This is a genomic window from Mycobacterium sp. (assembly GCF_044223235.1).
GTDB lineage: Bacteria > Actinomycetota > Actinomycetes > Mycobacteriales > Mycobacteriaceae > Mycobacterium.
This window is the reverse complement of the sequence record NZ_JBGAME010000007.1, coordinates 112094-167676: the sequence shown is the minus strand read 5'-3', so window position 1 is coordinate 167676 and position 55583 is coordinate 112094. Positions and strand designations below refer to the sequence as shown.

General features: G+C 67.5%; 59 protein-coding genes and 2 riboswitches (2 of these 61 running past the window's edge). Of the genes, 41 read left to right on the top strand and 18 right to left on the bottom strand.

The annotated features are described in order from the left end of the window. Positions 1-1173, top strand: the 3' portion of a protein-coding gene (groL, locus tag ADBZ6K_RS12910; RefSeq protein WP_526347165.1) for a chaperonin GroEL. 453 nt of this gene lie to the left of the window's left edge; 1173 of the gene's 1626 nt are visible here — the last part of the coding sequence; its start codon lies off the left edge, out of view; it ends in the stop codon at positions 1171-1173. Between the two features lie 75 nt (positions 1174-1248). On the opposite strand, the gene ADBZ6K_RS12905 is transcribed toward groL, so the two are convergent. After that, positions 1249-1989: a hypothetical protein gene (locus tag ADBZ6K_RS12905; RefSeq protein ID WP_526347163.1), complete on the bottom strand. Its 741-nt coding sequence runs from the start codon at positions 1987-1989 to the stop codon at positions 1249-1251. Between the two features lie 136 nt (positions 1990-2125). On the opposite strand from ADBZ6K_RS12905, the gene ADBZ6K_RS12900 reads away from it, so the two are divergent. The 6 genes from ADBZ6K_RS12900 to ADBZ6K_RS12875 all read left to right on the top strand — a co-directional run bounded on the left by ADBZ6K_RS12900 (position 2126) and on the right by ADBZ6K_RS12875 (position 7063). Next, on the top strand, positions 2126-2515 hold the full coding sequence (locus ADBZ6K_RS12900) for a VOC family protein (protein ID WP_526347161.1): 390 nt from the start codon (positions 2126-2128) through the stop codon (positions 2513-2515). A gap of 50 nt (positions 2516-2565) precedes the next feature. Further along, on the top strand, positions 2566-3084 hold the full coding sequence (locus ADBZ6K_RS12895; protein WP_526347159.1) for a mycothiol transferase: 519 nt from the start codon (positions 2566-2568) through the stop codon (positions 3082-3084). A 2-nt stretch (positions 3085-3086) separates the two neighbouring features. After that, a complete protein-coding gene (locus ADBZ6K_RS12890; protein WP_526347157.1) occupies positions 3087-3668 on the top strand; it encodes a phosphatase PAP2 family protein in 582 nt (193 codons plus the stop codon). 52 nt (positions 3669-3720) lie between these two features. Next, a complete protein-coding gene (locus tag ADBZ6K_RS12885) occupies positions 3721-5229 on the top strand; it encodes an aldehyde dehydrogenase family protein (RefSeq protein WP_526347155.1) in 1509 nt (502 codons plus the stop codon). Between the two features lie 81 nt (positions 5230-5310). After that, positions 5311-6168 carry a polyphosphate kinase 2 gene (gene ppk2, locus ADBZ6K_RS12880; protein ID WP_526347250.1) on the top strand — a complete coding sequence of 286 codons (858 nt, stop codon included), beginning with the start codon at positions 5311-5313 and terminating at the stop codon, positions 6166-6168. 40 nt (positions 6169-6208) lie between these two features. Continuing rightward, a complete protein-coding gene (locus ADBZ6K_RS12875; RefSeq protein ID WP_526347153.1) occupies positions 6209-7063 on the top strand; it encodes a hypothetical protein in 855 nt (284 codons plus the stop codon). Here ADBZ6K_RS12875 and ADBZ6K_RS12870 read toward each other — a convergent pair. Then, positions 7060-9141 carry a prolyl oligopeptidase family serine peptidase gene (locus ADBZ6K_RS12870; protein ID WP_526347151.1) on the bottom strand — a complete coding sequence of 694 codons (2082 nt, stop codon included), beginning with the start codon at positions 9139-9141 and terminating at the stop codon, positions 7060-7062. The genes ADBZ6K_RS12875 and ADBZ6K_RS12870 overlap by 4 nt on opposite strands. 76 nt (positions 9142-9217) lie before the next feature. On the opposite strand from ADBZ6K_RS12870, the gene ADBZ6K_RS12865 reads away from it, so the two are divergent. Genes ADBZ6K_RS12865 through ADBZ6K_RS12845 form a run of 5 tightly spaced genes read left to right on the top strand, consistent with a single transcriptional unit; the run spans position 9218 to position 12287 of the window. Beyond that, entirely contained in the window at positions 9218-9742 is a 525-nt protein-coding gene (locus ADBZ6K_RS12865; RefSeq protein ID WP_526347149.1) for a DUF779 domain-containing protein, read from the top strand. 29 nt (positions 9743-9771) lie between these two features. Then, the gene (locus ADBZ6K_RS12860; protein WP_526347147.1) at positions 9772-10050 is read left to right on the top strand and encodes a putative holin; all 279 of its coding nucleotides are present in this window, start codon (positions 9772-9774) and stop codon (positions 10048-10050) included. Further along, positions 10043-10576 (top strand): hypothetical protein, encoded by a 534-nt coding sequence (locus ADBZ6K_RS12855; protein WP_526347145.1) that lies wholly within the window; start codon positions 10043-10045, stop codon positions 10574-10576. The genes ADBZ6K_RS12860 and ADBZ6K_RS12855 overlap by 8 nt, the downstream gene beginning before the upstream one ends. Before the next feature lie 50 nt (positions 10577-10626). Then, positions 10627-12021 carry a dihydrolipoyl dehydrogenase gene (gene lpdA / locus ADBZ6K_RS12850; protein ID WP_526347143.1) on the top strand — a complete coding sequence of 465 codons (1395 nt, stop codon included), beginning with the start codon at positions 10627-10629 and terminating at the stop codon, positions 12019-12021. Then, entirely contained in the window at positions 12018-12287 is a 270-nt protein-coding gene (locus ADBZ6K_RS12845; RefSeq protein WP_526347141.1) for a hypothetical protein, read from the top strand. The genes lpdA and ADBZ6K_RS12845 overlap by 4 nt, the downstream gene beginning before the upstream one ends. A gap of 117 nt (positions 12288-12404) precedes the next feature. On the opposite strand, the gene ADBZ6K_RS12840 is transcribed toward ADBZ6K_RS12845, so the two are convergent. Beyond that, positions 12405-12953: a carboxymuconolactone decarboxylase family protein gene (locus tag ADBZ6K_RS12840; RefSeq protein WP_526347139.1), complete on the bottom strand. Its 549-nt coding sequence runs from the start codon at positions 12951-12953 to the stop codon at positions 12405-12407. 77 nt (positions 12954-13030) lie between these two features. Beyond that, the gene (gene ramB, locus ADBZ6K_RS12835; RefSeq protein ID WP_526347137.1) at positions 13031-14446 is read right to left on the bottom strand and encodes an acetate metabolism transcriptional regulator RamB; all 1416 of its coding nucleotides are present in this window, start codon (positions 14444-14446) and stop codon (positions 13031-13033) included. Between the two features lie 133 nt (positions 14447-14579). Here ramB and ADBZ6K_RS12830 point away from each other — a divergent pair, with 133 nt between their 5' ends. The 3 genes from ADBZ6K_RS12830 to ADBZ6K_RS12820 all read left to right on the top strand — a co-directional run bounded on the left by ADBZ6K_RS12830 (position 14580) and on the right by ADBZ6K_RS12820 (position 17958). Further along, entirely contained in the window at positions 14580-15404 is an 825-nt protein-coding gene (locus ADBZ6K_RS12830) for an acyl-[acyl-carrier-protein] thioesterase (RefSeq protein WP_526347135.1), read from the top strand. Between the two features lie 268 nt (positions 15405-15672). Then, the gene (gene aceA / locus ADBZ6K_RS12825) at positions 15673-16959 is read left to right on the top strand and encodes an isocitrate lyase (protein ID WP_526347133.1); all 1287 of its coding nucleotides are present in this window, start codon (positions 15673-15675) and stop codon (positions 16957-16959) included. 138 nt (positions 16960-17097) lie between these two features. Further along, on the top strand, positions 17098-17958 hold the full coding sequence (locus tag ADBZ6K_RS12820; protein ID WP_526347131.1) for a 3-hydroxyacyl-CoA dehydrogenase family protein: 861 nt from the start codon (positions 17098-17100) through the stop codon (positions 17956-17958). A 13-nt stretch (positions 17959-17971) separates the two neighbouring features. Here the strand turns inward: ADBZ6K_RS12820 and ADBZ6K_RS12815 are convergent, their stop codons facing one another. Then, a complete protein-coding gene (locus tag ADBZ6K_RS12815) occupies positions 17972-19489 on the bottom strand; it encodes an amino acid permease (RefSeq protein WP_526347129.1) in 1518 nt (505 codons plus the stop codon). A 204-nt stretch (positions 19490-19693) separates the two neighbouring features. Here ADBZ6K_RS12815 and ADBZ6K_RS12810 point away from each other — a divergent pair, with 204 nt between their 5' ends. From ADBZ6K_RS12810 to ADBZ6K_RS12790, 5 genes are all read left to right on the top strand, one after another. Next, positions 19694-21016, top strand: coding sequence for a (Fe-S)-binding protein (locus ADBZ6K_RS12810; protein WP_526347127.1), 1323 nt, complete (start codon positions 19694-19696; stop codon positions 21014-21016). Beyond that, positions 21013-22536, top strand: coding sequence for an FAD-binding oxidoreductase (locus ADBZ6K_RS12805; RefSeq protein ID WP_526347125.1), 1524 nt, complete (start codon positions 21013-21015; stop codon positions 22534-22536). The genes ADBZ6K_RS12810 and ADBZ6K_RS12805 overlap by 4 nt, the downstream gene beginning before the upstream one ends. A gap of 3 nt (positions 22537-22539) precedes the next feature. After that, a complete protein-coding gene (locus ADBZ6K_RS12800; protein ID WP_526347123.1) occupies positions 22540-22875 on the top strand; it encodes a hypothetical protein in 336 nt (111 codons plus the stop codon). A gap of 74 nt (positions 22876-22949) precedes the next feature. After that, positions 22950-23711, top strand: coding sequence for a FadR/GntR family transcriptional regulator (locus tag ADBZ6K_RS12795; RefSeq protein ID WP_526347121.1), 762 nt, complete (start codon positions 22950-22952; stop codon positions 23709-23711). Next, complete coding sequence (locus ADBZ6K_RS12790) at positions 23708-24430, top strand: cache domain-containing protein (RefSeq protein WP_526347119.1); 723 nt, start codon at positions 23708-23710, stop codon at positions 24428-24430. The genes ADBZ6K_RS12795 and ADBZ6K_RS12790 overlap by 4 nt, the downstream gene beginning before the upstream one ends. Positions 24431-24451: 21 nt before the next feature. Here the strand turns inward: ADBZ6K_RS12790 and ADBZ6K_RS12785 are convergent, their stop codons facing one another. The 3 genes from ADBZ6K_RS12785 to ADBZ6K_RS12775 all read right to left on the bottom strand — a co-directional run bounded on the left by ADBZ6K_RS12785 (position 24452) and on the right by ADBZ6K_RS12775 (position 27342). Further along, entirely contained in the window at positions 24452-25648 is a 1197-nt protein-coding gene (locus ADBZ6K_RS12785; protein ID WP_526347117.1) for a DUF480 domain-containing protein, read from the bottom strand. Between the two features lie 114 nt (positions 25649-25762). Beyond that, positions 25763-26629 (bottom strand): polyphosphate kinase 2 family protein, encoded by an 867-nt coding sequence (locus ADBZ6K_RS12780; RefSeq protein ID WP_526347248.1) that lies wholly within the window; start codon positions 26627-26629, stop codon positions 25763-25765. Positions 26630-26634: 5 nt separating this feature from the next. Continuing rightward, positions 26635-27342: a TetR/AcrR family transcriptional regulator gene (locus tag ADBZ6K_RS12775; RefSeq protein WP_526347115.1), complete on the bottom strand. Its 708-nt coding sequence runs from the start codon at positions 27340-27342 to the stop codon at positions 26635-26637. A gap of 104 nt (positions 27343-27446) precedes the next feature. On the opposite strand from ADBZ6K_RS12775, the gene ADBZ6K_RS12770 reads away from it, so the two are divergent. The 5 genes from ADBZ6K_RS12770 (at position 27447) to ADBZ6K_RS12750 (ending at position 30800) form a co-directional block, all read left to right on the top strand. Continuing rightward, positions 27447-28799: a DUF445 domain-containing protein gene (locus ADBZ6K_RS12770; protein ID WP_526347113.1), complete on the top strand. Its 1353-nt coding sequence runs from the start codon at positions 27447-27449 to the stop codon at positions 28797-28799. Between the two features lie 86 nt (positions 28800-28885). Next, the gene (locus ADBZ6K_RS12765; RefSeq protein WP_526347111.1) at positions 28886-29293 is read left to right on the top strand and encodes a helix-turn-helix domain-containing protein; all 408 of its coding nucleotides are present in this window, start codon (positions 28886-28888) and stop codon (positions 29291-29293) included. 76 nt (positions 29294-29369) lie between these two features. Then, positions 29370-30065, top strand: coding sequence for a heparin-binding hemagglutinin (locus tag ADBZ6K_RS12760; protein WP_526347109.1), 696 nt, complete (start codon positions 29370-29372; stop codon positions 30063-30065). 43 nt (positions 30066-30108) lie between these two features. Continuing rightward, on the top strand, positions 30109-30384 hold the full coding sequence (locus tag ADBZ6K_RS12755) for a DUF2516 family protein (protein WP_526347107.1): 276 nt from the start codon (positions 30109-30111) through the stop codon (positions 30382-30384). Between the two features lie 5 nt (positions 30385-30389). Next, positions 30390-30800 (top strand): DUF2599 domain-containing protein, encoded by a 411-nt coding sequence (locus ADBZ6K_RS12750; protein WP_526347105.1) that lies wholly within the window; start codon positions 30390-30392, stop codon positions 30798-30800. A gap of 9 nt (positions 30801-30809) precedes the next feature. On the opposite strand, the gene ADBZ6K_RS12745 is transcribed toward ADBZ6K_RS12750, so the two are convergent. The 3 genes from ADBZ6K_RS12745 to ADBZ6K_RS12735 all read right to left on the bottom strand — a co-directional run bounded on the left by ADBZ6K_RS12745 (position 30810) and on the right by ADBZ6K_RS12735 (position 33826). Next, positions 30810-31727: an LmeA family phospholipid-binding protein gene (locus tag ADBZ6K_RS12745; RefSeq protein WP_526347103.1), complete on the bottom strand. Its 918-nt coding sequence runs from the start codon at positions 31725-31727 to the stop codon at positions 30810-30812. Then, positions 31724-32551, bottom strand: coding sequence for a carbon-nitrogen hydrolase family protein (locus ADBZ6K_RS12740; protein ID WP_526347101.1), 828 nt, complete (start codon positions 32549-32551; stop codon positions 31724-31726). Before ADBZ6K_RS12740 ends, ADBZ6K_RS12745 begins: the two co-directional genes overlap by 4 nt. A gap of 117 nt (positions 32552-32668) precedes the next feature. After that, complete coding sequence (locus ADBZ6K_RS12735) at positions 32669-33826, bottom strand: agmatinase family protein (protein ID WP_526347099.1); 1158 nt, start codon at positions 33824-33826, stop codon at positions 32669-32671. Between the two features lie 8 nt (positions 33827-33834). Beyond that, a riboswitch (guanidine-III (ykkC-III) riboswitch) is annotated at positions 33835-33901 on the bottom strand. A 133-nt stretch (positions 33902-34034) separates the two neighbouring features. After that, positions 34035-34164: riboswitch (guanidine-I (ykkC/yxkD leader) on the top strand. A gap of 28 nt (positions 34165-34192) precedes the next feature. On the opposite strand from ADBZ6K_RS12735, the gene ADBZ6K_RS12730 reads away from it, so the two are divergent. After that, on the top strand, positions 34193-35737 hold the full coding sequence (locus ADBZ6K_RS12730) for a high affinity choline transporter 1 (RefSeq protein ID WP_526347097.1): 1545 nt from the start codon (positions 34193-34195) through the stop codon (positions 35735-35737). A 77-nt stretch (positions 35738-35814) separates the two neighbouring features. Here the strand turns inward: ADBZ6K_RS12730 and ADBZ6K_RS12725 are convergent, their stop codons facing one another. Continuing rightward, the gene (locus ADBZ6K_RS12725; protein WP_526347246.1) at positions 35815-36594 is read right to left on the bottom strand and encodes a class I SAM-dependent methyltransferase; all 780 of its coding nucleotides are present in this window, start codon (positions 36592-36594) and stop codon (positions 35815-35817) included. Beyond that, positions 36591-37103 (bottom strand): DUF2505 family protein, encoded by a 513-nt coding sequence (locus ADBZ6K_RS12720; RefSeq protein WP_526347095.1) that lies wholly within the window; start codon positions 37101-37103, stop codon positions 36591-36593. The genes ADBZ6K_RS12725 and ADBZ6K_RS12720 overlap by 4 nt, the downstream gene beginning before the upstream one ends. A 26-nt stretch (positions 37104-37129) precedes the next feature. Between ADBZ6K_RS12720 and ADBZ6K_RS12715 the strand changes: the two genes are divergently transcribed. Continuing rightward, a complete protein-coding gene (locus tag ADBZ6K_RS12715) occupies positions 37130-38203 on the top strand; it encodes a UDP-N-acetylmuramate dehydrogenase (protein WP_526347093.1) in 1074 nt (357 codons plus the stop codon). Positions 38204-38218: 15 nt separating this feature from the next. Next, positions 38219-39514 (top strand): Ig-like domain-containing protein, encoded by a 1296-nt coding sequence (locus ADBZ6K_RS12710; RefSeq protein ID WP_526347091.1) that lies wholly within the window; start codon positions 38219-38221, stop codon positions 39512-39514. A gap of 83 nt (positions 39515-39597) precedes the next feature. Here the strand turns inward: ADBZ6K_RS12710 and ADBZ6K_RS12705 are convergent, their stop codons facing one another. Continuing rightward, complete coding sequence (locus ADBZ6K_RS12705) at positions 39598-40347, bottom strand: SDR family oxidoreductase (RefSeq protein WP_526347089.1); 750 nt, start codon at positions 40345-40347, stop codon at positions 39598-39600. Positions 40348-40607: 260 nt separating this feature from the next. On the opposite strand from ADBZ6K_RS12705, the gene ADBZ6K_RS12700 reads away from it, so the two are divergent. The 3 genes from ADBZ6K_RS12700 to ADBZ6K_RS12690 all read left to right on the top strand — a co-directional run bounded on the left by ADBZ6K_RS12700 (position 40608) and on the right by ADBZ6K_RS12690 (position 43785). Then, positions 40608-41801, top strand: a complete 1194-nt coding sequence (locus tag ADBZ6K_RS12700) for an ROK family protein (protein WP_526347244.1) — start codon at positions 40608-40610, stop codon at positions 41799-41801. Positions 41802-41932: 131 nt separating this feature from the next. Beyond that, a complete protein-coding gene (mshA, locus tag ADBZ6K_RS12695) occupies positions 41933-43276 on the top strand; it encodes a D-inositol-3-phosphate glycosyltransferase (protein WP_526347242.1) in 1344 nt (447 codons plus the stop codon). Beyond that, positions 43273-43785 carry a YbjN domain-containing protein gene (locus ADBZ6K_RS12690; RefSeq protein ID WP_526347087.1) on the top strand — a complete coding sequence of 171 codons (513 nt, stop codon included), beginning with the start codon at positions 43273-43275 and terminating at the stop codon, positions 43783-43785. The genes mshA and ADBZ6K_RS12690 overlap by 4 nt, the downstream gene beginning before the upstream one ends. Here the strand turns inward: ADBZ6K_RS12690 and ADBZ6K_RS12685 are convergent. Both ADBZ6K_RS12685 and ADBZ6K_RS12680 read right to left on the bottom strand, forming a co-directional pair. After that, on the bottom strand, positions 43782-43928 hold the full coding sequence (locus tag ADBZ6K_RS12685; protein WP_526347085.1) for a hypothetical protein: 147 nt from the start codon (positions 43926-43928) through the stop codon (positions 43782-43784). The two genes, ADBZ6K_RS12690 and ADBZ6K_RS12685, sit on opposite strands and share 4 nt — an antisense overlap. A gap of 98 nt (positions 43929-44026) precedes the next feature. Next, positions 44027-44980 carry a trypsin-like serine peptidase gene (locus ADBZ6K_RS12680; protein WP_526347083.1) on the bottom strand — a complete coding sequence of 318 codons (954 nt, stop codon included), beginning with the start codon at positions 44978-44980 and terminating at the stop codon, positions 44027-44029. Between the two features lie 204 nt (positions 44981-45184). Between ADBZ6K_RS12680 and ADBZ6K_RS12675 the strand changes: the two genes are divergently transcribed. The 3 genes from ADBZ6K_RS12675 to regX all read left to right on the top strand — a co-directional run bounded on the left by ADBZ6K_RS12675 (position 45185) and on the right by regX (position 47947). Then, positions 45185-45934, top strand: a complete 750-nt coding sequence (locus ADBZ6K_RS12675) for a phosphoglyceromutase (RefSeq protein WP_526347081.1) — start codon at positions 45185-45187, stop codon at positions 45932-45934. A 139-nt stretch (positions 45935-46073) separates the two neighbouring features. Next, positions 46074-47255 (top strand): sensor histidine kinase, encoded by a 1182-nt coding sequence (locus ADBZ6K_RS12670; protein WP_526347079.1) that lies wholly within the window; start codon positions 46074-46076, stop codon positions 47253-47255. Between the two features lie 5 nt (positions 47256-47260). After that, positions 47261-47947: a two-component sensory transduction protein RegX gene (gene regX, locus ADBZ6K_RS12665; protein WP_526347077.1), complete on the top strand. Its 687-nt coding sequence runs from the start codon at positions 47261-47263 to the stop codon at positions 47945-47947. Positions 47948-48892: 945 nt separating this feature from the next. Here the strand turns inward: regX and ADBZ6K_RS12660 are convergent. Next, positions 48893-49192, bottom strand: coding sequence for a YciI family protein (locus ADBZ6K_RS12660; RefSeq protein WP_526347075.1), 300 nt, complete (start codon positions 49190-49192; stop codon positions 48893-48895). Between the two features lie 7 nt (positions 49193-49199). Continuing rightward, positions 49200-49985, bottom strand: a complete 786-nt coding sequence (locus ADBZ6K_RS12655) for a DUF3109 family protein (protein ID WP_526347073.1) — start codon at positions 49983-49985, stop codon at positions 49200-49202. Between the two features lie 239 nt (positions 49986-50224). Between ADBZ6K_RS12655 and ADBZ6K_RS12650 the strand changes: the two genes are divergently transcribed. The 7 genes from ADBZ6K_RS12650 to ADBZ6K_RS12620 form a co-directional block, all read left to right on the top strand. Further along, on the top strand, positions 50225-51190 hold the full coding sequence (locus ADBZ6K_RS12650; protein WP_526347071.1) for a Ppx/GppA family phosphatase: 966 nt from the start codon (positions 50225-50227) through the stop codon (positions 51188-51190). Positions 51191-51254: 64 nt separating this feature from the next. Then, positions 51255-52274, top strand: a complete 1020-nt coding sequence (locus tag ADBZ6K_RS12645; protein WP_526347069.1) for an Rv0497 family membrane protein — start codon at positions 51255-51257, stop codon at positions 52272-52274. A gap of 6 nt (positions 52275-52280) precedes the next feature. Next, positions 52281-53126: a sugar phosphate isomerase/epimerase family protein gene (locus tag ADBZ6K_RS12640; RefSeq protein ID WP_526347067.1), complete on the top strand. Its 846-nt coding sequence runs from the start codon at positions 52281-52283 to the stop codon at positions 53124-53126. Positions 53127-53200: 74 nt separating this feature from the next. Next, entirely contained in the window at positions 53201-54073 is an 873-nt protein-coding gene (gene proC, locus ADBZ6K_RS12635; RefSeq protein WP_526347065.1) for a pyrroline-5-carboxylate reductase, read from the top strand. A gap of 140 nt (positions 54074-54213) precedes the next feature. Beyond that, complete coding sequence (locus ADBZ6K_RS12630; protein ID WP_526347063.1) at positions 54214-54471, top strand: helix-turn-helix domain-containing protein; 258 nt, start codon at positions 54214-54216, stop codon at positions 54469-54471. Between the two features lie 139 nt (positions 54472-54610). Beyond that, on the top strand, positions 54611-54712 hold the full coding sequence (locus ADBZ6K_RS12625) for a 30S ribosomal protein bS22 (RefSeq protein ID WP_003402602.1): 102 nt from the start codon (positions 54611-54613) through the stop codon (positions 54710-54712). A 48-nt stretch (positions 54713-54760) separates the two neighbouring features. Then, positions 54761-55583 carry the 5' portion of an SDR family oxidoreductase gene (locus tag ADBZ6K_RS12620; protein ID WP_526347240.1) on the top strand. It continues 275 nt past the right edge of the window, so the window shows 823 of its 1098 coding nt (coding positions 1-823); the start codon lies at positions 54761-54763; the stop codon falls past the right edge of the window.

The window sequence follows — 55583 nt, the reverse complement described above, 5'->3', positions numbered from 1 at the left end:
GGTGACCAGTCCATCGGCGACCTGATCGCCGAGGCCATGGACAAGGTCGGCAACGAGGGTGTCATCACCGTCGAGGAGTCCAACACCTTCGGCCTGCAGCTGGAGCTCACCGAGGGCATGCGCTTCGACAAGGGCTACATCTCGGGCTACTTCGTCACCGACGCCGAGCGTCAGGAAGCCGTCCTGGAGGATCCCTACATCCTGCTGGTCAGCTCCAAGGTGTCCACGGTCAAGGACCTGCTGCCGCTGCTGGAGAAGGTCATCCAGTCCGGCAAGCCGCTGCTGATCATCGCCGAGGACGTCGAGGGCGAGGCCCTGTCGACCCTGGTCGTCAACAAGATCCGCGGCACCTTCAAGTCCGTCGCCGTCAAGGCTCCTGGCTTCGGCGACCGCCGCAAGGCGATGCTGCAGGACATGGCGATCCTCACCGGCGGCCAGGTCATCAGCGAAGAGGTCGGCCTGTCCCTGGAGACCGCCGACGTCTCCCTGCTGGGCAAGGCCCGCAAGGTCGTCGTCACCAAGGACGAGACCACCATCGTCGAGGGCGCCGGTGACACCGACGCCATCGCCGGCCGGGTGGCCCAGATCCGCGCCGAGATCGAGAACAGCGACTCCGACTACGACCGCGAGAAGCTGCAGGAGCGCCTGGCCAAGCTGGCCGGCGGTGTTGCGGTGATCAAGGCGGGCGCCGCCACCGAGGTGGAGCTCAAGGAGCGCAAGCACCGCATCGAGGACGCGGTCCGCAACGCCAAGGCCGCCGTCGAGGAGGGCATCGTCGCCGGCGGCGGCGTGGCCCTGCTGCAGGCCGCCCCGGCGCTGGCCGAGCTGAGCCTGACCGGTGACGAGGCCACCGGCGCCAACATCGTCAAGGTGGCGCTCGAGGCCCCGCTCAAGCAGATCGCCTTCAACTCGGGCCTGGAGCCCGGCGTCGTCGCCGAGAAGGTCCGCAACGCTGCGGCCGGCACCGGCCTGAACGCCGCGACCGGCGAGTACGAGGATCTGCTCAAGGCCGGCGTCGCCGACCCGGTGAAGGTCACCCGCTCGGCGCTGCAGAACGCGGCGTCCATCGCGGCGCTGTTCCTCACCACCGAGGCCGTCGTCGCCGACAAGCCGGAGAAGGCCGCCGCACCCGCCGGCGACCCGACCGGTGGCATGGGCGGCATGGACTTCTAGTCCGGTCTTCGAACACCACGGAAGAGCCCGGTCCCCTGGCGGTTTCAGGGAGGCCGGGCTCTTTCCTATCCCGGTTCAGTCCAGGCCGGCCAGGCGCTTCATCACCCGGGCGGTCTTGGACTCGTCGCCGTCGTCGATGACAAGGCCGACCGATTCCACCGCCTTCGTCAACTTCTGTTGTGCGGCGGCGGCGCCGAGTTCGCCGGTCTCGACGCGGATCGACAGTTCGAGAAAGTCCAGTCCCGCCACCGTCCACCGCTCGGCGACGACCTGATTCACAGCCTCGTGCACGTCGCCGACCGAGATGCCCTCCCACTTGACGGCCGCGATCGGTTTCAGCGCGGTGACCCCGCTGAGCGCGACGCCGATGTCAGCGGAGGCGGCCAGGAATGCCCGCTGCTGGTCGGTGAACACGTCGGCGATCTCCCCGCCGTCCAGTGCCCGGCCGATCGCCCCCGAATCCAGGTCGGCGCCGTGGGATGCGGCCAGCACCCGGCGCGATCGTGACCAGTCCCCTTCAATGCGGTAGTCGGGATCCAGCGGCCTGTTCCACGGACCGACCAGCTGCGAACGCCTGCACGGCCGCAGTTTGACCGTCGAATCCTCCTTAGTCTTTCCACCGTTCTTCCTGCGCCGCCGCAGCCGCAGCACGATTCCCGCGTTGAGCAGCGGCAGCGCGGGCCGGGCGCCCTCGGTGAGGTCCTCCAGGAACCACACCTCGCGCGGCTGACCGTCGCCGAGCCGCAACGCCGACAGCGCCTTGTCGACGTCGCCGGCGATGTTGACCTTGATCTCGATCGGTTCGGGTTGCGGCATGTCGGCCCTCCTCGTGCTGGTCCCGGCCCTGCGGGCGGGTGATTCGACGGTAGGCATCCGTGCGCATCCTGACGTGAGTAGCGCGGTACCCGAATCGTCACCGGATCGTGTCGGGGGTCCATGCCACGATGGCGCCGTGATCGATCACTTCGGAATCAACTGCGCCGACTATGCGGCGTCAACGCGCTTCTACGACACCGTGCTCGGGGTGCTCGGCTACACCCGCCAGATGGATGTGGGCCCTGCTGCCGGGTACGGGCGGGACGGCAAACCCGAGTTCTGGATCGCCGATGCGAGTTTCGGCGACGCCAACGGGCCAAATCGGGAGGTCCATGTGGCGTTCTCGGCGACCGGGATCGACGAGGTGCGGGCCTTTCACGACGCGGCCGTCGGCGCCGGTGCCGAATCCCTGCACGCGCCGCGGTTGTGGCCCGAGTACCACCCCGGCTACTACGGCGCGTTCGTCCGCGATCCCGACGGCAACAACGTCGAAGCGGTGTTCCACGGGGCGCAGCCCGCGGACTGACCGCCGCCGGGATCACCTGCCCGTTCAGTCTCCCGGGTAATTTTGAAACCATGGCCCACTCCGATGAGGCGGCGGTGCGCGAGGTGCTGCGCGACGCGTTCACCCGGTTGATCGAACATGTCCACGAGCTCACCGACGGGTTGACCGACGAGGCGTCGTTCTTCCGTCCCGCGCCGGGTGCCAACAGCATCGCCTGGCTGATCTGGCACAGCGCCCGGGTGCAGGACGCGCAGGTCTGCGATATCGCGGGTACCGAGCAGGTGTGGATCCGCGACGAGTGGGCTGAGCGCTTCGGACTCGATCTGCCCCGCGCGGACACCGGCTACGGTCACAGCGCCGACGATGTGGGCAAGGTGCGGGTGGGTGCCGACCTGCTCGCCGGCTATTACCACGCGGTGCACAAGATGACGCTGGAGTACATCGCGTCGGTGACCCCCGATGAGCTGGGCCGTGTGGTGGACACCCGGTGGAACCCGCCTGTCACGGCCAGCGTCCGGTTGGTCAGCATCATCGACGACTGCGCCCAGCACCTCGGTCAGGCGGCCTATGTGCAGGGGATCGTGAGCTGACGGTGTCGGTCAGCCGGTTCCTCGCATGGTGGCCCGCCATCGGGCTCTCGGCGATGGTGCTGCTCGGCTGGATGGTCGGCAAGGGATCCACGCCACTCGACGATGCGTTCCACGCGATCGACGTGTCCGGCTGGCGGCTGATGGTCGCGGTCGGCACCAGGCTATTGGCGGTCGTCTGGCTGGCCGCGATCGCGGCGGCGTTGTGGGGTAGGCGCTGGTCGCTGGCCGTCGCGGCCGCCGTCACCCCGCCGATCGCGGTCGCGGGCAGCCGCGTACTCAAGGTGCTGTTCGAGCGTGACCTCGACGGGGGCTTGGCCTACCCGAGCGGGCATGCCACCGCGCTGGTCGCGGTGTTGGGGGTGGCGGTACTGGTGTGCGGCGGGCGGGCCTGGGCACTGGCCGTGGCGACGGTATGCACGCTGGCCGGGATGTTCATCATCGGGTCGACATTCCACTACTTCACCGACACACTCGGTGCCCTGCTGTTGGCCACCTCGATGGTGTGTCTCGCCGCCCGGATGACGGGATGGCGGTCCACGACGGCCCGGCCCGACCCGGCCCTTCAGCCGGTCGAACAAACTTGACGCATGTCAACCCGACCGCGATGTGGGTCACATTCAGCGCTACCATGACCCCATGACCGACCTGGCTTCGTCCCCGACCGGCACCGTCCGCAACCCCGCGACCGGCGACGTTGCCGGAAAGGTGCACTGGACCGAACCCGCCGACGTGGCGCGCATCGCGGCTGGGCTGCGCCAGACGCAACGAGACTGGGAGACCCGCGGGGCCGACGGACGCGCCAAGGTGCTTGCCCGCTACGCGGTGTGGCTGGGCGAACACCGCGACGAGATCGAAGCGCTGCTGATCAAGGAGACGGGGAAATCGGCGGTCGACGCCGCCCAAGAGGTGCCGCTGCTGATCATGATCGCCTCGTACTACATCAAGACGATGAAGCGCGCCCTTGCGCCCGAGACCCGTCCGGCATCGCTGCCGGTCCTGTCGTTCAAGAAGGTCAGCGTGCACTTCCGGCCACGGCCCGTTGTCGGCATCATCGCGCCATGGAACTACCCGGTGGCCAACGCCATGATGGATGCCATCGCCGCGCTGGCCGCGGGCTGCGCCGTGCTGCTCAAACCCTCCGAGCGCACTCCGCTGACCGCCGAACTCTTGCTGCGGGGTTGGCTGGAATCCGGGGCGCCGGACGTGCTGGCGCTGGCCCAGGGCGCCCGCGAGGTGTCCGAGGCCGTCATCGACACCGCCGACTTCATCCAGTTCACCGGCTCGTGCGCGACCGGCGTGAAGGTGATGGAGCGCGCCGCGCGCAGGCTGATTCCGGTGAGCCTGGAACTCGGAGGCAAGGACCCGATGATCGTCCTCGACGACGCCGACATCGACCATGCCGCCCATGCCGCGGTCTGGGGCGCGATGTTCAACGCCGGCCAGACCTGCGTGTCGGTGGAGCGGGTGTATGTGCTCGAGCCCGTCTACGACCGGTTCGTTGCGGCTGTCGTACGCGATGTGCAGAACCTCAAGGTCGGTGCGGGCGAGGGGTACGACGTCGGCGCGCTCATCGACGACACCCAGGTGGCCGTCACCGAACGTCACATAGCCGACGCCAGGGCCAAGGGCGCCAGGGTGCTGACCGGTGGTCACCGGCCTTCAGGCCAGGGCAGCTTCTACCCGCCGACGGTGCTCGTCGACGTCGACCACTCGATGGCCTGCATGACCGAGGAGACGTTCGGCCCCACCCTGCCGATCATGAAGGTGTCGTCGGTGGCCGAGGCGGTGCGACTGGCCAACGACAGCCCGTACGGGCTGTCCGCCTCCGTGTTCTCCGCCGACGCCGAACGCGCCAATAACGTTGCGGTGCAACTCGATTGCGGAGCGGTCAATATCAACGACGTGATCTCCAACCTGATGTGCACCACCGCACCGATGGGCGGCTGGAAGACCTCGGGCATCGGCGCACGGTTCGGTGGCGCCGAGGGCCTTCGCAAGTACTGCCGCCAGGAGGCGATCATCTCCCAGCGCACCAACGCGGGCGGGGGCGGCATCTACTACAACAACTCACTGCGGGCGCGCAGGGCCATGAACAAGGTGCTGACGGGGTTGGCGCTGGTCCGTCCCCGGCGGGTGGCGAAATAACACACCGCCGATTCACCCGGACGTCACTTGGCCGTACGAATCGGCCGATACCTTCTGGCGGTGCTGAACGCTGCGGGCCACCTGTCGGGACCCACCACCACTTACACCGTCCGCGACGATGACGACGACGACCCGGTGCTGCTGTTGCAGCCCGGCGACCAGGTCGTCGACACCTGGCGGGAGAACTACCCGTACGACTCGCGGATGTCACGCACCGACTACGAAGAACAGAAGCGCCTGCTGCAGATCGAACTGCTCAAGCTGCAGAAGTGGAGTCAGGCCAACGGCCACCGGCACATCATCGTCTTCGAGGGCCGCGACGCCGCGGGCAAGGGTGGCACCATCAAACGCTTCATGGAGCATCTCAACCCGCGCGGCGCGCGCGTCGTCGCACTGGAGAAGCCCACGGAGAAGGAACGCACCCAGTGGTACTTCCAGCGCTACGTGGAACACTTCCCGGCCGCTGGGGAGATCGTGCTGTTCGACCGGTCCTGGTACAACCGCGCAGGTGTCGAGCGGGTGATGGGGTTCTGCACACCCAAGCAGCACGCCGAGTTCATCCGTCAGGTGGCACTGTTCGAGCAGATGCTGGTCAACGACGGCATCAGCCTGATCAAGCTGTGGTTCTCGGTGTCGCAGTCCGAGCAGCGCACCCGGTTCACCATCCGCATGGTCGACCCGGTGCGGCAGTGGAAGCTCTCACCGACCGATCTGGCGTCGCTGGACAAGTGGAACGAGTACACCGCCGCCAAGGAGGAGATGTTCGGGCAGACCGACACCGAGGTGGCGCCGTGGATCGTGGTCAAGAGCAACGACAAGAAGCGCGCCCGGGTCAACGCGATGCGCTATGTGCTCGGTAAGTTCGACTACGACAACAAGGACCACGACGTGGTCGGCCACGCCGATCCACTCATCGTGGGGCGCGCGCTGACGGATTGATCCCGCCGATAGCGCGTCCCGGCCCGACAGGAGGATGTGCGTGCGGTTCGTGGCGACGCTGTTGTTGTGGCTCGTCACGACGGTCCTGCTGGCGGCAGCAGTCCCCGCGGCGTGGGCGCAGAAGACGCTGATAGACCAGAACGGCTACGCCGCGTTCGCCGCCGAGGCGGCCAGGGATCCCCAACTGCAGCGCGCGCTGGCCGGCGAACTGAGCGGCCAGGTGGTGACGCTGGCGGCCCAGAACGGCGCCGACGTCAATCCCGCCCTGGTGCGGGTGATCGCCTCGGCGTACACGGCGAGTCCGTCGTTCCCCGGTCAGTTCGCGCAGGCCAACCGGTTCGCGCACCGGTGGGCGTTCACCGACACCATCAGCTCCGATCTCGACGCGCAGGGCCGCTGGGTCGTCGACCTGGCGCCCATGCTGGCGGACAACGCATTCGCACAAACCCTCAGCGAATTGAATGTGCAGGTGCCGCAGACGCTTCCAGTGCCGATGACGGAGAACGTGCCGGGTGCACTGCAGCCGGGACAGTTGCGCCCGCTGGCGACCTGGGGGCCGTGGGTGAGTGTCGGCGGTGCGATCCTCACCGGGGTGTTCGCGCTGCTGACCCTGGCCTCCGCACGCAGCAGGGGTAAGGCGTTGGCAGCGCTGGGGGTGTCTGCGCTGTTGGTCGGCGCGGCCGGCTGGGGCGGCCTCGAGGTGGGCCGCCGCTACGTCAACCGGGCGCTCAACACCACCAGCGGAGACGTCCGCCAGGCCGCCGACGCGATGGTCGGGCACGCCATCGGCAGCCTGCACCATTGGCTCAACCTCACGATCGCCGCCGGTGCGGCGCTGGTGGTGGTCGGCGCCCTCGTCGCGATGCTCGGCGGAGTGCGCCGGCGCGACCGCTAGCTTCCCGCCGGCGCCGCCAGCACCCGCCACAGGAACGAATACGCCAGCGCCGACGTGAATGCCGTCTGCGCATTGTCGGCGGCCCCCGCATGCCCGCCCTCGATGTTCTCGTAGTAGCGGACCCGGTGCCCCACTGCCTCCAGTGCCGCGGTCATCTTGCGGGCGTGGCCCGGATGCACCCTGTCGTCGCGGGTGGAGGTGGTCATGAGCAGGGCAGGGTAGCGGTCGTCGGCCGAAATATTCTGGTACGGCGAGTATTCGGAGATGAACGCCCAGTCGTCGGGATTGTCCGGATCTCCGTACTCGGCCACCCAGGACGCGCCGGCCAGCAACAGGTGGAAGCGCTTCATGTCCAGCAGCGGAACCTGGCAAACCAACGCGCCGAACAGCTCTGGGTATTCGGTCAGCATGATCCCCATCAGCAGGCCGCCGTTACTCCCGCCCTTCGCCCCGAGCTGCTCGACGGTGGTGATGCCCCGCTGGACGAGATCCGTTGCCACCGCTGCGAAGTCCTCGGCCACCAGGTGTCGGCCCTCCCGCATGGCCTGAGTGTGCCAGCGTGGCCCGTACTCCCCGCCGCCGCGGATATTGGCCAGCACGAACGTGCCGCCGCCGGCCAGCCACAGCCGGCCGAGCACGCCGCCGTAACCCGGTGTCTGCGCCACCTCGAACCCGCCGTAGCCGCTGAGCAGAGTCGGCCCGGGGCCGGCCGCGTCCCGGTGCCCCACCACGAAGTAGGGGATCGCGGTGCCGTCCGCCGAACTCGCGAAATGCTGTGTGACGGTGATGTCCTCGGCGTCGAAGAACGCTGGGGCACGTTTGATCTCGGTGAGCACCCCCCCGGCCGCCCCGTGCAGCAATCGCGACGGGGAATCGAAACCGCTTGAGTCCAAGAAGATTTCGTCGCCGAGATGGTCGGCCGCCGCGATCACGGTGTTGGTGTTCTCCGGGATGCCGGGCACCGGCTCGGCCACCCAGGATCCGGGGGTGACGATCTCGACGCGGCTGGCGACGTCGGCCAGCGTCACCACCAGCAACCGGTCACGTGTCCATGCGTAGTGGCCGAGGCAGGTGCGCTCGTCCGGGGCGAAAACGACTTGCAGCTCGGCGGTTCCAGCCAGGAACTCCTCGTAATCGGCTGCCAGCAACGCCCCCGCCGGATACGGGGTGCCCCGGTACTCCCAGTCGGTGCGCAGTTCGATCAGCAGCCACTCGCGATGGATCGAGACGGTGGCGTCGGTGGGCGCTTGGATGCGGACCCACCGGCCGTCGCGCAGTTCGCCGATTTCGTCGTTGAAGAAATCGACCGCGCGTCGCAGCAGGGTGCGCTCGAAGCCCGGCGTGTGATCCACCGACCCGGTCACGATCACATCGGTGACGTCGCCGCTGAAGATCGTCTCGGCGTCGGTCAGGGGCTGACCGCGCTTCCAGCGCTTCACCAAGCGGGGATAGCCGGATTCGGTGAGTGAGCCCTCGCCGAGATCGGTGCCGACGAGCAGCGTGTCGGCGTCCTGCCAGCTGATCATCGTCTTCGCCTCAGGCAGGATGAAGCCATCGTCGATGAATTCCCTTGTCCTCATGTCGAATTCGCGGATCACCGTGGCGTCCGAGCCGCCGCGGGACAGGCTGATCAGCGCGAGGGTGTGGTCGGGTTCGAGGACGTCGGCACCCGCCCATACCCAGTTCTCGCCGTCGGCGGCGGCCAGCTCGTCGACGTCGATGAGGACATCCCAGTCGGTTGTCTGCTCTTCGCGCGAGCGCTCATCGGTGTTGTCGGCGCGGTAGCTGTCCAGCGTCGTGCGGCGCCACAGTCCCCGGGGGTTGGCCGCATCGCGCCAGAAGTTGTACAGGAAGTCCCCGCGGCGGCGGACGTACGGGATGCGCGCATCGGTGTCGAGCACCTCGAGCGCCTCGGCGCGCATGGTCTCGAAGCGCTCGTCGCACAGTTCGGCCAGCGTGGGGTCGTTGTGGGCGCGAACCCAATCCAGCGCACGGTCGCCCGTGATGTCCTCGAGCCAGAGGAAGGGGTCGCCCGTCTGATCGGCGCCTGTCTGTTCGGTGCCTGTCTGTTCGGCCATGCCGACATTGTCGCGGCGCCGGTAGTGTGAGCGCTATTACACCTCGCCGAGCGAGGACCGAAAGAGGGGACAGACCATGAGCGCGCCTCCCCGTGCACTGATCACCAGGGCCGCCGCCGACCTGCTGGGCCGGCTGCAGAACCGCCACGGTGACCTGATGTTCCATCAGTCCGGCGGCTGCTGCGACGGTTCCTCGCCGATGTGCTATCCGGCGGGTGAGTACATCGTCGGTGACCGCGACATCCTGCTCGCCGTCCTCGACGTCGGTGGTGCCGACGCGAGGAGCAAAGGAATCTTCGGCGTCCCGGTGTGGATCTCGGGATCGCAGTTCGAGACGTGGAAGCACACCCAGCTGGTCATTGACGTCGTGCCCGGACGCGGCGGCGGTTTCAGCCTGGAATCCCCGGAGGGGATGAGGTTCCTCAGCCGCGGCCGCGCGTTCACCGACACCGAGAACGACGCGCTGGCCCAGCACCCCCCGATCACGGGTGCCCGCTACGCCGACGGCGAACGTCCCGCCCAGACGGGCACGCTGATCGTCGCGGAAGCGCAGGACGCCTGCCCGATACCTGCGGGGCGCGCCGCGAGCGTGCAGGGGTAGCGGGCCGTCTGCGCGTTATCGTCTGAGGTGTGATTCCTCTTCCGCGCGCATGGGTGCTGGCCAGCGTGATGCTGGTCGGTCTGGCGGTCGGGCACGTCGCAGGCATCTCCGCGACCCTGCTCGTCAACGCCGCGGTGCGCCCGGACCTGGTGATCGCGCTCGTCGTCGCGGTGCCCGGCGTCACCGGGCTGCTGACGATCCTGTTGTCGGGGCGACGCTGGGTGACGGCTCTTGGTGCCTTCATCCTCGCCATCGCCCCGGGCTGGCTGGCCGTCCTGGTGGCGATCGAGGTGGTGAACGGTGGCTGACGCGGAATCGCCCAACATCGACGAACCGACGGCGCCCTACACGCCGGCCTTCGACACCGGAGGCTTCGACCGTCCACGTGATTCGGCGAGCTCCATGGGTGCCCTGGCCGCCGGGATTGAGTCGACCGGTGAGCAGGTACTTGTCCTCGATCGTGACCCCCTGATCGAACGTGAGGCGCCGGAGCCGATCGTGATCCCGGCGAAGCCCGTCGTCGTGCCCGGCCACGATCAGGTGCTCAGGCGCTGGGTCTTCGTCCTCGTCCTGGCCGGTGTGTGGGCCGCCGGGGCGGCCATCGGGGCGGGTTTCTACTACTGGTGGTTCCAGTCCTTGGCAAAGACACCCGCGGTGTTCGGGCTACTGCTCTACCTCATCGCCTGCGCCGTTGGTGGCGTGCTGACCGCCCAGACGCCGAACCGGCCCCGCGTCACCGCCCTGGCGATCGCGGTGATGTCCGCGCCGCTGGCGACCACGGCGGGTGCGGCCGCGCTCTACGGCGCGTACGTGTTCGGCTGGGTCGCGCCCTGACAGGCGGATTGCCCCGCACTCGGCAACATCGCCCCATTAGGGTATAGCGCGTGACTCACTATGACGTCGTCGTACTTGGAGCCGGCCCCGGCGGATATGTCGCGGCCATCCGTGCCGCCCAACTGGGCCTGAAGACCGCCATCGTCGAACCCAAATACTGGGGCGGCGTTTGCCTGAACGTCGGATGTATCCCGTCGAAGGCGCTGCTGCGCAACGCCGAACTCGCCCACATCATCACCAAGGAAGCCAAGGTATTCGGCATCAACGGGGAGGCCAAGCTGGAATTCGGCGCCGCCTTCGACCGCAGCCGCAAGGTCGCCGAGGGCCGGGTCGCCGGCGTGCACTTCCTGATGAAGAAGAACAAGATCACCGAGATCCACGGATACGGCAAGTTCACCGACGCCAACACGGTCGTAGTGGACCTCAACGAGGGCGGCACCGAGACGGTGACCTTCGCCAACGCCATCATCGCCACCGGCAGCAGCACCCGGCTGGTCCCGGGCACCGCGCTGTCCGAGAACGTCGTGACCTACGAGAAGCAGATCCTGACCCGCGAACTGCCCGGCTCGATCATCATCGCCGGCGCGGGCGCCATCGGCATGGAGTTCGCGTACGTACTGAAGAACTACGGTGTGGACGTCACCATCGTGGAGTTCCTGCCCCGGGCGCTGCCCAACGAGGACCCCGAGGTGTCCAAGGAGATCGAGAAGCAGTACAAGAAGCTCGGCGTCAAAATCCTGACCGGCACCAAGGTCGAGTCAATCGACGACGACGGCAGCCAGGTCACCGTCGAGGTCAGCAAGGACGGGAAGTCCGAGGAACTGGTCGCCGACAAGGTGTTGCAGGCCATCGGCTTTGCGCCCAACATCGACGGGTTCGGCCTGGAGACGGCGGGAGTCGAGCTCACCGATCGCAAGGCCATCGCGATCGACGACTACATGCGCACCAACGTGCCGCACATCTACGCCATCGGCGACGTCACCAGCAAGCTGCAGCTCGCCCACGTCGCCGAAGCGCAGGGCGTCGTCGCCGCCGAGACCATCGCGGGAGCGGAGACCCTCACGCTGGGCGACTACCGGATGATGCCGCGGGCGACATTCTGCCAGCCCCAGGTGGCCAGCTTCGGGCTCACCGAGGAGCAGGCGCGCAGCGAGGGTTACGACGTCAAGGTGGCGAAATTCCCGTTCACGGCCAACGGCAAGGCGCACGGCCTTGGCGACCCGACCGGCTTCGTCAAGCTCATCGCCGACGCGAAGTACGGCGAACTGCTGGGCGGTCACCTGATCGGTCCCGACGTGTCCGAACTGCTGCCGGAACTGACGCTGGCCCAGAAGTGGGATCTGACGGTCAACGAGTTGGCCCGCAACGTCCACACCCACCCGACACTGTCGGAGGCGCTTCAGGAATGCTTCCACGGCCTGGCCGGCCACATGATCAACTTTTGAGAAGCACGCTCGTCGCGGGGGTCGGCGGCTTGGTTGTCGGCCATATCCTCTGGTTGCTTGCGATCTCCGTCGCGATGGGTACGAGAACCGTCAACGGGTGGGTTCTGGTCGTTGCTGCGGGGTCGCTGGCAGTCTGCGCACTCGGGGTTGTGCTGGGGTTGTCGCGCTACCGTCAGAACTCCAACGCGTGGGCGGCGTTCCTGTGGTGTCTGCCGGTGTGTCCGGTGATCTTCTCGGCCGCGGTGCTCGGCGCCACCTACCTGTAGGTCGCTTCGCCCCGTCGCCGGTGTCACCTCCACCGCGAGATCTGCAGCAGGGCTTTGCTCTGTCGAGGTGAACGACCCTGGCGCAGAGCTCGGCGTGCGGTCGGCAGTCGCGGCGTGTCAGTCGGGGAAGTCGAGCGGGATCTCCAGCGTGGATATGGTCGCCGCGAGCCCGTCGTATTGGGCGGCGAGCATGCAGAACTCGATGAGCTGACGCCGGCTGAAGTGGCCCGCGAGCGCGGTCCACGTCTCGGGTGAGACGCCGCGGGTGATCACGAACTCGTCGGTAGCCGCGATCAGCGTGCGCTGACGGTCGGTGAGCCCCTCGGCATCGGGTCCTTCGAATATCTTCGCCTGCAGCTGTGCGTCGAGGCCCCGGCTGCGGGCCAGCCTTCGATGCTGCTGCAGCTCGTATTCGCAGCGTCGCAGGTGGGCCACCCTCAGGATCACCATCTCGGCGTCGCGGCGGGACAGTCTGCCGACGTAGAGCAGATAGCCGCTGACCGGCAGGAACGACCACATCAGGCGGCTGTGCACACCGAGCGTGGTGAGCAGATGCATCTCCGGCGCGCGCACCCGGCGGGCGGCGAGCTTGCAGAACACCCAGGTGACCGGGCCGAGCTCACGCAGCGTGCCGGTGGTGGGGATGCGGGACGGTTCTATCGTCATCGTCGGCTCCTCATCGTTGGCTCCTCGCGCAAGCGCTCGTCGTCATCGTCGGCTCCTCGCGCAAGCGCTCGTCGTCGTCACGGCTGCCTGACCAGATACGGCGACACCGTGCTGCGGTGCTCGTCGAGATCCAGCGCGCGGCCCAGCGCGGGGAAGGCCCGCTGCGGACAGTTGTCACGTTCGCACACCCGGCAGCCCGCGCCGATCGGGATGGCGTTGTCACCGGACAGGTCCAGGCCCTCCGAGTAGACCAGCCGGTGGGCGTGGCGCAGTTCGCAGCCCAGCCCGATCGCGAACGTCTTCCCCGACTGGCCATAGCGTGACGCGCGGCGCTCGATGGTCCGCGCCACCCACATGTAGTTGCGTCCGTCCGGCATCTGGGCGATCTGGACGAGGATCTTGCCCGGGTTGGCGAATGTCTCATAGACGTTCCACAGCGGACAGGTGCCGCCGCTGGAGGAGAAGTGAAAACCGGTGGCGGACTGGCGCTTTGACATGTTCCCCGCCCGATCGACCCGTACGAACGAGAACGGCACCCCGCGCATCGACGGCCGTTGCAGCGTGGACAGCCGGTGGCAGATCGTCTCGTAGCTGACCGAGTAGAACGCCGAGAGCCGCTCCACGTCGTAGCGGAAACTGTCTGCGACGTCGTGAAACTGCCGGTACGGCAGCATCGTGGCGGCCGCGAAGTAGTTCGCGAGTCCGAGACGCGCCAGAGTGCGGGATTCGTCGCTGGTGAACATGCCCTCATCGACCTGCGCATCGATGAGGTCGCCGAACTCCAGGTAGGCCAGTTCGGTGGCGAGCTTGAATGCCTGCTGGCCGCCCGAGAGATGTGCGCTCATGTCGAGCGTGTTGGTCTCCCGGTCGTAGCGGTGCAGCACCGTGTCGCCGAGGTCGGTGCGCTTGACGATCCGCACGCCGTGCACCCGTGCCAGGCGTTGCGCGATGTCACCCGCAAGGTCGCCGCGGTGCAGCCGCATCCGAAGCGTCAGGTCCTCGGCGGCGGTGTCCAGTTCGTGCAGATAGTTCTGCCGCTGGTAGAAGTAGTCGCGGACCTCCTCGTGCGGCATGGTGATGGCGCCGGTCCCGCTGCCGTCGTTGAATCGGTTCTCGGTCACGGCGGCCAACCGCGCCGCGGTGATGCGGTAGCGGCGGTGCAGGTTGACGATCGCCTTGGCGAGATTGGGATGAGCGCCCACCACTTCGGCGACCTCGCCCATGTCGACTTCTACACCCAGGTCGCGGTCCAGCGTCACCTCGCGCAGCTCGGCCACCAGCCGGGTGTCGTCCTGCGATGCGAAGAAGGTGGCGTCGACGCCGAATACCTCGGTGATCCGTAACAGCACCGACACCGTGAGGGGTCGCACGTCGTGCTCGATCTGGTTGAGGTAGCTCGGGGAGATCTCCAGCATCTGGGCGAGCGCGGCCTGGCTGTAGCCACGTTCGCTGCGCAGCTGGCGCAACCGTGACCCGACGAACGTTTTTGCCACGTCTGCCAACCTAACAACAATGCGAAGGCGACATTCGCATAGTTGGCAGACTGGGGCCTGTGCGGCGTCGTTCCGGCTGCCTGGCATGATCTCGGTGGCAGGATTCGGGGCGAGGCCCGGGGAGGTTGTGGGGATGTCCAGCAAATCGACGGTCGCCGGCAGCGGGCTGGCGAAGGTCATGATGCCGGTACCCGACCCGCATCCCGACGTCTACGACACCGAATGGCCGCTGCGGGTCGCCGACATCGACCGGGAGGGCCGGCTGCGGTTCGACGCCGCGACCCGCCACATCCAGGACGTCGGGCAGGACCACCTGCGACAGCTGGGTTTCGAGGAAACCCATCCGCTGTGGATCGTGCGGCGCACCATGATCGACCTGATCAGGCCCATCGACTTCCAGGACACGCTGCGACTCCGGCGCTGGTGCTCGGGCACCTCCAACCGCTGGTGCGAGATGCGGGTGCGCATCGACGGCAAGCGCGGCGGCGGGCTGGTGGAATCGGAGGCCTTCTGGATCAATATCAATAGGGAGACCCAGGGTCCGGCCCGGATCTCCGACGACTTCATCCAGGGCCTGCAGCGCACCACCGACGTCGGCCGGCTGCGGTGGAAGGCTTACAACGCGGCGGGCAGTCGCGAGGATGCGTCCGAGGTCCGCGAGTACCCGGTCCGGGTCACCGACATCGACCTGTTCGACCATATGAACAACTCCGTGTACTGGAGTGTGGTCGAGGATTACCTCCACAACACCCCCGAGCTGCTGAGGGCACCGCTGCGGGTCACCATCGAGCACGACGCCCCGGTGGCGTTGGGGGACAAGCTGGAGATCATCTCCCACATCCATCCGCCGGGATCCACCGACCAGTTCGGGCCGGACCTCGTCGATCGGAGTGTTATCACGCTCACATATGCGGTCGGCGAAGAAACCAAGGCCGTCGCCTCCATCTTTGCCCTCTGAGTCACACGTTATAGCAGTACGACCGTACTGACCTGCGGCTTTGTGTTACTGACGGGTAGCTACTGAAACGGTCAAGTTCTGATGCATTAGCAAAGTTCGCAAGTTGGCTGCGAAGTTTGGCGAAAATTTGCAACAGAAACGGGTGGACCTGCGGATATGACGTGTGCGATTGTCGACCTAGCAGATCGCCGAAGTCGCTGGGCCATTAACAACTAGTGAGACCGCAATGACCCAGCGACTTGACAAGAAAATTGAAGGAGTTAAGTCAATGTCGACCGTTGGCACGCCCAAGTCCCCGGAACAGATCCAGCACGACTGGGACCACAACCCGCGGTGGAAGGGCATCACCCGCACCTACACCCCGCAGGATGTCGTCGCGCTGCAAGGACACGTCGTCGAGGAGCAGACACTGGCCCGGCGCGGCGCCGAGGTGCTCTGGGAGCAGCTGCACGACATGGAGTTCGTCAACTCGCTCGGTGCGCTGACCGGCAACATGGCCGTGCAGCAGGTCCGCGCCGGCCTGAAGGCCATCTACCTGTCGGGTTGGCAGGTCGCCGGTGATGCGAACCTGTCCGGCCACACCTACCCCGACCAGAGCCTGTACCCGGCCAACTCGGTGCCGCAGGTGGTCCGCCGCATCAACAACGCGCTGCTGCGCGCCGACGAGATCGCCAAGGTCGAGGGCGATCGCTCGGTGGACAACTGGCTGGTGCCGATCGTGGCCGACGGCGAGGCCGGCTTCGGTGGTGCGCTCAACGTCTACGAGCTGCAGAAGGCGATGATCGCCGCCGGTGTCGCCGGTTCGCACTGGGAGGACCAGCTGGCCTCGGAGAAGAAGTGCGGCCACCTCGGTGGCAAGGTGCTGATCCCGACCCAGCAGCACATCCGCACCCTGACCTCCGCCCGGCTGGCGGCCGACGTGGCTGACGTGCCCACCGTCGTCATCGCCCGCACCGACGCCGAGGCCGCCACGCTGATCACCTCCGACGTCGACGAGCGCGACCAGCCGTTCATCACCGGTGAGCGCACCAAGGAGGGCTTCTTCCGGGTCCGCAACGGCCTGGAGCCCTGCATCGCCCGCGCCAAGGCCTACGCGCCGTACTCCGACCTGATCTGGATGGAGACCGGCACCCCGGACCTGGAGCTGGCCAAGAAGTTCGCCGAGGGCGTCAAGAGCGAGTTCCCCGACCAGATGCTGGCCTACAACTGCTCGCCGTCGTTCAACTGGAAGAAGCACCTCGACGACGCCACCATCGCCAAGTTCCAGAAGGAGCTCGGCGCGATGGGCTTCAAGTTCCAGTTCATCACGCTGGCCGGCTTCCACGCGCTGAACTACTCGATGTTCGATCTGGCCTACGGCTACGCCCGCAACCAGATGAGCGCCTACGTCGAGTTGCAGGAGCGCGAGTTCGCCGCCGAGGAGCGTGGTTACACCGCGACCAAGCACCAGCGCGAGGTCGGCGCCGGCTACTTCGACCGGATCGCCACCACCGTGGATCCCACCAGCTCGACCACCGCGCTGACCGGCTCCACCGAAGAGGGCCAGTTCCACTGACGTTGGTTCACGGCTGAGAGCCCCGCCCAGAACGTTGGGCGGGGCTCTTGCTATGAAACATCCATGCGATTTCGGCGCGCTAATCGACGCTGAGCGCACGAAACCGCGCCGAAATCACCGACGGGAGGATGGCAGCACATGAGCGAGTCAATCGAACGGGTCGGCGTCATCGGCGCCGGACAGATGGGCGGCGGCATCGCCGAAGTGTGCGCCAAGGCCGGGGCGAACGTGCTCGTGTACGAGCCGACCGAAGAGCTGACGGCGGCGGGCGAGAAGCGCATCACCACGTCGCTGCGGCGGGCTGCCGACAAGGGCAAACTCAGCGAGGCCGACTTCGACGCGACGGTCGCCCGGCTGGCGTTCACCACCACCCTGGCCGACCTCGTCGACCGTCAGCTGGTCATCGAGGCGATCATCGAGGACGAGAAGGTCAAGACGAAGCTGTTCAGCGATCTCGACGCGATCGTCACCGACCCCGACGCGATCCTGGCGTCGAACACCTCGAGCATCCCGATCATGAAGATCGCCGCCGCCACGAAGAATCCGGGCCGGGTGCTCGGCCTGCACTTCTTCAATCCCGTCCCGGTGTTGCCGCTCGTCGAACTGATCAGCACCCTGGTGACCAGCGAGGACGCATTGGCACGCGTCGAGACGTTCGCCGGTTCGGTGCTGGGCAAGCAGGTGGTGCGCTGCACCGACCGGTCGGGATTCGTGGTGAACGCGCTTCTGGTGCCCTACCTGCTCTCCGCGATACGGATGGCCGAGGGCGGCTTCGCCACCGTCGAGGACATCGATAAGGCCGTCGTGGCCGGGCTCTCGCATCCGATGGGTCCGCTGCGGCTGTCGGACCTGGTCGGACTGGACACGCTCAAGCTCATCGCCGACAAAATGTTCGAGGAGTACAAGGAACCGTTGTACGGCCCGCCGCCGCTGCTGCAGCGCATGGTCGAGGCGGGAATGCTCGGCAAGAAATCGGGCAGGGGCTTCTACACCTACTGAGCCGCTGCGCGGGCTAGCGTTCGGTTCGCGCGCGGGTGGCGCGCAGCATATCGGCGACCTCGATGGCGTCGCCCTCGCCGACGTCGTCGGAGTGTCGGTCGGGCCGGGCGATGAACAGGTAGAGCAGGCCGGTGCTCAGGACGATGGCCAGCCCGATCAGCACGACGTACTTGTCCAGGAACGATCCGGTGTCGACCGGCTTGATCAGGAGGATGATCGCGAAGATCCCGTACGCCAGGGCGAGCACGTTGACGAGCATGCCGTAATTGCCCAGATTCCAGTTGCCCGCCGGGCGCCAGCCCTTGATGCGCTGCCGCAGCGCGGCCAGCACCACGGCCTGGAAGGCGATGTAGATGCCCAGCACCGCGAACGCCGTGATGCGCGGCAGCTGATTGGGGAACGCGTACACGTACAGGCTGATCAGGATCGGCACGACGCAGGCGACCAGCAACGCGTTCGTCGGCACGGAATGGCGCTCCGACATGTGCGACAGCCACCCGCTCACCGGCAGCATTCGGTCACGCGCAGAGGCATAGATCAGCCGGCTGCCCGCCGCCTGCAGCGACAGCACGCACGAGATGAACGCCGTGATGGCCACCACCAGGAAGACCTTGGATCCGGCGGTGCCCAGCGTGCTTTCGAGGATGGCCGGGATCGGGTCGGCGTCCTCGCCGTCCACGATCGCCTGCAGGTCGGGTGCGGCCAGCACGTAGCCGACGTAGGAAAGCAATCCCGACACGCCGCCGACGAGGATGGTCAGCATCATCGCCTTCGGGATCCGGCGGGTCGGATCGGTGACCTCCTCGGCCACGTCACCGCACGCCTCGAACCCGTAGAAGAGGAACAGCCCGCTCAGTGCCGCGCCGAGGAACGTGATGATGTAGGCCTGGTCGCCGCCGGCACCCATCGAGTCGAAGAACACCGAGAACGAGTTGACGCGCTTGAACAACAGCAGGTACAGGCCGAGCGCGATGACCCCGATGAGCTCGGCGGCCAGCCCGATCTTGGCAACCCTGGCCAGCATGTGCGTGCCGCTGAAGTTGATAGCCAGGGCGAGCAGCAGCAGCCCGACCGCGGTGAGCAACTGGACGATGTTGGTGTGCTCGAGGCCGAACAGCGCGGCGACGAAGCCTCCGCCGAACTCCGCCACCGCCGTCACCGTCACGATGACCGCCCAGATGTACACCCAGCTGACGATCCACGCGAATTTGCGGTTCCACAGCCGCCGGGTCCACGGGTATATCCCGCCGGCCAGCGGATACTGCGACACCACCTCGCCGAACACCAGCGCGACGAGGAACTGCCCGCAGCCCACGATGACGATCCACCACATCGCAGGCGGCCCGCCGAGGTTGAGGCTGTAGGCCCACAGCGAGTAGACGCCGACGAGCGGGGACAGGTACGTGAACCCGAGTGCCATGTTCGACCACAGACTCATCGAACGATGGAAGTCCGTGCCGCTGTAGCCGAGTGCGGCGAGGTGGGCTTGCTCGTCACCTGCTGCGGAGCGGGCCGCATCGTGTTCAGACATGAGCTCTCCATTTCGCTGAAAGTGACATGCCCTGTCAGCCGGGCGGTGGCGCTCGGTAGCGAAAGGGTAGTGACGTGCGCCACATCCGCGCAAGAGTATCGAGAACAGAATTTCAAAATCAGAGTATTGACCTTCAGATCGCGGCGATCGTATCGTCGGGCGTGATGGGGCCCGTTCGGCCCGCACAAATCCAGGAGGCGCGATATGGCCGATCAGAATGGTGGAGGGACGAACGGGCAGGGTGCGGTTGGGGCGGGCGGCCAGTCGGGGGCGACCGGATCGGCGGGGGGCGACGGTCAGGCCGCATTCGTCGAACGGTGGCGGGAGAACGGATACAACTGCTTCTCGTCGGGGCACAAGTTCTGCCGTGAGGTATGTCCGGTCACCCAGGTGACCAGAAACGAGAACCACACGCCAACGGCGTTCATGGCCAACATCATCGCGATGGACAAGGGCCTGCTGAACATCGAGGACGTCGCCGACGACTATGTGCATTGCGTGCAGTGTGGCGGCTGCGAGATCCGTTGCCCCAATACGCTTTTCGTCGGCGACTTCTACCAGGCCCGCACCGAGACGGTGAAGGTGGTGCGGGCGGCGCGGGCGCTGATGGTCGACAAGGGGCTGGATCGCGACGGCTGGCAGCTGTGGAACCGGCTGACCAGGGACCTGACCAACGAACCGGTGCTGGGTACCACCGACGAGGGCCAGCCGCAGGGGCAGCCGTATGTGCGCAATTGGGCTGAGGGACTTGATATCCCGATCGGCGGCGAAACGATCATGTTCGTCGACTGCGAGGCGGCGTTCTACCGCACGTCGAACACCCGCGCCACCGCCCAGGTGCTGCAGAAGGCGGGTGTCGAGTTCGGTCTGATGAACGAGCAGTGGTGCTGCGGCGGACCGGCCGCGGAGATGGGCTACGTCGAGCAGTCGCGGGCGTTCGCCGAACACAACGTCAACGACTGGCGCACGTCCGGCGTCCGGCGCATCATCGCCATCGAGCCGCACGACTACATCCATTTCACCGAGGACTACCCGGCCTACTTCGGCGAGGAGTTCGACTTCGAAGTCGTCCAAATCGTCGAGCTGGTGGCCGAACTGATCAAGGACGGCAGGCTCAAGCTGGAGAAGCCGATCAACAAGACCGTCACCTACCACGACCCCTGCCGGCTGAACAAGCGCAAGAACATCCACGCGGCGCCGCGGTTCATCCTCAACTCGATCCCCGGCCTGATCTTCAAGGATGTCGATCACGTGACCCAGTGGTCGTACTGCTCGGGCGGCGGGGGCGGGCTGCCGATCGAGAAGCCGGAGATCACCGCGGAGATCAGCAGGACCCGGCTGGCCCGGGCCCGCGAACTGGACGTCGACACGCTGGTCAGCGCCTGCGTGTGGTCGGAGCGGCCACTGGCAACGGCCGGACATGAGGCCGGCATCGAGGTCGCCGACATCATCGAGCTGGTCGCCGAATCCGCGGGCATCGAGATCGGCGGGCGCCGCGGCGCCTCCGATCTGGAGGTGACCCGATGACGACCGCGGCGGTCCGCGTGCTCGACGACGCCGTCGTCGCCGACCTGGAAGCGATCATGAACGAGCCCGGTTCGGTGCTCACCAACGTCTCCAGCCGGACCAACCGGACCCGGGTGCCCGCGCCGTTCCCGGTGCACCGCTGGGCCGAGTACATCCCGGCCGCGGTGGTGCTGCCGCGCACCGTCGAGCAGGTCTCCGAAATCGTGAAACTGGCCAACCGGGCCGGAATCCCGGTGGTGCCGCGGGCGGGCGGCACCGGCCTCAACGACGGGGCCGTCCCGCTGCGGGGCGGCATCATCGTCGACGTCAAGCGGATGAACGAGATCAAGGAGATCGACCTGGCGAACCGCTGTGTGACGGTGGGCCCGGGCATCAGCATGATGAAGCTCAACGAGGAGCTCGTCAAATACGGTGTGTTCCATCCGGATACACCTGCGTCCTATCCGTGTTCGCTGGTGGGCGGCCGGATAGCCTGCAGCGGATTCTCTTTGCTGGGAACGCGTTTCGGGCATACCCGGGACCTGGTGATGTCCTTCGAGATCGTGCTGCCGACCGGGGAGATCATCCGGGTGGGTGACGGCGGCGGCAAGAAGATCCGCAAGTCCTCCACCGGTTATCACCTCAAGCATCTGTTCATGGGACATCAGGGCACGCTGGGTATCGTCACCGAGGCCGTCCTCGAGGTGGTGCCCAAGCCGGAGGCCGAGTTCGCGGCGTTCTTCGCATTCGACGACTACCTGAAGGCGCACCGGACGGTGCACCACATCGTCACGTCGGGCATCGCCACCCTGGCGGGCACGGTGTTGTTCGACGAGAAGAAGGTCGAGTACCTCAGGCGTGACGACGAAGCCTTCATCCCGATGCCGCCGTGGGTGAATTCCATTGTGGCGACGGCACTTTACGGCACCAAGGCGGAGGTCACCGCCGCGTCGAAGATCCTGATGGAGAAGGGCAGGGCCGAGGGCGGCCGCTACACCGGTGACCACATGGCCGTCGGCGACTGGGCCTCGCGGCACGACCGCTACGCCAACCCGCTGCACGGCCGGATACCCGGCGGCAAGGTCGCCCCGATGTCCTGGCACTGCGAGGACGCCTCCCTGAACTGGGATGTGCTGCCCAAGGTGCGTGACGAGTGGACCGCGATCGCCCAGCGCTACATCGACGAATACGGCATCTTCGACAACTGGGGCATCTACTGCTACACCAGCGCCTCCTACAAGCCCTGGGGCGACTACCTCGCCGAGATCGACATCGGCATCTGGGAAGAGCGACTCGACGACGACAATTGGGCGGGCTGGATCAAGTTCAAGACCGAATTGGCCGAGGTGTCACTGAAATACGGCGGATCGATGAGCAACTGCCACGGCACCACCCGAGTCGGGGACGCCGAACTGGTGCCCAAGGAGATGGGCGGGGGCTGGGACGTCATGAAGAAGATCAAGCGGATGCTCGACCCGAACAACATCATGAATCCGGGCAAGCAGATGCTCGACGAGGCCTACCAGGACGACGAGGACTGAACCATGCGCAAGTTCGTCTACAAGGAGCAGTACACCCGCCCGGAGGCCCGGCGCATCTCCGACGGCGTCATCATGCGGCTGCGCGACGTCTACGAGGTCGACCCCGACCTGATGGGCACCCACTTCAAGCAGCAGAACATGCCGCGCTGGGACACCGAGCGCATCATCGAAGCCCGCAACGACCACCTCGACTGGATGCACCAGCACTTCGCCTACGAGACCCTGGTCGCCGGCGAGGACGACGAGCTGGACAAGGGCCCGGGACAGCCGGTGGAGCGGCCCCCCGCCGACTTTCCCGAGACCTCGGCAAAGCACCCGCCTCCTATACTGCCCTGGTGATCGGAACTCTCCGATCGTCTGCTCGTTCGGGTCGCACGCGGCGGCAGTGACTCCTCGCTGGAGGTGAGTTGAGGTTGCCCGGCTTGCTGTTGTCCGGTCTGGCCAGGAGCGCTGTGTTCGCGCCCCTGGAGCCGGGCGGCCGGGTGGGGGCGGTCGTGCAACGGCTCAGCGATTCGATCGCACTCGGGATGTTTCGCGACGGGGAGCAGCTTCCCGCCCAGCAGGACCTGGCCGCCGATCTCGGCGTCTCGCTGGTCACCCTGCGGGAGGCGCTGTCGCAGCTGCAGGAGCGGGGGCTGGTCGAGACGCGCCGCGGCCACGGCGGCGGCAGCTTCGTTCGGCTCAATTCCGGGGTGTCGAGCGCCCGGGCGCGCCAGCGCCTCTACCGGATGAGCAGCCACGACCTGGTCGATCTCGCCGATATGCAGCGGGCGGTGTCGGGCCAGGCCAGCCGGCTGGCGGCGGCCCGCAGCACGCCCGATTTCGTCACCCGCCTCACCGGCCACATCGACCTGCTGGAGCGGACGACGGAGCCGGGGGAGCGCCGTTGTCTCGACGGCAGGTTTCTCATCGAGGTGGCCGCCGCGTCCCAGTCGGTGCGGCTGACCCGGGCCGAGATGCGACTGCAGGCCGAGGTCAACGAACTGCGCTGGCTCACGGGAGCGGAGGGCGACGCCGACGACGAGCGGCACCGCGAAGTCGCGGCCTGCCACCGCGCCCTGGTGCTCGCCATCGGTGCGGGAAATGAGGATCATGCCCAGTCGTTGGCCGAAACACGGGTCACCGACGACTTGGCGAGGCTGCTCGGATTGCACAAACAGATGATGGGTATGTGACAGTGGTGCGCAGCGGGGACGCTGGCCGAATCAACGTCGCCGTCGCGGCGATGGTCGACGATGTGTTCGGGCAGGTGAGGGTCGTGCGTGACCTGCTCGTCGATTGCTTCCGCGTCTTCGGCGAGGACCCGCTGAGCCGCAGGGACATCGCCTGCATGCAGCCCCGAGTCGCCGCCGAGCTGCACAAAGGCGGCGGACTGCTGAGCGGGGCAGGGGTGGTTTTCGCCCCCGGTGTGCTGATGGACGCCCGCCTCTGGATCGACTGGTGGGTGATCGACGACGCCGGCGCGGTCTCGGCGGCCACCTTCGACTTCGACGAGCGCAGCCTGAACTTCTACGACTACACCAGCGCCGAGTGGTACCTGGGGCCGAGAAACGGCGAAAACCGTTGTCTGGTAGGGCCTTACGTCGACCTCAACGGCATCAACGACTACATCGTCACGGCGACGACACCCGTGCACGTCGCGGGCCAGTTCGTCGGGATCGCGGGTGCCGACCTGCGTGTCGACGAGATCGAGCGGCGGCTGTATGCGGCTACCCGCGACTTCGGCGGGGAGCTGGTGGTGGTCAACGGGTCACAGCGGATCGTGGCGTCGACGTCGGCCCATCACGTCGCCGGCTCGCTGCTACGGTCCGGGCGCGCAGCCGCACCCACGACCACCGTGATCGATCGGCACTCGCTGCCCGGGATCTCCTGGTCGGTGGTCGTACTCGACTAGTGCCGGCGGTCGGTCCTCAGATCAGGCCCGGCGACCCAGCACGTACAGCCGTTGGGTGGTTTCGTCGCGCCACCCATGCGGCCCGCGCAGGTACCACTCGAGGTCGGTGAGCCCCGCCGCCTCGACGGCCGCGATCACGGTGGCCGGTTCGTGCAGCACGAAATCCAGCTCGGGTACCTCGACATCGAACCAGCGGCTCACCCGGCGGACCTCGTCGCCCGCGTGCAGGCCCAGCACCAGCACACCACCGGGCGCGAGCGGCCGGGCCAGCGCGGCGACGGCGGCGGGCAGCTCCGAGGAGGCGAGGTGGATGAGGGAGTACCACGCCAGCACCGCGCCCCATCCCGCGGCGGCCACCGGGCGCATGAGCCGCCGCAGGTCGCCGACCTCGTAACGGGTGTCGGGATGGCGTGCGCGCGCCTCGGCGATCATCTCCGGGCTGAGGTCCTGCCCCTGCGCGTCGGCCCCCGTCCCGATCAGGTAGGCGGTCACATGCCCCGGCCCGCAGCCGGCGTCCATGACCGGCCGGCCGCCGGCGATCGGAGCGACCCGGTCCAGCAGCCAGCGCTCGAACGGCAGCATGTCGAGTTCGTCGGCGAACTCATCCGCGTAGGTGGTCGCGACCGCGTCGTAGGTCGCGCGCACTCGCCCGTCGCGCGCCTCGGGTGAGTCGGCGATGGGAACCTCGCGGTCGACCGCGGGCCGGGCCGGGGTATCGCCCGTCTCGACCACACCGAGCAGGTGCACCCATCGGTGGTCCTGCTGGCCCGGCCTGCGCTCGAGCTGCCGCACCAACGGGTCGTCGCGCTTGGCCATCCGTTCCAGGCACGCCTCGACCTCGGCGCGATCGGCGAACGGATACAGCCGGTCGGTCCGGGTGCGCAGCTCCCCGGGGGCCTGCGGGCCGCGCAGAAGCAGGACTGTCAGCAGCGCGCGCTCGTCGTCGGCCAGGGCGAGGACCTCGGTCAGGGTCTGATGGTATTTCAGCGTGCGTCGTCCCGTGTCGGACCACACGATGCGCAGCAGCCCCTGCTCCTTGAGCGCCCGCGCGGTCTGCTCCACCGTCCGTTCGTCGAGATCCATCACCGGGTCACGGCTGCTGGTCTGGTTGCACGCCGTGCGCAGGCTGGACAGCGTGAGCGGATAAGACGCGGGAACGGTCACCTGTTTCTCCAGCAGACTGCCCAGGATCCGCTGTTCGTCCGGCCCGAGATCCATGCCGCAGACCCTACTTCCGCAGCGGGGCCGGCGGGCTGGATGCGGTGATAGTGCGCCCCGCCGAGCAGCGCCACGCGCGCTTCGTCGTCACACGAGGTCGGCCGGCGCGACTCCTCACGCGCTCGCGAGGCGCTTCTTCTCCGCCGCCACGTCGAAATCCGCAGGCGGCCAAGACATGTTGAACCCCTTCAAGGCATCGATCAGGAGCTCGGTGATCGCCAGCCGGCTGTACCACTTCCTGTCGCACGGAACGATGTACCACGGCGCATAGTCCGTCGACGTGCGATCCAGCAGCGCTTGATACGCCTCCTGGTACAGCGGCCACTTGAACCGCTCGTCGATGTCGGCCGGGTTGTACTTCCAGTACTTGTCCGGGCGTTCCAACCGCTCGGCGAGACGCTTCTTCTGCTCCTTCAGCGACAAAAACATCGCCACCTTCACCAGCGTGGCTCCCCCGTCGACGAGTTCGCGCTCGAAGGCGTTGATCTCGTCATACCGGGCACCCCACACCTCCGGCGGCACCAGGTTGTGCACCCGTACCACGAGCACATCCTCATAGTGCGACCGATCGAACACCCCGATGTTGCCCGCCGGCGGCAGCGCCTTGCGGATCCGCCACAGAAAGTGGTGCGACAGCTCCTCCTCGGTCGGTTTCCCGAACCCCGTGTACCGGATGCCCTGCGGATTGGCCGCGCCCATCACGTGTTTGACGATCCCGCCCTTGCCCGCGGTATCCATGCCCTGCAGCACCAGCAGTAGCGAACGCGTGTCGCCGCTTCTGCTGTTGGCGTAGAGCATCTCCTGCAGCTCGCCCAGCCGCAGGTTGCGCTCCGCCTGAAGGACGGGCGCGTCCTTCTTGGTGCCGGTGAACCCCGGTGTCGCGTCGGTGTCGAGGTCGGTGATCTTGTCGCCGGCGCGAAAGGCCAAGTGGGTGCGCGGTTCGTGGGACCACAGCTGGGGCAGATCGGATCGTTCATTCATTGTGTTCATTGCCCCAGCAATTGTGGTGGCAGCGCAGGCGACGGGTGGGGACCTTCGCGGAATTTGTCCAATGACCCGCCCACCTCGACGATCCCGCACAGGGCGCTCCACGACAGCATGGTCAGGTAGTCGATGAGTTCGTCGGCGTTCATCCGGGGATGCGACATCCACGAATGCGTGGCGAGCTGCACGCCGCCGACGATGAGGAACGCCCACGGTTCGGCGCCTCGGGTGTCCATGCCCACCTCGGCCATCCGGCGCCGCAGCATCACCGCGAGCATGCGCGCGATGATCTGCTCGGAGTCGGCGATCACCTTGCTCTTGCTCGCCGAGCTGTTGGCCATCACGAACCGGTAGGGCTCGGGCTCGTTGGCCACCGTTTCGACGTAGACCTTGATGATCTCGCGGGTCAGGTCGTAGCCGTCGAGGTTGGACGACAGGGCGGCCGCCATGTTGGGGATCAGGGTCGTCTGGGCGAACCGCATCATGACGGCCGTGGTGAGGTCGTTCTTGTCGACGAAGTAGCGATACAGCACCGTCTTGGACACGCCGATCTCGGCGGCGATTTCGTCCATGCTGACGTTGCTGCCGCGGCGCCGGATCGCCTCGAGGGTGCCGTCCACCAATTCATTGCGGCGCTCCACCTTGTGTCGGTGCCAGCGCCGCTTACGTCCGTCGGTTTTCACCGCCACCGGCGGGGTCCGTTGTGCCACTATCGCCGTCGTCCGTTCCCTGAGTCCCTCCTGATACTACGGCCGGCCAGTGGGCCAGGGCCTGCTGGAGGGAGGGGCCCACGGGCGCGATGGCGGATGATGGTTTGGTGGCACACAGACCGGTTCCCGGGACCCGCTCGGTCGGACCATCGGGGAGGCATGCGGCCGGCGGCCGCCCCGGATTCGCTGCGGTGCTTGCGGGGGCCGACGCCGCGGCCGATGCGGAGCGCGCGCGGGGGCTGCGGCGGATGAAGATCGTCGCGCTGGGCTTCCTCATCGGTGCCACGGTGATCTTCCTGGTGTGCACCTGGGCGCAGTCCCGGGGTGCGGCGGGTTGGGTGGGCTATGTGCGGGCCGCCGCGGAAGCAGGCATGGTCGGCGCGCTGGCCGACTGGTTCGCCGTCACCGCCCTGTTCAAGCATCCGCTGGGCATCCCGATCCCGCACACCGCAATCATCAAGCGCAAGAAGGACCAGCTCGGTCAGGGGCTCGGCACCTTCGTGCGGGAGAACTTCATGTCGCCGCAGGTCATCGAAGGCAAGTTGCGCGACGTCGAGGTGGCCGGGCGGCTGGGTAAGTGGCTGTCGGAGCCGGTGCACGCCAACCGGGTGGCGGCCGAGACGTCCACGGTGCTGCGGGTGCTGGTGGAGCTGCTGCGTGACGAGGACATCCAGCACGTCCTCGACCGGATGATCATCAAACGCATCGCCGAACCGAAGTGGGGGCCGCCGATCGGGCGGGTGCTGGCCTCCCTGCTTGCCGAGGGGCGGCAGGAGGCACTGATCCAGTTGCTGTGCGACCGAGCGTTCCAGTGGTCGCTCAACGCCCGCGAGGTCATCGAGCGCGTCGTCGAAAAGGACTCGCCCACCTGGTCGCCGCGCTGGATGGACCACTTCGTGGGCGACCGCATCCACCGCGAGCTGATGGATTTCACCGACAAGGTGCGCCGCAACCCCAACCATGAGCTGAGGCGGTCGGCCACGAGATTCCTGTTCGAGTTCGCCGACGATCTGCAACACGACGAGGCCACGATTCAGCGCGCGGAGAACGTCAAGGAGCAGATCATGTCCCGCGACGAGGTGGCCCGCGCCGCCGAGACGGCGTGGGCCGCGGCCAAGCGGATGATCCTGGAATCCGTGGACGACCCGTCCTCGGCGCTGCGCACCCGCATCGCGGACTCGGTGGTGCGCATCGGCGAGTCGCTGCGCGACGACGCCGAACTGCGCGACAAGGTGGACAACTGGATCGTGCGTGCCGCTCAGCACCTGGTAGGCGAGTATGGGACAGAGATCACAGCAATCATCACCGAGACGGTCGAGCGCTGGGATGCTACGGAAGCCAGCCGCCGAATCGAGCTCCATGTGGGCCGTGACCTGCAGTTCATCCGTATCAACGGAACCGTCGTCGGCGCTTTGGCCGGCCTCGTCATCTACACGGTGGCCCAGTTCCTGTTCTGACGGTGCTAACAGCTGCTTGCAAGAGCTAGCACTCCGGCCTACGCTTGGAATAGGCGAAAACCGGATAACCCGAGAGGGGGCTGCAGATGTCACAGGACGAGAACCTCGCCGCAGTGGTCCACAACGCGGCCCAGGACATCGGCAGTTTCATCCGGGCACAGCGCGAAGCAGCGCAGGTGTCGGTGCGGCAGCTCGCCGAGAAGGCAGGCGTCAGCAATCCCTACCTCAGCCAGATCGAGCGGGGACTACGCAAACCGTCCGCCGACGTGCTCAACCAGATCGCCAAGGCGTTGAGGTTGTCCGCGGAGGTCCTCTATGTCCGAGCCGGGATCCTCGAACCCAGCGAGGCCAGTGAGGTCCGCGATGCGGTCATCAACGACACCGCGATCACCGAGCGGCAAAAGCAGGTGCTGCTCGATATCTATACGTCGTTTCGCCAGCAGAACGAAGCGCCGAGCGGGGAAGCGCCAAGTGAGGAGCCAGCGACTGACTGACACCAGATCAACCGCTCTTTGACACATCCGCAAACGCATGAACGTCCTAAATGTTCAGGGAAAGGAAGTAGAGAAAATGACCGAGAAGCCCCAGCCCACCATCGAAGACCTCAAGGCCCCGCTGTTCGCCGCCGTCGGCGCCGCCGACCTGGCCCTGGCCACCGTCAACGAGATCGTCGCCACCCTGCTTGAGCGTGCCGAAGAGGCCCGCACCGACGCCACCACCCGCGTCGAGGAGCGCCGTGCCCGCCTCACCAGCCGCGTCGACGAGACTCGTGAGCGGCTGACCAAGCTGCAGGAGGACCTGCCCAAGCAGTTCAGCAAGCTGCAGGAGGACCTGCCCAAGCAGTTCGGCGAGCTGCAGGAGAAGCTGACCGCCGAAGAGCTACGCAAGGTTGCCGAGGGCTACGCCGAGCAGGCGCAGGCCACCTACGCCAAGCTGGTCGAGCGTGGCGAGGCCGCCATCGAGCGGTTGCGCACCCAGCCCGCGCTCGAAGAGGCCGCCGCCCGTGTCGAGGGTTACACCGACCAGGCCGTTGAGCTGACGCAGGATGCGCTGGGCACCGTGGCGTCCCAGACCCGCGCCGTCGGCGAGCGCGCCGCCAAGCTGGTCGGCGTCGAGCTGCCCAAGAAGGTCGACGAGGCCGCGCTGGATGCCGGGGTCGCCGTCGAGGAGGCCGCCGAGAACGTCGGTGCCGCGGTCAAGCGAGCCCCGGCCCGCAAGGCCCCGGCCAAGAAGGCCGCCCCGGCCAAGAAGGTCACCCAGAAGTAAGTAGGTCGACGACTGGGACGGTATCCGCCTAGGCTTACTAACTGTGAGCCACGTTGTGGGTACCGTCCTTTTCGTTGTGCAGATCGCGGTACTGCTGACCGCCGTGTACGCCTTCGTGCACGCCGCGATGCAGCGACCTGACGCCTACACCGCCGCGGACAAACTGACCAAGCCGGTGTGGCTGGTCATCCTGGGCGTCGGTGTGCTGCTGGCCCTGGTGCTCGGCATCACCGGTGTGGCGATCGCCGCGGTCGCCTCAGGCGTCTACCTCGTCGACGTCCGTCCGAGGATCCTGGAAATCCAGGGCAAGTCCCGATAACCCAGGTGCCTCGCGTCTTCGCCGCCGTTGCGGCGCTCGGTCTTGTCTCGGTCGCCTTCGCCGCCCCCGCCGCGGCCGCCCCCATCCCCGATCCGCCCTACATCGGCCACGTCGAGTGGGCGAAGTGGGGTGACCTGTCCAGCCTGCGCGTCTATCCGACGCCGTCGGGCCGCGCCGCGGCAGCCACGATCGGAACCACCGCCCAGGCCGACGAGGCCTGGTCCGAGGTACTCCGGCTCTCACCCGACGCCGACCTGCCCGGAATGCGCCCCCAGTTCATCTGCCACTGGAAACTCGCCGAGTTCGCCGAGCCGGGGAAGGTGTCCTGGAACCTGGAGCCGTGGCGACCCGAGGTCGACGGCGCGCAGATGATGGCCACCGGGTGCAATCCGGGCGGCACCGAAGAGCCGTTCTGATTCGGCCCGTCAGAGCCCGGCGAAGCAGGGGTCGTCGTTGCTCTTGGGGATCGACGCGTTCTGCGTGGAGAACCGGCTCACCACACCGCTGTCGGTGACCTGGACGCTGTCGGCGTGGATGCCCATCGGGTAGTCCTTGGTCAGCTGCGCGCTGAAGGTGTCCAGCGCCGGCTGAACCACCTCGCGCGGCAGGGTGAACCCGAGCCCCGTCAGGTTGGTCACCTGTAGTGCGATCCCGTTGTCGACGACCTCCGGCTTGGCGGTGATACTGCCCAACGCGCCCTGCAGTTCGATGGTGCCGGCCGACGGATTGGTGGTCACGCCGGTGACGAAGCCGCCGACCAGAGGAATGGAGTTCTGGATCGTCTCCTTGATGCCGTCGGCCGACCAGGTGATGTCGGCGGTGATGGACCCCACCGTGCCGCTGGAATTGCTGGTGTCCTCCAGACGCACATCGTTGATGCGCAGGCCGACCTTCATGCCCTTGGCCTGGCGCACCTGATTACCCGCCGTGTCGACGTTGATGTTGGTGTAGTGGCCGGTCATGTGCTGCCACAGGAACGGTGGGAGCGCGCCGAAGGACACCGATGCCTGGTCCTGGACAACGCATTCGACCACCCTGGCGACGACGTCGTCGGCCCGGCTGCGGGCGTACAGCTCGCCCACGAGCAGGCCTGCGGCCGTCAGGGCCGTGACGATGACGGCGATCAGCACGACCGAGACGGGATCGCGGAGCAGGTTCTTGATCTTCACCGACAGCGAAGACCCTTCCTTCGGAGGTTCGCCGGGTGCCGGCGGGGCGTAACCCGGTGGCGTACCGACCGGATACTGCTGGTGGGGTGGTGCGGACGGGGCCACGTGGGCCGGATCTGCCGGATCTGACAGTCGCCGGTCGAGCGGCTCCGGACGAGCCCAGGGATCGGTCACCCCCGCGATTCTGCCTTACCGAAGTGAGCGAGCCCTGAGCGGTTGTGCAGCACCGGGATGGACTTCCTGGTGCGTGCCACCGCGTCGATGTCGATGTCGGCGACGAGCAGCTGCGGGTCGGCGCCCGCCTGGGCGAGCACGCCACCGGTGGGGCTTGCCACCAGACTGCCCCCAATCCCGGTAGGGCCCGTGGCGGCGATCGCGTCGCCGGGATAACCCTGATCCACCGCGGCGATGAAGGTCGTGGTGTCCAGCGCGCGCGCCCGGGCCAGCAGTGTCCACTGCTCGAGCTTGTCCGGGCCGGACCCCCATGACGAATGCACGGTGATCAGGTCGGCGCCCTGGCGGGCCAGTTCGACGTACAGCTCGGGAAACCGGATGTCGTAGCAGGTGGTCAGGCCTACCTCGACCCCGGCGACGGTGATCAGGACGGTCTCGAAGCCCGGTGCGACTGTGCGGGATTCGGTGAATCCGAACGCGTCGTAGAGGTGGATCTTGTGGTAGTGGGCGTCCACGCCCTGACCCGCGGCAATCAGCGTGTTGGTCACCCGGCCGGCCGGATCGTCCGGACCGCTGGGCGCGAACATGCCCGCGACGACCACCACACCGGAGCTGGCCGCGATCGTCCGGACGCCGGTCGCCCACGGGCCGTCGAGAGGTTCGGCGATGGGGCCGAGTGGCACCCCGAACCGGCACATCGTCGCCTCGGGGAAGATCACCAAATCGGCGCCCGCGTCGGCGGCCCGCCGCGTGTATTCCTCGACCAGGGCCAGATTGGCCGACGGTTCGGTGCCGGAGACGATCTGGGCCAGCGCAATCCGCATGGTCCTCAGCGTAGACCGCAGCGCCACGGCCCGACTGACCGCGATTTCTGCGTAGGGGTTGTCGATCAGGCCGGCGCGACGACCCCCACGCGGATCTCGGTTACACCTACACGGGCGTCAGGCTAGGCCTGGCCCCCAGGCGTGCCGTTTCAGCCCCGCGGCCTTGTTGCCGAGCTTCCCGGACCGGATCTGGGCGGCCAGGCTGTCCAGGATCACCCGCGAACTCATCAGCGCAGTCTGTTCGGCCCAGTCGTAGGGCGGCGAGCACTCGACCACCTCGATGCCCGCCAAGCCTGGCTCGGACACCATCTTGACCAGGTTCAGCGCCTCGCGGGGGAGCAGGCCGCCGGGTTCCGGCCAGCCGGTACCCGGGACGAATCCGGCGTCGATGACGTCGATGTCGAACGACAGGTACACCGCCTTGGCATCCTTCCAGGCGATTTCGAGTGCCATCTCGGCGATCTTCTCGACACCGACCCGCTCCACGTCACCGACGGTGATCACCGTCGACTTGCGGTCGCGGCCTACCTTCACACCTGCACGCGGACTCTGCCAGCCGCCGATGCCAATCTGGACCAGGTTCGTCGCGGGCGCGTTCTTGATGTTGGTCGCGTGGAACCACGGCGTGGTGTGCATGCGCTCGTCGAGGTCGGTTTCCTGGGTGTCGACGTGGCGGTCGAAATGGATGATGCCTATGTTGCCGTCCAGGTAGGGGGCCATGCCGCGGATCGTCGGGAAGCCGATCGAGTGGTCGCCGCCGAGCACGATCGGCACCACACCCTTCTGCACGACGTGCGCCATGGCCTGGCTGATCTGGTCGAACGACTTCTCCAGGTTGCCGGGGATGGTGAACACATCGCCGATGTCGACGATGTTGAGCTGTTCGCGCAGATCCACGCCCGACTCGTAGTTGTAGGTCCCGAACAGGTTGGTCGAGCGGCGGATGCCCTGCGGGCCGAACCGGGTGCCCGGGCGGTAGGTGGCGCCCGCGTCCAGCGGCACCCCGAACACCGCGACCTCGGCGTCGCCAACCTGGTTGACGTCCTCGACGTAGGGGCATTTGAGGAAGGTGCCGCGCTCGCCTGCGAAGTGCGGGAGTTCGCCGCGGACGAACGTGGAGATCCGCCGGTCGACGATGGTCGGCGCCGCCTCAAGCCCGAATGTCAGCGCCCGCTCGATCTCCTCGCGCTCACGCAGGTCGGGCAGGGCCGCTTCGGCCTGTTGTGCCCAGGCGCCCTCGGCGTTCAGCGGTGCATCGGGATCGGTGTCGGCCATGGTGCTCCTCCGCGCCGTCTTGTCGCTGACCGGGTACGACGCACCTCGTCCGGGGAGCCATCGGTGGGCCACGAGGCCCGGCTCCTGCGGGCCATTGTTGGCAGACCCGCGAAGTCCTGTCCAGCGCTAGATGCAACACGTCGTTAACACCGTGCGTCGGTTCCGGTAATGAACCGGGGCTTTCCTGATCAGCGACTCACATTCACTTGTGGGGCGCGTCTAGGGTTCCGCCTGCCATTGGTCGTCATGCTCGTCGGTGGCCGGGTCTGGTCCGAGAGACGCAGGCGGCCGGGCACCGACGCGCGGGCGTTCCACGGCGGGAGAAAAGCCCGGGAGAACTCCAACGCATTATCGGGAGGCTCCAAAATGGTTCTCTTAGGCGTCGCCATCAGCATCGCCGTCGTCGTGATCGTCGGTTTCTACGTTTCCAAGAAGGTCGAGGGCGACAGCTCCAACTTCCTCGTCGGTGGCCGAATGTTGCCGTTCTGGCTGGTCGGCGGTGCTCTCATGGGCGCGGCCGTGGACACCAACGCCACGCTGGGCAATACCGACCTGGCCTACGAGTTCGGTTTCTGGGCGGGCGCCTGTCTGCCCCTCGGCCTGGCCCTGTGCCTGTTCGTCACGGGCGTCTTCTTCGCCAAACCCATGAACCGGATGGGGTTGACATCCTTCCCCGATTACTACCGCCTGCGGTTCGGCCGCTCCGTGGAGGTCGGCGCGTCGATCCTGCTGATCATCGCCTTCTGCATGCTCGTGGCGGGCAATCTGGTCGCAGGCGGGCTGCTGTTCAACTACTTCATGGGGCTGCCGTACTGGCTGGGCGTGGTGCTTATCGCGGTCATCGCCGTCGCCTACACCGGCACGGGCGGGCTGATCGCCGACGCGTACACCGCAATCATCCAGATGGCGCTGATCCTGGTCGGTGCCATCGGCCTGTTCTTCTGGATGTCCAGCACCCACGGCATCAACATTGCCGAGGGCACGGGCCCGCTCGCACTCGGCCAGCTGTCCGACCCCGCCCAGGGTGCGGTGATCAACTGGGCGACGTTGATCGCGCTGGGTATCGGCGACGTCGTCGCGATCGACTTCATGCAGCGGGTGTTCTCCGCCAAGTCGCCGGAGGCGGCCCGCAAGGCCTGCTTCAGCGCTTCAGCGGGGACTGTCGCGATCTGCGTGCCGTTCGGCCTGGTGGTGCTCGCGGCGCATTCGTTCCTGCCCGAGGAACTCGACGGACCGGTGCTGTTCGTGCTGCTGGACCGTTACGCGCCGCTGGCGCTGACGATCGTCGTGTTGTGCGGCCTGGTGGGCGCCTCGATGAGCACCGCCAACGGCGCCATCCTGGCGATCTCCAACGTCAGCGTCCGCAACCTCGGCGGTGTCCGGCGCGTGCACCTGCCCGGCCAGACCGACCCGTTGCTGCGCGCCACCCGCATCGTGATGGTGCCGATGACGCTGCTGTCCATCGCGATCGCGATCTACGTCCAGCAGACCGGCATCTTGCTCACGCTGGCGTTCGACCTGATGCTGGCCTGTCTGACCGTGCCGTTCATCCTCGGCCTCGTGTGGCGCAGGGGAACCACCAAGGCGGCGATCGCCTCGATGATCGTGGGTGCCGTGGTGCGCGTCGGGTTGTTCGTGATGACCCCGACGATGTTCGGCGTCGAGAACACCATCCTTTACATCGAGAACGGGCTGATCGGGCCGGAATTCGACGGCTGGCCGACGTTCATCGCGGCCATCGCGGGTCTGGTCACCTACGTCGCGGTGTCGCTGTCCACGCCGCCCGCGCACATCCGCGGCCTGGACATCCAGGTAGCACAGGACGTCGACGACGCGCTCGACGAGACCGTCGAGGCCATCGAACACGACGATATGGTCATGGCGCGCAAACCCGAGCCCGACCCCGTCTGACAACTCCCCGCGAGATAACAGCACTGGTCGCACTTTGGTGAAAATCGCAGCCAGGAATGCTATTTCGCGGGTGCACTTCACGCAGGGGCGACCAACTCCCACGGCACGGTGAGCACCCCGTCGCGCATCCTGCGGCGGGGCGGCTCGACGGGATAGCCCTCGTCGCGAAGCAAGCCCAACATGGCCCGCCAGCGTATCCGCGGGCCGAAGACGCCGTGTCCGGCGGCGCTGGCCCAGGCGCGGTCAGCGGCGAGTAGCAGCGCGTGGATCGCGTACCCGGCGACGTTGTGGTGAATGAGCACCTTCGGCAGCCGTTCGGCGAGATCCGACGGACGGTCGATGGCGAACGGGTCGCACGCCAGGGTCAGGCTGACCGGTCCCTCCGCGTCCAGCAGCACCCACGCGCAGCGGCGGCCGAGTTCGTCGCAGGTGCCGTCGACGATCAGCCCGCCGGGGGCGAGCCGGGCGCGCATCATCGCCCACGCGCCGGGCACCTCCTCGGGCGGATACTGCCGCAGCACGTTGAACGCGCGGACCAGCACCGGACGCAGCCCCGCCAGCTCGAACCCACCCAGGGCGAAGGTCACGCCGCGCCGCGGGGCCACTACGCGCTCGGGATGGATCTCCAGACCGACGACGCGCACATCCGGCCGCACCGCGCGCAGGCGCTCCGCGAGTTCCAGCGTGGTGATCGGAAGTGCGCCGTATCCGAGGTCGATCGCGAGCGGGTCGGCGGCGGACTGGATCGCGGTCCGCACGCGCGGTTCGTGGACCAGCCAGCGGTCGCCGCGGCGCAGCCGGTTGTGGCCCGTGGTGCCGCGGGTGGGCTGCCCGACCGGCCCCGGCGTTCCCCTCAGGTGTGCTCCGCGATCCAGTGCGTGGTGAACCGCTGCTCCGCGATGAGCAGGTCGATCAATCCCTTGCCGATGAACTCCTCGATCTTGCCGCCGACCAGCGGGACGCGGACGTCCACGGTGATCGTGAATTCCTGCCGCGACCCGGTGCCCGCCGATTTCGGAGCCAGGGTCATCGCGGCGGACAGCGACGCGGGGGCGCCCGGGACGGTGCCGACGATCTTGCCGGTCGCCCGGCCGTCACGCACCGGGGTCCAGCGCTCCTCGCGCTTGATGGTCAGGTCGCCCCGGTAGAACTGGGCGACGACGCCGGGCAGCCGGTCGGCGCGCAGCACCTGTGTCGTCGTGATGCCGATGGCGCCGTCCGCGCTGACCTGCAGTGAGTCCAGCGTCGCGCGGTCGGCGCCGGAATCGGCAAGCCGCGCCTGCCAGTACGGATCCTCGCCGAATGTCCCGTGTAGCTGTTCGACGCTGCCCTCGTATTCGGCGGCGATGTCGAATGAGCGCGGCATAGCTGGTCACGCTACCGTTACCGCCCGTGGTCAGTTCGCGTGTCGCCGGTGTCGCGGTCGCCGAATCGGTTCCGTTGGCCCCACTGACCACGCTGCGGGTCGGGCCTGTGGCCCGCCGCCTGATCGACTGCGCCACCACCGAGCAGCTCGTCGCGGTGGTGAGGGCCCTCGACGCCGACGGGTCGGGACCGGTACTGCTGCTGGCCGGCGGCTCCAATGTGGTGCTCGGCGACGATCAGCCAGACCTGACGGTGGTGCGGGTCGCCAACGCCGCGATCACCGTCGAGGGCGACCTGGTGCGCGCCGAGGCCGGTGCGGTGTGGGACGACGTCGTCGTCGCCGCCCTGGACAACGGGCTGGGCGGGCTGGAATGCCTGTCGGGCATCCCCGGCTCGGCGGGGGCCACACCGGTGCAGAACGTCGGGGCCTACGGCGCGGAGGTGGCCGACACCATCATCCGGGTGCGGCTGCTGGACCGCCGGACGGGGCGTGACCATTGGGTGGCGCCCGGGGAGCTGCGGTTCGGCTACCGGACCAGCGTCCTCAAGCATTCCGATGCGGCCGTCGTCCTCGAGGTGGAGTTCAGGCTGGACTCCGCGGGCCGCAGCGCGCCGCTCCGCTACGGCGAACTCACCGCGGTCCTGGGAGCCGAACCCGGCACGCGCACGGATCCGGTACGCGTCCGCGACGCGGTCCTCGCGCTGCGGGCAGGCAAAGGCATGGTGCTCGACGACTCCGACCACGACACCTGGAGCGTCGGCTCGTTCTTCACCAATCCCGTGGTGACGACCGCCCAGTTCGACAGGCTGCGCGTCGCCGTCGGGGAACCCCTTGCCGGCGCCGTCCCCCACTATCTCGCGAACGACGGCGTGAAGCTGGCCGCGGGCTGGCTGGTGGAGCGGGCCGGGTTCGGCAAGGGGTTCCCCGGCGCCGGCGCCCCGGCGACGCTGTCGACCAAACACGCGCTGGCGCTGACGAACCGGGGCTGGGCCACGACCGCCGACGTGATCGCGCTGGCCAGACGTGTCCGCGACGGTGTGCGTTCGGCATTCGGGATCGAACTCACACCGGAGCCGGTACTGGTTGGGTGCACTCTCTAGGTAGCCTGTTTACACGTGAGCCCAGCCCGCGGATTGCCGCCGATCAGTCGGCGGCGTGCCTTGGCCGCCCTCGCGGTGATCGCCGCCCCGGGCGCGCTGGCCGCGTGTACCCAACACCCGGCCGGCAAGCCGGATGACGCGGCCGCCCCCGCCGCGCCGTCGTTGACGTTCCAGCCCGCCGACGCCGCCACCGGCGTGGCGCCCACCGCTCCAGTCGGGGTCGAGGTCAGCAACGGCTGGATCCAGCGACTCACACTGACCAATGCCGACGGCAAGGTGGTCGCGGGCGAGTTGAATCGCGACCACACCGCCTATGCCACCACCGAACCCCTCGGCTACGGGGTGACCTACACCTGGGCGGGTTCCGTGGTAGGCCGTGATGGCAAGGCGGTCCCGGTCACGGGCGAGTTCACCACCGTCGAACCCACCACGCAGGTCAACGGCCAGTTCCAGCTCGCCGACGGCCAGGTCGTCGGCGTTGCGGCGCCCGTCATCCTGCAGTTCGACGCCTCGATCAGCGATAAGGCATCGGTCGAGAAGGCGCTGAAGGTCACCACCGAGCCGGCGGTGGAGGGGAGCTGGGCGTGGCTGCCCGACGAGGCCGCCGGGTCGCGGGTGCACTGGCGCAGCCGTGAGTACTTCCCGCCGGGGACCACGGTGCGGGTGGACGCCCGGCTGTACGGCGTGCCGTTCGGGGATGGCGCCTACGGTGCGCAGGACGCCACGCTGGACTTCTCCATCGGGCGCCGCCAGGTCGTCAAGGCGGAGGCGTCCAGCCACCGTATCCAGGTGATCACCGACGACGGGGTGATCATGGACTTCCCGTGCAGCTACGGCGAGGGCGACCTGCCGCGCAACGTCACCCGCAGCGGCGTCCACGTCGTCACCGAGAAGTACGAGGACTTCTACATGTCCAACCCGGCCGCCGGGTACAGCAACGTCCACGAGCGGTTCGCGGTGCGCATCTCCAACAACGGCGAGTTCATCCATGCGAACCCGGCAAGCCTTGGCGCGCAAGGCAATACCAACGTGACCAACGGCTGCATCAACCTGTCGATCGACGACGCGCAGCAGTATTTCAACAGCGCGGTGTACGGCGACCCGGTCGAAGTCAGCGGCACCTCGATCGAGCTGTCCTACGCCGACGGGGACATCTGGGACTGGGCCGTCGGCTGGGACGAGTGGACGTCGATGTCGGCCATCAGCGCCAAGACACCGTCCGGTATCCCCGCGAGCGCGCCTGCCACACCGTCGGACGCACCGACGCTGTCGGGCACGCCGACGACAAGCCCCGCTCCCGCCGGTGGCTGACGCGCCCAATCGCCGAGCGTGGACATGTCGCACACGCGCGTCGATGTAGCGTCGCATAAGTCGACGCTCGACAGGGGGAGGACCTACTGGCGGCGGTTGAGCCGTCCGCCGCTCACCTGATCGCGCGGCCGGATCACGACCAAGTCCAGGTCGACGTGTGACGGCCGGGATGCGACGAACCCGATGACCTCCGCGACGTCCTCGGCCACCAGTGGGGTTAGCCCCGCATAGACCGCGTCGGCGCGCGCGGAGTCGCCCTCGAAGCGGCGCAGCGAGAAGTCCGTCTTCACCATTCCCGGCGCGATCTCGGTGAGCCGCACCGGCTTTCCCAACAGCTCACCGCGCAGCGTGCGATGCAGCACACCCTGGGCGTGTTTCGCGGAGGTGTAACCCGACCCACCGTCGTACGTCTCCAGCGCCGCGACCGAGGTGACGGTGACGATCAGCCCGTCGCCGGAGGCGATCAGCAGGGGCAGCAACGCGCGTGTCACCCGCAGCGTGCCCAGCACGTTGGTCTCCCACATCCAGCGCCAGTGATCCAGATCGGCGTCGGCCACCGGTGCCAGTCCGCGCGCCCCACCTGCGTTGTTCACCAGCACATCGACTCGGTCGAGTTGGCGCGCCAGATCGGCCACCGCGGCGTCGTCGGTGACATCCGCCACAACAGCGGTTCCGCCGATCTCGCGGGCCAACGTTTCGACCCGGCCCGCTCGGCGCGCCACGCACACTACGTGAAAGCCTTGTGCGGCAAGAGTTTTCGCGGTCGCTTCACCGATTCCGGCGCTGGCCCCGGTCACCACCGCGACGCGCTGGCCGGCTGGAGGAGTCGTCATCCGAACAACCTTAGTTGGCGTGCTAAGTTCTTCGTGTGTATCGGACTGGTCAGGCATTCGGCCTCGCCGCGCGGCGCGCGTGTTGTTGTTGTCGCGCATCTCGCCGCGCCTGACCGAGCCAAGGACTTTCCGCCCGTCCTTCTGAGTCTCCAGGTGTGGCCACCGCCCACCACCCGACTCACAATAAGGACACCTCCGTGCTCAACTCGGATCGCGCGCTTCGCGTACACACCGCCACCGCTCTCCGGCAGCGCCCCTCGCTGAACCGCCATCACATCGTCGCCCCCTCGCTGCGGCTGGCCGACGCCGCCGCCGCGTCGGTTTTCGCAGCGGCCCGCACCCGCGGCCCGATCGCACGCGACACCATCGCCAAAGTCACCCAGCTGAGCATCGCGACAGTGAACCGTCAGGTGACCGCCCTCTTGGACGCGGGGGTGCTGCGAGAACGCGCCGACCTCGCGGTGTCCGGCGCGATCGGTCGCCCACGCGTGCCCGTAGAGGTCAATCACGAACCGTTCCTGACGCTGGGCCTGCACATCGGGGCCAGGACCACCAGCATCGTTGCCACCGACCTGTTCGGCAGGACGCTGGACGCGGTTGAGACGGCGACGCCGCGCGGCGGGCAGGCTGCCGCCCTGACATCGCTGGCTGAGAGCGCCCGGCGTTACCTCGGCCGCTGGCACCGCCGCAGGCCGTTGTGGGTGGGGGTGGCCGCGGGCGGCGTCGTCGATTCCGCCGTGGGACACCTGAACCATTCGCGGCTGGGCTGGTCGGATGCGCCCGTCGGGCCGGTGCTGGCGGAGGCGCTCGGGCTGCCGGTGTCGCTGGCCTCCCACGTCGACGCCATGGCTGGTGCCGAACTGCTGCTCGGCGTGCGCCGCCTGCAGGGTCCCGCCCAGACCAGCCTGTACGTATATGCGCGCGAGACCGTCGGCTACGCACTGTCGATCGGCGGTGAGGTGCATTCGCCGATCAGCGGCCCGGGAACCATCGCCGCGCTACCCGCACACTCCGAATTGCTGGGCGGCAGTGGCCAATTGGAGTCAACCGTCAGCGACGAGGCCGTGCTCGCGGCGGCTCGCAAGCTGCGCATCGTTGCGCCCGACGGTGCGGCCTCCACACTGGCCGCCGTGCAGCGGGCGGCCCGACAGGGCGATCCCCGGGCCGTGGAACTGCTGGCCGAACGGGCCCGAGTGCTCGGGGAGGCCGTAGCTCTCCTGCGCGACCTGCTCAACCCGGACGACCTGGTCGTCGGCGGCCAGGCGTTCACCGAGTACCCCGAGGCCATGGGGCAGGTCGAAGAGGCCTACGCCGCGCGATCGGTGCTGCCAACCCGGGCCATCCGCGTCACCGCCTTCGGCAACCGGGTGCAGGAAGCGGGCGCCGGCGTGGTCTCCCTCGGCGGAATCTACGCCGACCCCATCGGCGCGATGCGGCGCGCGCTGGCCGCCTGATCGCCGAAGCGCCGCACGCGTCGGGTGCCGATGCGCCGCACGCGTCGCGTGCCGGGCGACCCCGCGCGACCAGGGCCCTTCGCGGACAGTGCAAAGATAGCGGAGTGCGGCGTGACTCAAATCCGACCGGGATCCCTGCGGCGCAGCCCGACGGTGAAGGCGTCCGGGCTGTCGGTCCGGATGTCGCCGTCCCGGCTCCCAAACGCGTCGCGGTGATCTCCGTGCACACCTCACCTCTCGCCCAGCCCGGCACCGGTGACGCGGGCGGCATGAACGTCTACGTGCTGCAGACCGCACTGCACATGGCCCGCCGCGGCGTCGAGGTGGAGATCTTCACCAGGGCCACGTCGTCGGCCGATCCGCCGATTGTGCGGGTGGCCCCCGGGGTGCTGGTGCGCAACGTCATCGCCGGCCCCTTCGAGGGACTCGACAAATACGACCTGCCCACGCAGCTCTGCGCGTTCACCGCGGGCGTGCTGCGCGCCGAGGCGACCCACGAGCCCGGGTACTACGACGTCGTGCATTCGCACTACTGGCTCTCCGGTCAGGTGGGCTGGCTGGCCAGGGACCGCTGGGCGGTTCCGCTCGTGCACACCGCGCACACGCTGGCCTCCGTGAAGAATGCCGCGCTGGCCGAGGGTGATTCACCGGAGCCGCCGCTGCGCGCGGTGGGTGAGCAGCAGGTCGTCGACGAAGCCGACCGGTTGGTCGTCAATACCGAACTCGAAGCGCACCAACTGATTTCGCTGCATCATGCCAATCCGGCCAGAATCGACGTGGTCCATCCGGGGGTGGATCTCGACATGTTCACCCCCGGTGACAGGCTCGCCGCCCGCGCCGAACTCGGGCTGGCGCCCGACGAACGGGTGCTGGCGTTCATCGGCAGGATCCAACCGCTCAAGGCGCCCGATGTGCTGCTGCGCGCAGCCGCGAAACTGCCAGGGGTGCGGGTGCTGGTGGCCGGTGGGCCATCCGGCAGCGGGCTGCAGGCGCCCGACACGCTCATCCGGCTGGCCGACGAGCTGGGCATCTCCTCGCGCGTGACATTCCTGCCGCCGCGCACGCGTGAGCAGCTCGTCGGCGTGTACCGGGCCGCCGACCTCGTCGTCGTGCCCAGCTACTCCGAATCCTTCGGGCTGGTGGCGGTCGAGGCCCAGGCCTGCGGCACCCCGGTGGTCGCCGCGGCCGTCGGCGGGCTGCCGGTCGCGGTGCGCGACGGCGTCAGCGGCACCCTGGTCGACGGCCACGACGCGGGTGATTGGGCACGGGCCGTCGACGACCTCCTGCGCCGTGGCCCGCAGACGATGAGCGCGGCCGCGGTCGAGCACGCCGGCGGCTTCTCGTGGTTACACACCGTCGACGGGCTGCTCGCCAGCTACGGACGTGCGATCGTCGACTACCGGCGGGACCACCAGCCCGCGACACCCCCGCGCACCGGACGTCGGTTCTCGATGCGAAGGGGTGTCCGCGCTTGACCGCATCGGTGCAGCGGGTCATCGAGGACACCCTCGACGAGCACGGCCTGATCTACACCCATCACGCGGGGGCGCACGGTGGGCTGCCCGGCATCATCGTCGAGTTGCCCGGCGAACGCAGGCTCAAGACCAACACCATCCTGTCCATCGGGGAGCACTCGGTGCGGGTGGAGGCGTTCGTCTGCCGCAAACCCGACGAGAACCACGAGGCGGTCTACCGCTTCCTGCTCAAGCGCAACCGCAGGCTCTACGGGGTGGCCTACACCCTCGACAACGTCGGCGACATCTACCTCGTCGGGCGGATGGCGCTGAGCGCGGTGACCGCCGACGAGATCGACCGGGTGCTCGGGCAGGTGCTCGAGGCCGTCGACTCCGACTTCAACACCCTGCTGGAGTTGGGCTTCCGCTCGTCGATCCAGAAGGAGTGGGAGTGGCGGGTCGCCCGCGGTGAGTCCCTGAAGAACCTGCGGGCCTTCGAGCACCTCATCGAGCATCCCGAGGCGCGCTAATCCATCTCCACGGTCAGCCGGGTGTCGGCGTCGACGATGCGCACCAGGACGTTCCTGGTCGAACCCCCGAAGTACACGCCGAACTCGTAATCACCGAATCCTGTGGGTGTGAAACGTATTTCACCCAGGCGATCAGTGATCATGGCGAGGTCGTGGAATTCGCCTGGCGCCGCGACGATGCTGACCACAGCACCTGACAACGGCCGCCCGGCGGCATCCTGGAATGCGACGACGGCCAACCTCAGGCCCCGAGGTTCTTCCAGTTCTGCAGGTTGTTGAACACCCCACTGGTGATCCTGGTGGCCGAGTTGCCCGACGAGCTTCCGTTGGTGTGAACACCGACCGCGTAGCGGTTGCCGTTCTGCAGCACCCACACCGGCGAACCGCTCTGACCGCCGTAGGTGTCGATGTCGTAGGTGATCACCTGGGCGGACACCGACTTGGGGCGCTGGGCCATGAACCACTGCTGGCGCCCGCCCTTGTCACCCGGATAACCCGACAGGTTCAGAGCCGAGCCGAGCAGCGCCGAGTCGGACCGGGTGGCGAATCCGAAGGAGCCGGGGAACCGATCGAACGGGGTTGCCAGAAGGATGGCGCCGTAGTCATTTTCACGCTTCTTGCTGTTGACCCAGCCCGTCGTGCTGCGCAGCGCTGTGCCGACCCGGGCGCCGAACGGCTCGGCGGCATCATTGCATCCGGGGACGACCCGGATCGAGCGAGCCCAGCCGCCCGCGTCATGCAGGAACACACAATGGCCCGCGGTGATGATGGTGCGCGGGTTGATCAACCACCCGGTCCCGATGAACTGGCGCCCGTCGGCCGCGGTGATGCGCAGAGCGCAGATCGCCGACCAAGGGTAGACGCCGGTGTTCTGGATCCGGACGCGGTCGTCCGTCCCGATGATGACCCGGGACAGGTCGGCCAGTTCCGGATAGCTGCCGACGATCGCATCCAGGACGGTGGGGCCGCCCCCGGTTTCATCGCCGCCCGCGGGCTCACCGGCCTCCGTCTGGACGTCCTCGGACGGCTGTACGGCGGCATTGGTCACCTCCGCGTCGAGGTTGTGGTTGTTGAGGTCGAGCCCGTTGGGTGATTCGTACTCGGTAGCCGGTACCGCCGCCGAATCTTCTGTGGGTCCGGAGTCGCCGACCACCTCGTAGGCGGTGATGTTGTTGGTATGCGTTGCGCTGGTCACGATGGATATCCCCCCATGTGTCGTAGAAATCGGACGCACCATGGTGTGTTTGCGCAGGAGCTGCGCCCAAGGGTAGAGGTGTACGCGAGTTCTGCGGCGCCTTGTACTCATGGCGGAGTACTTGGCGAATATCCGCGTCTTGCACACCCGACCTTGATCTCGTTACCCGGCGCGGCCGGTGCCGCCCGTGAGAGGATCGGTGCCATGGGAGACTCGACGCTGATCTTGCTTCGCCACGGCGAAAGCGAATGGAATGCACTCAATTTGTTCACCGGCTGGGTAGACGTCGATCTCACCGACAAGGGCCGGGCCGAGGCCGTCCGCGCGGGGGAGTTGATCGCCGAGGAGGATCGCCAGCCCGACGTGCTGTACACGTCGCTGCTGCGGAGGGCGATCACCACCGCGCACGTCGCCTTGGACACGGCGGACCGGCTGTGGATCCCGGTACACCGCGACTGGCGTCTCAACGAACGCCACTACGGCGCGCTGCAGGGCCTGGACAAGGCGGAGACGAAGTCCAAGTACGGCGAGGAGCAGTTCATGGCCTGGCGCCGTAGCTATGACACTCCGCCGCCCCCGATCGAGAAGGGCAGCAAGTACAGCCAGGACGCCGACCCGCGGTACGCCGACATCGACGGTGGACCGCTCACCGAATGCCTGGCCGACGTGGTCGCCCGGTTCGTGCCCTACTTCACCGAGGCCATCGTGCCCGACCTGCAGGCAGGCAAGACCGTGCTGATCGCCGCGCACGGCAACTCGCTGCGCGCGCTGGTGAAGTATCTCGACGGCATGTCCGACGAGGCGGTCGTGGAACTCAACATTCCGACCGGCATCCCGCTGCGCTATGACCTCGACGGCGATCTGAAGCCCAAGGTCGTCGGCGGCACCTACCTGGACCCGGAGGCCGCCGCCGCAGGCGCCGCCGCCGTTGCGGCCCAAGGCGCCGCCAAGTAGGTGCCTGACGGGGCCGGCGGCATCGCACCGGCAAACATCGCGTGAACGCACCGCGAATACCTGGTCGGGAGTGTGTGACTTGTCCCGATTTGGCCGCACGCTGCTGGGATGACGTTCACCGAATGCGTACGCTTTTCTCGTGAGTGCGTTAAGTGCGCTGCTGTTGACGGCAGTCGTGGCGCTCCTCGCACTGACGATCGGCGCCGCGATCGGTGCCGGTCTCGCACCGCGGATCACCGAGCGCAGGCGCGCCGAGGCATCCGCGCAGGCAGGGATAACCGTCTCTCAGATGCTCGCGCACATCGTCTCAGCGGCGCCGGTGGGCATCGTCGTCGTGGACACCTATCGTGACGTCGTCTACCTCAACGAGCGCGCCCGCGAGCTGGGCCTGGTGCGTGACCGGCTGCTCGACGACCGCGCCTGGCTGGCCGCCGAACGCACGCTGGCCACCGGCGAGGACATCGAGGTCGACCTGTCCCCGCGCAGGCGGGCACACCCCGGTCGCTCCGGCCTTTCGGTGCGCGGCCAGGTCAAGCTGCTCACCGAAGAGGACCGTAGGTTCGCCGTCGTCTACGTCGATGACGAGTCCGAGCATGCCCGTATGGAGGCCACTAGGCGTGATTTCGTGGCCAATGTCAGCCATGAGCTCAAGACGCCCGTCGGGGCGATGGGCGTGCTGGCCGAGGCGTTGCTCGCCTCTGCCGACGACCCCGACACCGTGTGCCACTTCGCCAACAAGATGCTCGCCGAATCGCACCGGCTGGCCAATATGGTCGGCGAGCTGATCGAGCTGTCGCGGCTGCAGGGTGCCGAGCGGCTGCCGGACCTGGAATCCGTCGAGGTCGACACCGTGGTGAACGAGGCGCTGTCGCGGCACAAGGTGGCCGCCGACAACGCGGATATCGCCATCACCACCGATGCGCCCACCGGCTTTCGCGTGCTGGGAGACGAGACGCTGCTCGTGACGGCGCTGGCGAACCTGATCTCCAACGCGATCGCCTACTCGCCCAACGGATCATCCGTCTCGATCAGCCGACGGCGCCGTGGCGACAACGTCGAGATCGCGGTCACCGACCGTGGCATCGGCATCGCGAAGTCCGACCAGGAACGGGTCTTCGAACGCTTTTTCCGCGTCGACAAGGCGCGCTCCCGGGCCACCGGCGGCACCGGGCTGGGCCTCGCGATCGTCAAGCACGTCGCGGCCAATCACAACGGCTCCATCCGGCTGTGGAGTCAGCCGGGCACGGGATCGACCTTCACACTGTCGATTCCGGCGAACCCCGAGACCGATGACCCATCGGACGACCGAGAGGACCATTGAGACCGATGACCAGTGTGTTGATCGTGGAGGACGAGGAGTCCCTGGCCGATCCCCTGGCCTTTCTGCTGCGCAAAGAGGGTTTCGAGGCCACCGTTGTCGCCGACGGGCCCTCGGCGCTGGCCGAATTCGAGCGCTCCGGCGCCGACATCGTGCTGCTCGACCTGATGCTGCCGGGAATGAGCGGTACCGACGTCTGCAAGCAGCTGCGGTCACGATCGAGTGTGCCGGTGATCATGGTGACCGCACGGGACAGCGAGATCGACAAGGTCGTCGGGCTGGAACTCGGTGCCGACGACTACGTCACCAAGCCCTACTCGGCGCGTGAGCTGATCGCGCGCATCCGGGCCGTGCTGAGGCGCGGCAGCGACGCCGACGATTCGGGCATCGGCGACAGCGTGCTGGAGGCCGGGCCAGTGCGGATGGATGTCGAGCGTCATGTGGTCAGCGTCAACGGGGAGTCGGTTACATTGCCGCTCAAGGAATTCGACCTTCTCGAGTATCTGATGCGCAACAGCGGACGGGTCCTCACCCGCGGCCAGCTGATCGACCGGGTGTGGGGTGCCGACTACGTCGGGGACACCAAGACGCTCGACGTACACGTCAAGCGTCTGCGGTCGAAGATCGAGGCAGACCCGGCCAACCCGGTGCATCTGGTCACCGTCCGCGGCCTGGGCTACAAGCTCGAGGGCTGATCGCTTCCCCTTTCCCGCGAGACGCAAGCTTCCCAGTTCGGTCATCTTTGCGTCCCTCGCGCGGAGGCAAGGGGGCACTCGCGCGGCGACTTCGTCTGTAACGACTGCGCAGTTGATCGCGCAACGCGGCGGGCTTTGCGTCTCTTGGTGCTGTCGATCATCCCTTCGGTAGATCGTCGTGGGGTCTCCGCGGTTCACCAGTGGCAGGCCGACGGGCTGTGTCGAGGGCGGATCAAGGGCCCCGCGGTCTCCCTGCTAGCGGACTGCTAGCGGCTATCCGTTCTGGGATCGGTGGCGAGGTGGCTGGCCCAGACATCGATCTCCTGCCGGGACGTGAGTCGCACCACGCGCAAGTTTGAATGGCGTGCATCGAGAGCAGGTACCCGGTCGCGACACTTGTTGCGGGTTCGGATTCCCCAGCGCAGATGTGATCGGGATCGCAGAAGAATCTGTGCAGGGACACTTCGTAATTGCCGTTCCACAACTCCACGCGCTGCAGCCGCCTACGGATCGTTCGGCGCACCAACTGATACAGCGCGATCGGTGTGGGGAGATCCAGCCAGAGCAGTGTGTCGGCACGCTCGGCAATCTGGGGACGGACAGATGAGTACTGCCACTCGATCACCCACGAGTGTCCAGAGATGATTCTCTCGACATCACTGACGAACTCAGGTCTCGGTTGCCAGTCGGGGCCGTGAAACAGACTATCGATCTCAACGTAGGGAAGCCCGAGGCGTTCAGACAGGGCCTTGGCCAGAGTTGATTTGCCCGAACCCGTTACTCCTGCGATGGCGATGCGCCGCGGTTGCCATGTGACTGGATCCGAAGCCGTCAGCATCGCATTGATCATAGCGAGCGCCGGTGGCAAGCCCGCCATCAACGAAGATCGCTTCCGTTGCGCCCGGTCAATCGTCGGTGACATGTTCACCATGAGGGGCAGAGCGGTCAGCCGGTGCGGGCGCCCATGATCTCGAAGACCTCGAACGTGTTGACGCCGGCGGAAACCGACGGATCGTCATCGCCCAACTCGAGGACCTCACCGCGACTGGTGGCGCGGACGATCCCGAGCCCCCAGACCCCTTCCGGGTCGGCGACCGGACCGTACACCACGACCTTGCCCGCGGTCAGCAACTCCTGCCAGTACTGCGAGTGCTGAGCCATCACCTGCTGCTCGTCAGCGGTCATCGTCTGCGCGAAGTCGTCGCGCGGCGGGATCAGGCGAAACAGGAACAGGGCTTCGCTCATGATCGCGCTAATCCGCGGCCAGGGTCGCCGGATGCACGGCGATGAGCCCTAAACCGCTGCGCCGCTTACACATTGCGGCCAGCTCCGCATAGGCCTTCTCGCCGAGGAGTTCGGTCAGTTCGGGGGCGTACGACTCCCACACCGCCTTGACGCCGACGTGCGCCGCCGGGTCACCCGTGCAGTACCAGTGCAGATCGGCGCCGCCCTCACCCCAGCCGCGACGGTCGTACTCTGTGACGGTGGTCCTGAGGATCTCCGTCCCGTCTGGGCGGGTCACCCAGTCCTGGGTGCGCCGGATCGGCAACTGCCAACAGACATCTGGCTTCATGGTGTGTGGTTCGCGGCCGAGCTTGAGCGCCTTGGTGTGCAGCGCGCACCCGATTCCCGCCTTGAAGCCGGGACGGTTCAGAAAAATGCAGGCGCCCTTGTACTTTCGGGTCCGCAGGTTGGGTTTTCCGTCGTACTCGTCCATTTCGAGGTAGCCCTTGCGGCCCAAGCCTCTGCTCCGGAACTCCCAGTCGTCGGCGGTGAGCTGCTTGACCGCGTCGTCGAGCCGGGCGCGGTCGTCGTCGTCGGACAGAAACGCGCCATGTGAGCAGCAGCCGTCGTCGGGCCGATCCTCGACGGTGCCCCGACATGCCGGCGTCCCGAAGACGCAGGTCCACCGGGACAACAGCCAGGTCAGATCCGCGGCGATCAGGTGCTCGGCATTGTCCGGGTCGTAGAACTCCACCCACTCGCGCGCGAAGTCGAGCTCCACCTCGCCGGGGTGATCAGAAGACCAGGTTGTCACGGCATTCAACCGTAGACGAGGATCCTCCCGCCCGAACCCCCGGCGCGCTCGATATCACCCGGTACACCTTCCCTTCCCGCCGCCCACCCGGTACGCCTTCCCGCCCGCCCACCGGTACGCCTTCCCGCCCGCCCACCGGTACGCCTTCCCGCCCCGCCCTTCCGCGCCCACGGTACGCCTTCCCGCCCGCCCACCCGGTGCCTTCGCCGACCGAACTGCTCCCCGCTAGGTTGGTCTCCGTGCGATTGGGCGTGTTGGACGTCGGCAGCAATACGGTTCATCTGTTGGTGGTCGACGCGCGCCGTGGTGGTCATCCGACGCCGATGAGTTCCACCAAGGCCGCGCTGCGCCTGGCGGAGGCCATCGACGACTCGGGCAAGCTGACGCGCAAGGGTGCCGACAAGCTCATCGACACCGTCGACGAGCTTGCCAAGATCGCCGCCAGCTCCGGATGTGTGGAACTCATGGCGTTCGCGACGTCAGCGGTGCGCGATGCACGGAACTCCGACGATGTGCTGGCCAGGGTGCGGGCAGAGACCGGGGTGGAACTGCAGGTGCTCAGCGGGGTCGACGAATCGCGATTGACGTTCTTGGCGGTGCGGCGGTGGTACGGCTGGAGCGCGGGCCGCATTATGAACATCGACATCGGCGGCGGTTCGCTGGAGCTATCCAACGGCGTCGACGAGGAGCCCGAGGTCGCGCTGTCGCTGCCCCTTGGCGCCGGCCGGCTGACGCGGGAGTGGTTGGCCAACGATCCGCCGGGCAGGCGCCGGGTGGCGGTGTTGCGGGATTGGCTGGCCACCGAACTCGCCGAGGCAGGAGCAACGATGCTCGAGGCGGGCAGCCCCGATCTCGCGGTCGCCACGTCGAAGACCCTGCGGTCGCTGGCACGGCTGACCGGTGCGGCGCCCTCTGGGGCGGGCCCCCGGGTAAAGCGCACATTGACTGCCACCGGTTTACGGCAGCTAATAGCATTCATCTCTAGGATGACGGCGGCTGACCGTGCCGAGTTGGAAGGGGTGAGTGCCGAGCGGGCCCCGCAGATCGTTGCCGGGGCGTTGGTAGCTGAGGCGAGCATGCGCGCGCTCAATATCGAAACAGTGGACATCTGCCCCTGGGCGTTGCGGGAAGGCCTGATTCTGCGGAAACTCGACAGCGAGGCCGATGGAACCGCCTTCGTGGAGACGCCCGTGCGCAGACGCTGAGCGCAGGACCGGAGGCGCACCCGCGCCGACATCGCAGAGTGGTAGGGCCCAGAGGCAGCACACGATGACAGGACCAGACAGCAGCAACCCCGACAGCCGCCCGATATCGGTCGCGGAGTTGCTGGCCAAGAACGGGACGATCGGCTCCCCGCCGGTGAGCGGGCGACGCAGGCGCCGCCGGGGTAACACCGACGCCGTAAGTGTCGCCGAGCTGACCGGTGAGATCCCCATCATCGCCGTGGATGCCGCCTCGCCCACCCCCTTGGTTCGCGATGCGGCGGTTCAGCCCGATGAGCTGGCGGCCCCGGCCCCGGCCCCGGCCCCGGCGTCGGCGAAGACGAACAGCGCGGCTGACGAGCAGCCCGTGGAACCGGAAGACGAGGCCGAGACGGACACCGAGGCAGAAGTGGAAGCCGAGGCAGAAGTCGACGCGGAAGGCAACCCCGAAACCCAGGCCGAGCCCGAACCGGTGACCGCACCGCCGCGCCGTCCGCTGTGGCGCCGGCCGACGACCGCCGCGGGCGCCGCAGAAGAGATGAGTCCCGACACCGTCGACGACGCGGGCGATGCTCTCGACGGCGCGATCGACGTCGAGGAACCCGAGGTCGACTATGCCGACGACATCGTCGAGGACGCCGACGCCGACGAGCTGCCGTCGTACCTCCGGTCGAGCCAGGATCCGCTGTTCGGCGGCGACACGGTCGCCGACGACGTGGCACGCCGCGGCGGCGAGTCGGGCGCCGAAGAACTCGAGGACGAGCTCAAGGACGGGGACCTCCAGGACCTCACCGACGAGGCCGACGCTGAGCCGGAGTCGAGGCTGTCGACGCTGCTGCGCGGCGCGTCCGTCGTCGGGCAATGTGTGATCGCCGTGGCGTTCGGGGCGGGCCTGTTCGTGGCCTTCGATCAGCTGTGGAAATGGAACAACATCGTCGCACTGGTGCTGTCGGTCCTGGTCATCCTCGGTCTGGTGGTCGGCGTGCGGGTGGTGCGTAAGACCGAAGACATCGGCAGCACGCTGATCGCGGTGGCGGTCGGGGCGCTGGTGACGCTGGGGCCGCTGGCGCTGCTTCAGTCGGGATAGGCGCCGGTGCGCCCATCCATCAAGGTCGGCCTGTCGACGGCTTCTGTGTATCCGCTGCGCACCGAGGCCGCGTTCGAGTACGCAGCGCGGCTGGGCTACGACGGCGTCGAGCTGATGGTGTGGGCCGAATCTGCCAGCCAGGACATGGATGCCATCGCGCGGTTGTCCGACCGCTACGGCGTTCCGGTCCTGTCCGTGCACGCCCCGTGCCTGCTCATCTCGCAGCGGGTGTGGGGGTCCAATCCGATCACCAAGCTGGAGCGCAGCGTGCGCGCCGCAGAGCAGCTGGGCGCCCAGACCGTGGTGGTGCACCCGCCGTTCCGCTGGCAGCGACGCTATGCCGAGGGATTCGGCGAGCAGGTGGCCGATTTGGAGGCGGACAGCGAAGTGATGGTGGCCGTCGAGAACATGTTTCCCTTCCGGGCCGACCGGTTCTTCGGCGCAGGCCAGACGTCCATCGAGCGGATGCGCAAGCGCGGCGGGAAGCCAGGTCCCGGCATCTCGGCGTTCGCGCCGTCCTACGACCCCCTGGACGGAGAGCACGCCCACTACACGCTCGATCTGTCGCACACCGCCACGGCGGGCACCGACGCGATCGACATGGCCCAGCGCATGGGCGACGGGCTGGTCCACCTGCACCTGTGCGACGGCAGCGGTGCGTCCACCGATGAGCACCTGGTCCCCGGCCGCGGTACCCAGCCCACCGTCGAGATCTGCCAGATGCTGGCCACCGGCGGCTTCTCCGGGCACGTCATCCTCGAAGTGACGACTTCCGGCGCGCGCACCTCCGCCGAGCGCGAGACGCTGCTCGTCGAGTCACTGCAGTTCGCGCGCACGTACCTGCTGCGCTGACCGCCCGAATCGCCGGTGGCCCGAAGCACCCCGGGAAGCGCGTGGCCGCACACCGTCATGCGATGCTGTGCGCCATGGCCAGAATCGCGATCATCGGTGGCGGAAGCATGGGCGAGTCTCTGCTTTCCGGGTTGTTGCGTGCCGGTCGCCAGGTCAAGGACCTGGTGGTCGCCGAGAAGAGCCCCGATCGAGCCAAGTACCTGGCCGAGAAGTATTCGGTGTTCGTCACCTCGGTGGCCGATGCCTCGGAAAACGCAGGCTACGTCATCGTCGCCGTGAAACCAGGCGACGTGGTGAACGTCGTCGACGAGGTCGCCGATGCGGCCGCCCACGCGGAGACCGATACCGCCGAGCAGGTGTTCGTCACCGTCGCCGCGGGGGTGACCACCTCGTTCTACGAGGCCAAACTGCCCGCCGGCTCCCCGGTGATCCGGGTGATGCCCAACGCGCCGGTGGTCGTCGGCGGGGGCGTCAGCGCCCTGGCGAGGGGGCGGTTCGCCACCCTCGACCACCTCAAGGAGGTGTCGTCCATTTTCGACGCCGTCGGCGGCGTGCTCACCGTCCCCGAGTCGCAGATGGATGCCGTCACCGCGGTGTCGGGCTCCGGGCCTGCCTACTTCTTCCTGATGGTCGAGGCGCTGGTCGACGCCGGCGTGGCGGTGGGGCTGTCGCGCGCGGTGGCCACCGACCTCGTCGTGCAAACGATGGCGGGCTCGGCCGCGATGCTGCTCGAGCGGCTCGACGAGGCGAACCCGGCGGGCGACGCGGCGATGGGGACGGCGATGGACACCACCGCGGCTCAGCTGCGGGCCACCGTCACCTCGCCAGGGGGGACCACGGCCGCTGGGCTGCGGGAACTCGAGCGCGGCGGATTGCGGTCCGCGGTCGCCAATGCGGTGGACGCGGCGAAGACCCGATCTGCGCAGCTGGGAATCACATCGCAGTAGTTCGATATTTTTCGATGGATTACCCCACACCCGTCGCAGTAACCCCATTGGTCCCGCTATTCTCCTCGTTGTATGCACGGGTTTTGCGCCAGCGGTGGGGAAGCCGCTGGGGCGGCCTGTGCCTGATGGATTGGGTTGCGATGACGTCTACGAACGGGCCATCGGCGCGGGATTCGGCTGGCGGTAAGCGGGACAACGGCGCTGCCGACGGCCAGCCGCCACGAGCTCAATTTCTCACCGTCGCTGAGGTCGCCAGCCTCATGCGGGTTAGCAAGATGACGGTTTACCGGCTCGTGCACAACGGCGAATTACCCGCCGTTCGAGTCGGTCGATCGTTCCGAGTGCACGCGAAGGCGGTCCACGACCTGCTCGAGACGTCGTACTTCGACGCCGGCTAGGCGACCGCAACGCACGACAACCGGCGTCGGGCCGGGCGTTTTCGCGCGGCCTGAGGTGCCGGGTAAAGTGACCGGGTCGAGTTCAGTTCTGCTGTGCGGAGCTGGGCGGAGGAATGCGAAAGATCAGGTAGCGGAGTTCATGGGTTCAGTCATCAAGAAGCGGCGCAAGCGTATGTCGAAGAAGAAGCACCGCAAGCTGCTTCGTCGTACCCGGGTGCAGCGCAGAAAACTTGGCAAGTAGCTCCCAGGCGCTCGGCAAGTAGCTTGCAAGCCTTCCCATTAGGCTGACCTGATGGATTCCGGGGGGCGTACAAACGGGGGGTCCAGTGACTCGTCGACTCCCGCCGGGCACTACCCCAAGGTGGTCTTGGTGACCGGGGCGTGCCGCTTCCTCGGTGGTTATCTGGTTGCTCGGCTTGCGCAGAACCCGCTGATCAATCACATCATCGCCGTCGATGCGATCGCGCCGAGCAAGGATCTGCTGCGCCGGATGGGACGGGCCGAGTTCGTACGGGCCGACATCCGGAACCCGTTCATCGCCAAGGTGATCCGCAACGGGAACGTCGACACCGTGGTGCACGCCGCCGCGGCGTCCTACGCGCCGCGCTCGGGTGGGCGGGCGACGCTGAAGGAACTCAACGTCATGGGTGCCATCCAGCTGTTCGCCGCGTGCCAGAAGGCGCCATCGGTGCGTCAGGTCGTCCTCAAGTCGACCTCGGAGGTGTACGGCTCCAGCTCGCGTGACCCCGTGTTGTTCACCGAGGACAGCAGCGCCAGGCGGCCGCCCGGTGAGGGATTCGCCAGGGACAGCATCGACATCGAGGGCTACGCCCGCGGCCTGGGCAGGCGGCGTCCCGACATCGCGGTCACCATCCTGCGGCTGGCGAACCTGATCGGACCGGCGATGGACACCGCGTTGTCGCGGTTCCTCGCGGGCCCGGTGGTCCCGACGATCCTGGGCCACGACGCCCGCCTGCAGCTGCTGCACGAGCAGGATGCGCTCGGGGTACTGGAGCGCGCCACGGTGGCGGGCAAGGCAGGGACGTTCAACGTCGGCGGCCCCGGAATCATCATGATGTCGCAGGCTATTCGGCGCTCGGGCCGTATTGCGC

What these genes read in the sequence shown, in the direction of transcription:
- ADBZ6K_RS12735 (WP_526347099.1), bottom strand. Translation starts at nt 33,826, where the DNA reads ATGGCCGACACCGATCCCGATGCACCGCTGAACGCCGAGGGCGCCTGG.
- regX (WP_526347077.1), top strand. Translation starts at nt 47,261, where the DNA reads ATGACCAGTGTGTTGATCGTGGAGGACGAGGAGTCCCTGGCCGATCCC.
- ADBZ6K_RS12705 (WP_526347089.1), bottom strand. Translation starts at nt 40,347, where the DNA reads ATGACGACTCCTCCAGCCGGCCAGCGCGTCGCGGTGGTGACCGGGGCC.
- ADBZ6K_RS12720 (WP_526347095.1), bottom strand. Translation starts at nt 37,103, where the DNA reads ATGCCGCGCTCATTCGACATCGCCGCCGAATACGAGGGCAGCGTCGAA.
- ADBZ6K_RS12805 (WP_526347125.1), top strand. Translation starts at nt 21,013, where the DNA reads ATGACGACCGCGGCGGTCCGCGTGCTCGACGACGCCGTCGTCGCCGAC.
- ADBZ6K_RS12840 (WP_526347139.1), bottom strand. Translation starts at nt 12,953, where the DNA reads ATGACGATAGAACCGTCCCGCATCCCCACCACCGGCACGCTGCGTGAG.
- ADBZ6K_RS12820 (WP_526347131.1), top strand. Translation starts at nt 17,098, where the DNA reads ATGAGCGAGTCAATCGAACGGGTCGGCGTCATCGGCGCCGGACAGATG.
- ADBZ6K_RS12625 (WP_003402602.1), top strand. Translation starts at nt 54,611, where the DNA reads ATGGGTTCAGTCATCAAGAAGCGGCGCAAGCGTATGTCGAAGAAGAAG.
- ADBZ6K_RS12830 (WP_526347135.1), top strand. Translation starts at nt 14,580, where the DNA reads ATGTCCAGCAAATCGACGGTCGCCGGCAGCGGGCTGGCGAAGGTCATG.
- ADBZ6K_RS12760 (WP_526347109.1), top strand. Translation starts at nt 29,370, where the DNA reads ATGACCGAGAAGCCCCAGCCCACCATCGAAGACCTCAAGGCCCCGCTG.
- aceA (WP_526347133.1), top strand. Translation starts at nt 15,673, where the DNA reads ATGTCGACCGTTGGCACGCCCAAGTCCCCGGAACAGATCCAGCACGAC.
- proC (WP_526347065.1), top strand. Translation starts at nt 53,201, where the DNA reads ATGGCCAGAATCGCGATCATCGGTGGCGGAAGCATGGGCGAGTCTCTG.
- ADBZ6K_RS12685 (WP_526347085.1), bottom strand. Translation starts at nt 43,928, where the DNA reads ATGATCACTGATCGCCTGGGTGAAATACGTTTCACACCCACAGGATTC.
- ADBZ6K_RS12895 (WP_526347159.1), top strand. Translation starts at nt 2,566, where the DNA reads ATGGCCCACTCCGATGAGGCGGCGGTGCGCGAGGTGCTGCGCGACGCG.
- ADBZ6K_RS12740 (WP_526347101.1), bottom strand. Translation starts at nt 32,551, where the DNA reads ATGCGGATTGCGCTGGCCCAGATCGTCTCCGGCACCGAACCGTCGGCC.
- ADBZ6K_RS12645 (WP_526347069.1), top strand. Translation starts at nt 51,255, where the DNA reads ATGACAGGACCAGACAGCAGCAACCCCGACAGCCGCCCGATATCGGTC.
- ADBZ6K_RS12800 (WP_526347123.1), top strand. Translation starts at nt 22,540, where the DNA reads ATGCGCAAGTTCGTCTACAAGGAGCAGTACACCCGCCCGGAGGCCCGG.
- ADBZ6K_RS12675 (WP_526347081.1), top strand. Translation starts at nt 45,185, where the DNA reads ATGGGAGACTCGACGCTGATCTTGCTTCGCCACGGCGAAAGCGAATGG.
- ADBZ6K_RS12905 (WP_526347163.1), bottom strand. Translation starts at nt 1,989, where the DNA reads ATGCCGCAACCCGAACCGATCGAGATCAAGGTCAACATCGCCGGCGAC.
- ADBZ6K_RS12865 (WP_526347149.1), top strand. Translation starts at nt 9,218, where the DNA reads ATGAGCGCGCCTCCCCGTGCACTGATCACCAGGGCCGCCGCCGACCTG.
- ADBZ6K_RS12785 (WP_526347117.1), bottom strand. Translation starts at nt 25,648, where the DNA reads ATGGATCTCGGGCCGGACGAACAGCGGATCCTGGGCAGTCTGCTGGAG.
- ADBZ6K_RS12660 (WP_526347075.1), bottom strand. Translation starts at nt 49,192, where the DNA reads ATGAGCGAAGCCCTGTTCCTGTTTCGCCTGATCCCGCCGCGCGACGAC.
- ADBZ6K_RS12870 (WP_526347151.1), bottom strand. Translation starts at nt 9,141, where the DNA reads ATGGCCGAACAGACAGGCACCGAACAGACAGGCGCCGATCAGACGGGC.
- ADBZ6K_RS12765 (WP_526347111.1), top strand. Translation starts at nt 28,886, where the DNA reads ATGTCACAGGACGAGAACCTCGCCGCAGTGGTCCACAACGCGGCCCAG.
- ADBZ6K_RS12630 (WP_526347063.1), top strand. Translation starts at nt 54,214, where the DNA reads ATGACGTCTACGAACGGGCCATCGGCGCGGGATTCGGCTGGCGGTAAG.
- ADBZ6K_RS12815 (WP_526347129.1), bottom strand. Translation starts at nt 19,489, where the DNA reads ATGTCTGAACACGATGCGGCCCGCTCCGCAGCAGGTGACGAGCAAGCC.
- ADBZ6K_RS12810 (WP_526347127.1), top strand. Translation starts at nt 19,694, where the DNA reads ATGGCCGATCAGAATGGTGGAGGGACGAACGGGCAGGGTGCGGTTGGG.
- ADBZ6K_RS12885 (WP_526347155.1), top strand. Translation starts at nt 3,721, where the DNA reads ATGACCGACCTGGCTTCGTCCCCGACCGGCACCGTCCGCAACCCCGCG.
- ADBZ6K_RS12780 (WP_526347248.1), bottom strand. Translation starts at nt 26,629, where the DNA reads ATGAATGAACGATCCGATCTGCCCCAGCTGTGGTCCCACGAACCGCGC.
- ADBZ6K_RS12730 (WP_526347097.1), top strand. Translation starts at nt 34,193, where the DNA reads ATGGTTCTCTTAGGCGTCGCCATCAGCATCGCCGTCGTCGTGATCGTC.